The organism is Actinocatenispora sera (assembly GCF_018324685.1).
Classification (GTDB): Bacteria; Actinomycetota; Actinomycetes; order Mycobacteriales; family Micromonosporaceae; genus Actinocatenispora; species Actinocatenispora sera.
The window spans coordinates 514211-571881 of sequence record NZ_AP023354.1; the positions used below are offsets into that span (position 1 = coordinate 514211).

Consider the following 57671-nt stretch of genomic DNA (forward strand, 5'->3'; position numbering starts at 1 on the left):
CCGTAGGTGAGCAGCTCGGCCGCGAGTACCGGCAGGACCGGCCGGACGGTGCGCGCCCGGACCGCGAGGACGATCGCGATCACCAGGGCCAGCACCGCGAGCGGGGTGCCCTGGCCGAGGTGGTTGAACAGCCAGGCGGTCCAGTACGCCGCCGCCGGCCGGTGCCCGTCGCTGAGGTCCCGGACCGCCACGTCGAGCCGGAGCAGCGGCGGCCACCACAGCAGCGCCGCGGTGATCGCAAGGAAGCCGCCGAGCAGCGCCGCGTCGACCCCCCAGGCCCGCGGTACCGGCCGGATCGCCACGACCACGGCCGAGTCACTCACCGACCTGCCCCGCACGCACCCCGCCGCCCATCGCACCCCCTCGTCGGGTGCCCACCGCACCCGACGCGACGGTACCCCGGCCGACCCCACCCGACCCCCTTTCCCGCCGATCAAGGTCTTCGCACGCCGATCAAGGTCTTCGCACGCCGATCAAGGGATCCGGACACGTTTCGCCGGGAAGTCGTGTCGCGATCCCTTGATCAACTTTCCGGGCGCTTGATCAACGGGGCGGGACTGGGCGGGGTGGCGGGGCGGGTCAGAGCAGCGACTTGATCTGGGGGTAGATCAGGTCGATGCGCACGCCGCTGTTCGGGCAGCCGCCGAGGTGGTGCAGCGCGATCACCCGGTTGGTGCTGCGGGCGATGACCGGCGAGCCGGACGCGCCCGGCGCGGTGTCGCAGCGGTACCCGGTGTCGGAGTTGCTCGCGTACCCGTCGATGGTGGCCTCGTCGATCCGGCAGGTCGCGCCGTTCTCCCCGTCGGAGGCGATGGCGAGCTTGGTCGGGTCGCCCTCCGGGTGCTGCGGGATGTACACCTGCTCGCCGGCCTTCGGCTTGCGGATGTCCAGCCCCAGGTAGCCGAAGTGCTTGATGGAGGCGAAGTCCGACACGCTGAACAGCGTGTAGTCGAGCGTCTCGTCGGTGCGCAGCAGCTTGTCCGCCGGTACCTTCGTCACCGGCGCGATCTCGCTGCCGCCGCAGCTGGAGCACTGGTAGTTGAACCAGACCTCGGTGTTGGACGCGTCCGCCTGGTCACCGATGCAGTGGTGGTTGGTGAGCATCCGGTCGTCGGCGGTGACCCGCCACGCGGTGCACAGCGTGGTGCCGTTGATCAGCAGCCGCGCCACCGGCAGCGAGTGCTGGTACTCGACCGGATGGCTGGTCTTGTAGCAGACCGCGTCCTGCGCATCGTCCGAGCCGCAGACGCTCTCCGGCCGCCGGCCGCCCTCGGCGAGCCGCTGCTTGTGCTCCCGGTCGGCCCGCTGGGAGGCGGTGAACCCGTGCGCGACCCTGTCCACGTCCACGCCGAACTTGCCGAGGCCCGGACCGGGCAGCGTCTTGTGCAGGGTGACGACTGCGGTGTCGCCGGTGATCGACATCGCCCAGAAGCCGTCGGCGCCGCTCACCGTGCTCGGCGAGTCCTTCGGCAGCTTCAGCAGCCGCGGATCCCCCCGGTAGGTGTAGCTCTGCTTGCCGGACTCGTCGGAGACGGTGACCCAGTCGCCGGGGCGTACCAGCAGGCGGGCGAAGTGCACCTTGACGTAGGCGGCGCCGGGGTAGCTGAACCGGGTGGTCGGGCTGCCGGAGTAGTCGACGTGCCGGGTGACCGAGTCCTGGCTGCCGGCCTCCGCCACGCCGACCGCGGCCGGCTCGGTGGCCGACTCGGCGTGCCGGCCCCGGCTCGTACCGCCGGCGTGCGATCCGGTGGTCGCGGCGTCGCCGTGGCCGGTGCGCCGCCCGGTGGGGGCGTTCGCGGCGTCGTGCGCGCCGGTACGGGCGTCCGACGTCCGGTGCGCCGCCGCCGTGGCGTGCGGCGTCGAGCCGGTCATCAGGTGCCCGACGACGGGGCCTCCGGCGGCCGCATCGCTGCCGACCGCGAGCGCGGCGACGGCCACCCCCGCGGCGACGAGCAGCCCGGTCCGACGACGTGTCATGTACCGCTCCCTCCTGGACGGACGCCGGCGGCTTCGACCGCAGCGGCGCGGTGGCCACCCGACGGTGGTCTCCTCCAGGCGGCTAACGACTGGCTCCGGGCGAAAGATGCGGTAAGTGGCCACATTGCCACTCTGTGGAGTCATCGGGGCGGTCAGTGGGCAGCGCGACGATCCTCACTGTGCCGATGGGCTGCCGCCGGCGGTGTACCGGCGGCATGCTGAACACCGTGCACATCACCTCCGCGTTGACCGATCCGGCGCTGCTGGACCTGCCGTGGGAGACGCCGCTCGCGCAGTGGCCGGCCGACTGGCTGGTCGCGCTGCCGCGCGGCATCTCCCGGCACGTCGTGCGCTTCGTCCGGCTCGGCGAGGTGGTGTACGCGGTCAAGGAGACCGGCCAGCGCGTCGCCGACAAGGAGTACGGGCTGCTCCGCGGCCTGGAACGGCTCGACGCGCCGGCCGTCGCCGCCGTCGCCATCGTGTACGACCGGAAGGCCGACGACGGCGAGCCGCTGGCGCCGGCGCTGATCACCCGGCACCTGCAGTTCTCGCTGCCCTACCGCGCGCTGTTCTCCCACACGCTGCGGCCCGACACCATGAACCGGCTGCTCGACGCGCTCGCCGCCCTGCTGGTACGGCTGCACCTGGCCGGGTTCTTCTGGGGCGACTGCTCGCTGTCCAACACGCTGTTCCGGCGCGACGCCGGCGCGTTCGCCGCGTACCTGGTGGACGCCGAGACCGGCGCGCTGCACAACCAGCTGTCGGCCGGCCAGCGCGACGAGGACCTGGAGCTCGCCCGGGTCAACATCTTCGGCGAGGCGCTCGACCTGGAGGCCGGCGGCTACCTGCACCCGTCCATCGATCCCGAGTGGGTCTCCGAGCAGGTCGTCGAGCGGTACCAGGGGCTCTGGCACGAGATCACCTACGAGCAGGTGATCGGCCGGCGCGAACGGCACAAGCTGGAGTCGCGGATCCGCCGGCTCAACGATCTCGGCTTCGACGTCGCCGAGATGTCCATGAGCACCACCGAGGCCGGCGACGCCTACCGGGTGCGGCCCAAGGTCGTCGACGCCGGCCACCACGCCCGCCGGCTGCAGCAGCTCACCACCCTGGAGGCCGAGGAGAACCAGGCCCGCATCCTGCTCAACGACCTCGACACGTACCGCGCGGCCAACGGCATCCACGACGAGCAGATCGCCGCCGCCCGCTGGCTGACCGACGTGTTCGAGCCCGTCGTCGCCGCGGTCCCGGCCGAGCTGCGCGGCAAGCTCGAGCCGACCGAGCTGTACCACCAGCTCCTCGACCACCGCTGGTTCATGTCCGAGGAGGCCGGCCTCGACGTCGGCATGCACATCGCGCTGATCTCGTTCCTGGACAACGTGCTCGCGCACAAGCCCGACGAGCAGGCGGTTCTCGGCGAGGAGGTCGCCGCGTCCTGACCAGGCGCCGCCGTCAGCTCACCGCGGTCGCCGCGTCCTGACCCGGCGCCATCGTCAACTCACCGCGGTCGCCGCGTCCTGACCCGGCGCCATCGTCAACTCACCGCTGTACCCGGGCCTGGCTCGACGCTCGGCTCTCGTCAGGCCACCGCGGTCGCCGGGGACAGGCGGAACGCCCGCTTCACCTGCTCCACTTCGTCGGCCGGTCCGGTGAAGGTGACGGCCCGCAGCGCGCGAGCGGCCTTCGTCGCCGAGCTCGCCGTGCGCACCGCGATCAGATCCGCGGCACGGCCGGTCACCGTGACCGCGGCCGGGCCGTCCGAGGGCGCCAGACCTGCCGCGGTGACGGCGAACTCGAACCGCCGCCCGTCCACGTCGACCGCGACGTTCAGGTGCAGATCCCGCGCCGCCTCCGGATCGAACGCCAGCAGGACCCCGGCGAGGAAGCCGCTGGACGGTGACACCGCGCCGGGTGCCGCGGTGTCCCAGTCGCGCAGCCCGAACCGGGCGACGGCGGACAGGATCGGTACCACGTCACGCCAGCCGGCCGCGCTCAGTTCCAGCACCGTCCGGGCCACCGGCGGTGGCAGCTCGGTCCGGGTGACCAGGCCGGCGTCGGTCATCTCCCGCAGCCGTTCGGCCAGCAGGTTCGTGGCGATGCCGGGCAGCTCGGCCCGGATGTCACCGTACCGGCGGGGCCCGCCGACGAGCTCGCGCAGGATCAGCAACGTCCAGCGGTCGCCGAGCACGTCGAGTCCGAGCGCGATCGGACAGTTCTGTCGGTAGCTTCGCACCGGCCCGGGCACCTCCTGCTGATCGTGCCGATCCTAAGTCTCTCCCGGGAACGGGCCACGGCTGCCGCCACGGGCCCGGCCCGGCGCGATGGTTGCCGGTCCCGCCGGTGCGATGGTTGCCGGCGCCGCGAGGCCCGCCCGGTGCGCGCATCGCGGCCACGGACGTCATGCCGCCGGGGCGGGCTGCGCCGGCATCGTCGCGGCGGAGGTCCGGGTCCGCAGTCGCGCGAGCGAGACGATGTGCAGCACGAACAGCAGCGGTACGCCCGCCGTCGGGATCAGCGCGAGGGGCAGCGTGGACACGTCCTGCGTGGTCGGGGTCAGGTGCAGGATGGGGCTCCGGCCCGGCCCGCCGACGAACGCGATCGTGAACGCGGTGACGAAGTCCATGATGCCGAGCACGTTGAACCAGATCGCCCGGCGCCGCCCGCTGCCGTCCCGCAGCCGGCGCGACACTCCGCGCGCGGCCAGGCCGACCGCGATGTCGCCGAGCGCCGCGGGGAGCGCGAATGCCGGCGGCAGCAGTCCCAGTACCAGGGCGATCAGGAAGATCACGCCGACGATGCGCACCTCGTGCGGCCGGGCCAGCCGGGACGCGACGTGCGGGCCGGACAGGATCCGTGCCATCACCGGCAGCCGGGTCAGCAGTATCAGGCCCGCCAGCGGCACGGCGAAGCCGACCAGCAGCCACGGCTTGATCGTCGAGCTCTCCATCCGGTAGACGTGCCCGGCCGCCGCCAGGGTGGTCAGGACGATCCATCCGACGTACCCGGCCGCGAACACCGCCACCACGCGCCGTGCCACCGGGTCACCGACGCCGGCGTCCCGTGCTGATCTGCGCAGCTCCCGCGCCGTGCTGTACACGATCAGCGCGACGCCGATCAGCACCAGCGCCGACAGGTACCAAGGTCCAGTAGACATGCTCACTCCGCTCCACCAGGTCGCTGCACCGGTCGGCGTCAGCGCACGTGAAACTCTATCGAATAGACAACTTTTTAAAGCGTGATTGAGAACATGCTCACACGGTCACCGACCGTGTGAGCGGGGGAGGGCGGCCGCCATACCCGGGCGTCGCGCGACCGGGGCCCGGGTGCCGCACCCGGGCGTCGCGCGGCCGGGGTGCCGTACCGGGCGTCGCGCGGGACGGCACCCCGGGAGCCGGGTGTCGTCGCGGGCTGCACCCCGCCTCCCGGCCCGGTAGGTTGCGGCGACATGAGACTTCGCAACGTACTGGCGGCCACGGCGGTCGCCGCGGGCGTGCTGTCGGCGGCGGTACCGGCGGCCGCGCACCCCGGAGCCCAGTCGCGGCACCCCGCCCAGCACCAGCCGTCCTGGCGGATGGTGCACACCGGCGGCGGGCAGTTCCGCGGCCTGGCCGCGGTGAACTCGCGGGTGGCGTGGGTGGCCGGAGTGGGCGGCGTGGTCCTGCGCACCACCGACGGCGGGCGCGACTGGCAGACCGTGTCCCCGCCGAACGCGGCGGACCTGGAGTTCCGCGACATCGAGGCGACCGACGCGTACCACGCCGTCGCGTTGTCGATCGGCCCCGGCGAGGCGTCCCGGATCCTCGTCACCGACGACGGCGGCGCGCACTGGACGACCGCGTTCCGCAACACCGACCCGAACGCGTTCTACGACTGCACCGCGTTCTACGACCGGTGGCACGGCCTGGCGATGTCCGATCCGGTCGACGGCCGGTTCCGGATCCTGTCGACCGCGGACGGCGGGCACCACTGGCGGGTACTGCCGGCCGCCGGCATGCCGCCCGCGCAGTCCGGCGAGGCCGGCTTCGCCGCCAGCGGTACCTGCCTGGTCACGATCGGCCGCGCCGCGTTCCTCGCGTCCGGCGGCGGCGCGGTGTCCCGCGTGTACCGCTCGGACGACCTCGGCCGGCACTGGCGTTACGCCGGCACGTCGGTACCGAGTTCGGCCTCGGCCGGGATCTTCTCGCTGGCGTTCCACGACCCGCGGCACGGCGTCGCGGTCGGCGGCGACTTCGCGAACCCGGACGCGGCGCCGAACGGCGCGGCGGTCACCGCGGACGGCGGGCGCAGCTGGACCGGCGTCGACGGCCCCGGTCAGTACCGGTCCGGCGCGGCGTTCGTGGACCGGCGCACGGTGCTCGCGGTCGGCCCGACCGGCAGCGACGTGTCGACCGACGGCGGGCGCAGCTGGACCCGGTTCGACGACGGCAGCTTCGACGCGGTGCAGTGCGCGCACCGCTCCTGCTGGGCGTCCGGCGTCGGCGGCCGTATCGCGGTGCTGGACCGCTGACGGTCCGCGGTGGGTTGATCATGGTCTGATGCCGCCGGAGCGCGAACTCCGGGCGACACCAGACCATGATCAATACCGGCGGCAGCGGTGGGTCAGATCTCCACGAGGACGTCGTCGAGCGGCTTGCGTTCGATGTCGGGCACCCGGGCGTCGGCGGCCGGATAGCCGACCGGCACCACCACGTACGCGCGTTCCTGCGCCGGCCGCCCGCAGACCTCGGTGAGGAACCGCATCGGGCTCGGCGTGTGCGTCAGCGTGGCGAGCCCCGCCTGGTGCAGCGCGGCCAGCAGGAAGCCGACCGCGATCCCGACCGACTCCTTGACGTAGTAGGGCCGCGGCGTCTCCGGCCCCTTGTGCACCTCGAACACCACGATCAGCGCCGGGGCGTCGGTCAGGAACGGCTTGTCCGGGTCGGTACCGAGCGGGGCCAGCGCGGCGAGCCACTCCGGTGACGCGCGCCGGGCGTAGAAATCGCGCTCCTCCGCCTCGGCCGCCGCCCGGATCCGGCGTTTGGTGTCCGGGTCGGTGACCACGACGAACCGCCACGGCTGCAGGTTCGCGCCGCTGGGTGCGGTGGCGGCGGCGCGAACCGCGGCGGCCAGCACCTCCCGCGGTACCGGCCGGTCGTCGAACTCGCGGATCGTGCGGCGGCGCGCCATCGTGTCGGCGAACTGGCGGGCTCGGGCGATCGCCTCGGCTTCCGGTACGTCGAAGCGGGGCGCGGGGATCGTCGGGTAGCCGGTCATCTGGGTCCCTTCCACAGCGGCTGTCGGGGAACCTCATGCTCGCCCGACCGAAGGCTGCCCGGCAGTCCCTCAGCCGGTCCCGTGCCGAGCCATCCGCGCGGCCGGGCCCCGGTCAGTCGCCGTCGTCCGGGGTGCCCGGGGACTCGTCGCTCGCGGCGAGCAGCCGGCCGAGCCCGGCACGGGTGGCCAGCACCATGATGCGCTGCCCGGCCCGCATCCGCAGCTCGAGCGCGGGCGCCCAGGTCCACTCCCCGTCGGTACCGCGCAGCGCGATGACCCGGCTCTCCCCGGCCACGTTGCCGATCCGTACCGCCTGGCCGGCGAGCTGCGCGCCGGCGGACACCGGCAGGTCGGCGATGACCAGTACCCGGCGGCCGACCGGGATGGTGTTGATGACCTGCCGTTCCACCAGCGCGGCGGCGAACACCGGCGCGGCGAGGTAGGCGACGCTGCGCGAGGTGGTGATGCCGAACTGCTCCTCCACCCGGGCGGCGAGGTCGGCGTCGAACAGCCGCAGCACCACCCGCAGGTCGGCGCGAGTGGCCGTGGCGTTCAGCGCGATCTCCAGGTTGGTCACGTCGTCGCTGGTCACCGGGACGAGCGCGCGGCAGCTGTGCAGGTTCGCCTGGCTGAGCACGTCGGACCGGGTGGCGTCGCCGTGGATCACCGGGATGCCCCGCTCCCGGCACAGCGCCAGGCCGGGGCCGTCCTCGCCGCTCTCGATCGCCACGACCCGTTCGCCCATGTCGTCGAGCTGGCGCACGATGCGCTCGCCCACGTCGCCGAGGCCGGTGACGATGACGTGGCCCTCCCGGTACACCGGGGCGGAGTGCTGCGCGGCGGTCAGCCGGGCCCGTACCACCCAGTCGACCAGCGCCGCGGTGATCGCCGGGATCAGCGCGACGCCGCCGATCATGGTGACCGCCTGGATCGCCTCCTCCAGGCCGGAGTAGCCGCGGTCCGGGTCGCCGGCGCCGGCGATGGTGAGCACCGTGTCGTACAGCGAGAAGCCGAGCGGATCGCCGAGCACGCCGACCCGCAGCACGATGCCGAGCACGATCAGCCCGAGCAGCACCCCGACCGCGATCGCGAGCCCGCGCCGCACGCTGCGCCGCAGCGCCTGCCGCATCCGGTACGAGGTGCGGGCGCGCGGGCCGGACCGCTCGCGCTGCCCGTCGGCGGTGGCGAGGACCAGGTCGTCGGGCCGGTTGCGGTTCGGCAGCAGGCTCAGCGGGCCGGTCGGTTCGGCGGTGCCGGCGAGCGCGCAGACCACCGAGTCGGCCGGTACGTCCCGGCGGCGCGCGGTGATCAGGGTGCGGGTGGGCAGCCGGATCGGGGCCGGCCGGTCGAGCGCGGCAGCGACGAACGCGGGAGCCGCGGTACTGGCGTCGTGCAGCGCGGTGCAGTCGGCGAACAGCTCGTGGATCCGGTACCGCAGGTTCGCGTTGGACATCCGGATGACCAGCCGCAGCTTCGGGCTGACCTCCTGCGCGCGCAGCGCGGCGTGCAGGTTGCCGACGTCGTCGTCGGCGACCAGCGCCAGCGACCGCGCGGTGCGCAGGTCGGCCTTCTCGAACACCTTGACGTCCAGCCGGCTCGACTCGATGATCTCCACGCCGTCGAGTTCGGCGATGTCGCCGGCCCGGTTGTGCCCGATCGACGGCACGATCGCCACGACCGACTCGCCGTGCCGGGTCGTCAGCTCCTCCACCAACCGGTACGCCAGCTGGTTGGCACCGCACACCACGATGCGGCCCCGGCGGGGACGCTGCCCGAACGGCAGCGAGATGGGCAGGACGCGGCGGGTGGGCGGCACAGGGCGATGGTAACCAAGATCGCATTTTCCGCCATGTCGGCCGGCGCGCGCGGACGTACCGGCTGGTCGGGATCTCGACGCGACGGGAACGGGCTGCGTAACCCATCCCCAGCACTTGCACGTTATGTACGTGGGTAGGCACAATCCGTGCCCGGAGCTCTCTCGATCCGATGAGGAGGTGGCGGCGGGATGGCATCCGCGATTCTGCCGGTACCTCCGTGTGGAGGTGCAGTGCACCAGGGGCGTACGGCGGTCGGCGCGCGGGCAGGCGATGCCGGCACCGTCCATACCAGCCCTGGCGCAGCTAACGGCGGCCCATGCCACACGGCGACCGTGGCCGGGCCGAGCCACCACGACGCGGATCCGGAGCACTCCGAGGAGAAAACCGCGGAGCGAGCAGATCGACGACCAATCCCGCCTGCTGGGTGTGGATGGGGGTGGCGGGCCGACCCGCAACCAGCGGGGCAGTGGCCCGCGCAACCCCCAGGTTCGGACGTACCGCACCCCGGGCGCGCCGGGGCGGGCAGCCAGCCCGCGCCGGGCTGCCCCGCGCCCGGGAGGTACCTCGCGCTCTGCTCACTCACGACACGCGGTCGGCTCCACCTTCCGCTCCATCACGGGCACGTGCCGGCGTTGCGCCGCCACGTGCCGGTCGCTCGCTCCGCGGGTACCCGTGCCGGCACCGCCGGCACGAACCAATCACGTACCCGATGCATTGAGGACATAACGATGAACCGCAAGTGGATCTACCGCGCGATGACCGCGGCTGTCGCCGTCGGCGGCATGCTGCTGTTCGGTGCGGCGTCCGCCGACGCCAGTACTCAGGTGGCGGCGGCCGACAAGCCGGCGGCGCTGGTCAACTCCGGCGGCGTCACGCACCCGGTCATGGTGCAGCACGACCCGGCGAGCCAGCTGGGTCAGCTGGGGCTGCCGATCACCGGTGGCTTCATGCACCCGGACACGGTGCACCCGGGTGCCGCGCAGCCGGGCACGGTGTTCAACGAGTCCGCCAGCACGCCGGAAGGCCTGCCGGGCATCTCGACGGGCAACCCGCCCACCAACGGCACCAAGGTCGACGTCCCGCAGCTGACCGGCGCGGCCGCACCGGTGGTCAAGCCGGTGCAGTCGCTGGCCGGCCCGGCCGCGGGACCGCTGTCCGGGCTGACCGGCACCGAGTCCGACGGACCGACCGATCTGGCCGACCCGAGCGGTCTGCCGGTCGTCGGACCGCTGCTGTCCGGCGCGACGCAGGGACAGCAGGCGCCGGCGCAGCAGCCGCCGGCGGCAGCGCCGCAGGCACCGACCGCGCAGGCACCGACCGGTGAGGTCGGCCCGACCGACAGCAACACCACCGAGTCGGCGTCGCTGCCGCTCGGCTCGGCACCGCTGCGGGCGGAGCCGGTGCCGTTCAAGGCGGCGCCGCTGCGGGCGGTGCCGGTGTTCGGCACCGAGGACGGGTTCACCATCGGGCAGAACAACCAGCTGCCCACCGACGGACTCGTCACCAAGGCCGGCAGCGGCCTGGGCAGCACGGTGGGCAAGCTCACCGGCGGCCCGAGCCTGTCCGGCCTGCCCGGCACCGAGTCGGGCACCGAGGGTTCCCCGGTCGACTCGCTCGCCGGCGGTGCGAACGTCGCCGGCCTGCCGGTCGGCGACCTGACCGGCCCGGTCACCAGCCAGCTGGGCTCGCTGCCGGGCCAGGAGGACGGGATGCTGTCCACCGGCGCGCCGGCGGCGGCACCGACCGGTGCCACCCAGGGCGGTGACGCACCGGCGGGTGTCGCACCGGCGAACCCGGACCAGCCCACCACCGGTGGCGCCCCGGGTCTCGGCTCGGACCCGCTGTCCAGCCTCACCGGCCTGGTCGGCGGCCTGGGCGCGTAACGCCAGGTAACACGGCGGGGCGCCCTTTCCGCAGCTGCGGGAAGGGCGCCCCTTCGTCTCTCCGCGATTCGCAGATGTCCACTGTGGACAGACTGGCGGGGCGCGCGGCCCGGCTCGCCGAGTCAGCCGCGCCAGAGGGTGAGCATCATCGACTCGACGGCGATCTTCGGCTTGACGTTCGCGGCGATCGCGTCCCGGCACTCCAGTACGGCGGTGAGCCGGCGCAACGTGGCGGCCGGTGCCCAGCGCTGCGCCGCCGCGGCCGTCAGCTCGGTCGCGTCCGCGTGCACCATCGGCACCGGCGCGGCCAGCCGGGTCACCAGCACGTCCCGGTAGAAGCCGGCCAGATCGGTCAGCGCCCGGTCGAGCGCATCCCGCTGCGCCCGGGTGGCACGGGTCTTCTGCCGCTTCTCCAGCTCCTTGAGCTGCCCGGCCGAACCCCGGGCGGCGCCGGCCGAACCCCTCCCGGTACCGCCGGCGCCGAGAGCGGTGGCCAGCTCGTCGCGTTCCTTCGCGGACAGCTCCGAGTACTCGTCGGCGCTCTCCCGCTCGGTCGCGGTGACCAGCTCGCCGGCCGCGTCGAAGCAGGCGGCGAGGCTGGTCAGCTTGCGCGGGATGGCGAGTACCGCCTGGCGGGTGGCCCGCGCGATCTCGTCGGTGGCGAGCTTGCGGGCCCGGCCGATGTGCCCCTGCGCCGCCGCCGCGGCCCACGCCGCCGTCGCCGGATCGGTACCGCCGTCGGCCGCGAGCACCGCCGCCACCGCCGCCACCGCCGGAGTGCGCAGAGCGACCACCCGGCAGCGGGACCGGATCGTCACCGAGATGTCGTCCGGATGCGTGGACGGGGTGCACAGCAGGAACACCGTCCGCGCCGGCGGCTCCTCGATCGCCTTGAGCAGCGCGTTGCTGGCCGCCTCGGTGAGCCGGTCGGCGTCGGCGATGACCAGGATCTGCCACCGGCCGGACGACGGCGCACCCTGCGCCCGCAGCACCAGCGCGCGCATCGCGTCGACACCGATCGTCAGCCCGTCCGGCACCACGAACCGCACGTCCGCGTGGGTACCGGCGAGCACGGTGTGGCAGGACCGGCACTCGCCGCAGCCGCCCTGCTCGCACTGCAGTGCGGCGGCGAACGCCCGGGCGGCGCCGGAGCGACCCGAGCCGGGCGGGCCGGTGAACAGCCAGGCGTGCGTCATCGCGTGCGCCGGCGCGCCGCCGGGCCGGCCGACGCTCGCGGCGCGGCGCAGCACGGCCACCGCCTCCGGCTGCCCCACCACGGAGTCGAACACGTCCGCCATGGTCGCTCAGCGCTTCCGGCGCGGCCGCCGCCGGCGCAGATCGCCGGTGCGGGACGGCATGATCATGGTCTCGTCGTCGTACCCGGGCTGCTCCGCCTGCTGCCCCCACGGGTCGAAGCCGGGCGGGGCCGCCGGGAACACCGTCGTCTCCGTCGACGACCGCCAGGGGTCGCTCGGCTCGGACACCACCGGCAGCACCGTCGTACCGTCCGGCCCGGTCGCCGGGGCCGCCTCGGCACCGATCCGGGGCGGCACGCTCGTCTCGCCCGCCTTCTCCGGCGCCGCACCCGCCTCGTCGGAGACCCTCGGCAGCACGCTCGTCTCGTCGCCCGCCGCCGGCAACACAGTGGTCTCATCGGAGACCCTGGGCAACACCGTGGTCTCGTCGGCCGGCGCGCCAGACGACCGGGGCACGGCCGCCGTGGGCGACGCGGTCGTCTCGGCGTGCTGCGGCGATTCGGCGGCGGTCGCCGGCGTCGCGGGTGACGTCGCTTCCCGGCTACCGGGGTCGGACGGTGTCGGCGGCAGCACGGCGGTGGCCTCCGGGCGCGGCCCCGGCCACTGGCCGGACGCCGCGCGGTCGTCACCCGACGCCGCGATCCGCCCGTACTCCGTGCCGGTCGGTTCGGGGCCGTCCGGCACAGCGTCCGTCGTGGTCGGGGTGGCGGCCCCGTCCGGCGCCGCCGCGCCGGAGCCGGCGCTCGGGCCCGAGCCGGCACGGGGGCGGGAGTCGGCGTGCGGGCGGGAGTCGGCGTGCGGGCCGGAGTCGGCACTCGGCCCCGAGCCTTCGCTCGGGCCGGAGCCGGTGTCGGTCCCGTCGGTCGGCTTGAGCAGCCGGGAGACCCGCTCCCGGACCCGCTCGGCGATCTGCTCCTGATCCAGCGTGGCGTCCAGTACCAGGTAGCGGGAGGGGTCGCGCTCGGCCAGGTCGAGGAACGCCTGCCGGACCCGCTCGTGGAACAGGATCGACTCGGCCTCCAGTTTGTCGGCCGCGCTGCGGGCGGCGGCTCGCGCCAGCCCGACGTTCGGGTCGATGTCGAGCAGCACGACGAGGTGGGGCCGCAGGCCGCCGGTGGCCCAGTCGGACAGCCAGCCGATCTCCTCGGACGGCAGGGTACGTCCCGCGCCCTGGTAGGCCAGCGACGAGTCGACGTACCGGTCGCTGACCACGACGGCGCCGCGCTGCAGTGCCGGCCGGACCACGGTGGCGACGTGGTGCGCCCGGTCCGCCGCGTACAGCAGCGCCTCCGCCCGCGGCGACACGGTGGTCTCGCCGGCGTCCAGCACCAGCCCGCGGATCCGCGCACCGACCTCGGTCGCGCCCGGCTCGCGGGTCACCACCGCCTCGTTGCCGTGCACCCGCAACCAGGCGGCCAGCTTGATGACCTGGGTCGACTTGCCGGCGCCCTCGCCGCCCTCGAACACCACGAACAGGCCGCTGCCCTCGGGCGGCTCCGGCCGGCCGAGCGGGCGTCCCCGGATCGAGGAGATGAGGTCGGCAAGCAGCGGCACGCCGCGCTTGTCGTCCATCTGCCGCAGCGCGGCGAACCCGGCGAACACCCCGACCACGCCGGCGGCCAGCAGCAACACCCGGGTGGAGCTGATGCTGACGGCGACCGGCCCGAGCGACAGCACCCGGGACGAGCCGATGCCGACCAGCACGCTGGACGCGGACAGCGTCAGCAGCAGCACGCCCTGCACCGACACCTGGATGAACGAGTACACCCGGCCGCGCATCGCGTCCTCGATCTCGACGCCGAGCAGGGTGATGCCGTTCAGGAAGGCCATCCCGGCTCCGGCACCGACCACGACGGTCAGGAACGCGGCGACGAACAGGTGCGGGGCGAGCGCGAGCAGCCCGACCGCGCCGGTGGCGAGGATGATCGACAGCCCGAACCAGCGCCGCCGGGACAGCTGCCCGACCAGCTTGGGGCCGGCGCCGATGCCGATCCCGAGGCCGACGAACAGCAGCGCGAACAGCAGGAAGAACGACGCGTCGCCGCCGCCGAGCGACTTGGCGTAGGTCCGGCCGGCGCCGATCACGACACCCGCCGCGGCGAACGCGCCGAAGATGCCGAGCACCAGGCCGCGGGCGAACCGGAACCGGGCGATGTAGCGCCAGCCGTCCACGAACTGGCGGAGCATGCCCTCCTCGGGCTTCTCCGGCCGGGACTCCCGGTGGCCGGAGATCTCCTTGATGCCGAACCACACCATCAGCGCGGTCGCCGCGTACGTCAGCGCGTTGAGCATCAGCGCCACCGAGTACGAGGAGCCGAAGCCCAGCGCGCCGATCAGCCAGTTGAGGAACGCGAGGACGAGGCCGGCGAGGATCGGGGTCACGCCGTACGTGGTGGCCATGGCGAGCTGGTTCGCCCGCTCGAGCCGCTTCTTCGGCACCAGGTTCGGTACCGACGCCTCCTTGGCCGGGGCCCACATCATCTGGCAGGTCTCGATCATGAAGGTGGCGACGGCGAGCCAGGCGGCGGTGACCACGTTGCCGGCGACGATGCCGACGATCGGGATCGACGCGTACAGCACGAAGCGGGTCGAGTCGCAGATCACCATGGTGCGGCGGCGGTCGAACCGGTCCGCGAACACGCCGGCGATCGGCCCGAGCACCAGCGCCGGGATCAGCCGGACCACGATCGCGCCGGAGAACGCGGCGCCCTGCGCCGCCGGGTTGGAGAACAGGCTGGAGGCGAAGGTACTGGTGGCGAGGATGCCGAGCCAGTCGCCGATGGAGGAGAAGCCGAGCACTATCCACAGCCGGCGAAACGCCCGGAGCCGCAGGATCGCCTTGATCTCGGCGATGCCGGACAGCTCGCTGCCGCCTGGCGGCTCGGCTCCGCCGGTGCCCGATCGCTCCTGCGCGGGATGCGTGGCGATGACTGACTCCTCCCCCGTTGCGGGCGGGGCACCGGTGGCACGGTGCCGGGCCGCCGGCCGCGCGGTCGACGACGGGTCCGTCGGGCCCTCGCGCGTGCATTCCACTGTATCGGTGGGTTGTTCAGGGTAGGTCCGCGCGGAGGCCGGCGCCGGCGCGCCCCGCCGCGCGGAGCGGTGAGGGTCACCACGGTGGCGGATTCATGAAGAGATCTCGCGTTTGACCGCCTCCGGCGTTACGTTTACCGCCATGGAGCAACGCTCGTGAGCGCCGCGCTGCGAGATCGGCTGGACGCGGCGACCGCCGAGCTGGACCCGCCGTTCGCGGCGGTCGATCTGACCGCGTTCCGTACCAACGCGGCCGAGCTGCAGGCCCGCGCGGCCGGCCGGCCGATCCGGGTGGCGAGCAAGTCGGTGCGCTGCCGGGCGCTGCTGTCCGCCGCCCTGGCCGAGCCGGGCTTCGCCGGCATCATGGCGTTCACCCTGCCCGAGGCGGTGTGGCTGGCCCGGTCCGGCCACCCCGACGTGCTCGTGGCGTACCCGAGCGTGCACCGCGCGGCGCTCGCCGAGCTGTCCGACGAGACCCTCGCCGAGCGCATCACCGTGATGATCGACTCGCCGGAGCAGCTCGACCTGATCGACTCGGTGCTGCCGAGCAACCGCCCGCCGGTACGGGTCTGCCTGGAGCTGGACGCGTCCTGGCGGCCGCTGTTCGGCGCGGCGCACATCGGGGTCCGGCGCTCGCCGCTGCACACCCCGGCGCAGCTGGCCCGCGCGGCCCGTACCGTGGTCGCCCGGCCGGGGTTCCGGCTGGTCGGCGTGATGGCGTACGAGGCGCACATCGCCGGGCTGCAGGACCACCCGCCGGGCCGCCCGCTGTACGGTGCGCTGCTGCGCCGCATCCAGCACGTCTCCCGGTCCGAGCTGGCCGCCCGGCGCACCGCCGCGGTCGACGCGGTACGGCAGGTCGCCGAGCTGGAGTTCGTCAACGGCGGCGGGACCGGCAGCGTGCACACCACCGCGGCCGAGCCGGCGGTCACCGAGATCGCCGCCGGCTCCGGGCTGTACGGCCCGGCCACGTTCGACGGCTACGCGGCCTGGCGCCCCCATCCGGCGGCGTTCTTCGCCCTGCCGGTGGTGCGCCGCCCGGCACCGGGCGTGGTCACCGTGCTCGGCGGCGGCTGGGTGGCCTCCGGCGTACCGCGCGGCGACCGGTTGCCGCGCCCCACCCTGCCGGCCGGGCTGCGCTACGTCGGCACCGAGGGGGCCGGCGAGGTGCAGACCCCGCTGACCGGGCCCGGGGTGCGGGAGCTGGCCATCGGCGATCGGGTGTGGTTCCGCCACGCCAAGGCGGGCGAGCTGTGCGAGCGGGTCGACGAGCTGCACCTGGTCGACGGCGACCGGATCGTCGACACCGTCCCCACCTACCGCGGCGAGGGCCACGCCTTCCTCTGATCTCAGCTCGCGTCCGCGCCCTCGGCCTCGATCTCGTCCAGCGACGCGGTGCGGGCCAGCTCGTAGCGGCCGCGCTCGCCGAGCACGAACACCTCCACGTTGTAGCCGACGATGTCGCCGTCCTCGTCCTCGTTCTCGGTGATCCGCCAGAACTCGGGGATGCCGAGCTTCGCGTACAGGATCGGCTTGTCCCGGAAGTCGTTCTCCGCCGTGCTCGGCGACACCACCTCGACCGCCAGCGCGATCTGATCGGGGGCGAAGTACGCCTCGCGCAGATCAGGCTCGCCCTTGAACACGCCGACATCGAGCACGCGCGTCTGCTTCGTCGCGATGCGGATGCCGACCTCCATACCGGCAACCAGACCGCGACCACGAAACATCTGAACAAGGCCCATCTGGACGTTCGTGTGCCACTGGGCAGCGGGTGTCATCACGAGAATGTTTCCCCCATGGAGTTCGAAACGGGTACCGGGAGGGAGCAATCCCTCGGCGGTCTCCACAGTGAACCCCTCGCCCGCAACTCCGCGATCGGTCGTCGCTGCCATCGTGCGCACCTCCGGTCGTGGTCCCGACAACCAGGGTAGGAGGTACCGGCGCCGCCGCGCCGGGCCACGCGCGGGCCGGCGCTTGCCGGCGGCGGTCAGACGGTGACGTAGTTGGCGAGGTACTGCCGGATCAGCGCCTTGGCCTCGGTGATCACCGCGGGGTCGCCGTCCGGCGTGCGACGGAAGGCGAGCTTGATCAGCGCGTCGCCGGTCTCCACCGCGATGGTCAGGGCGAAGTCGAGCCGCTCGTCGGCGGTCAGATCGAACCGCTCGACCAGCACGTCGCGCAGCTTGCCGACGATCACGTCGTTGTTGTCCCGGTGCTCGTCCAGCAGGTGGGTGTCGACGATGTCGCCGAAGTGCAGGCCCCGGAAGCCCGGGGTGCTGCGCTGCATCTCGACGTACTCGTCGATGACCGCGTCGACGCCGTCCCACCAGTGCCGCAGGCCGCCGTCGGTGAAGCGGCGGGAGATGTGCTGCAGGTACGTCTCCAGGTTGCGGACGGTGACCGCCTGCACGACGGCGCGCTTGTCCGGGAAGAACTGGTACACCGAGCCGATCGCGACGCCGGCGCGTTCGGCCAGCAGCGTGGTGCTCAGCCCGTCGTAGCCGAGTTCGTCGACGAGTTCGGCGCAGGCGTCGAGCATCCGCTGCACCCGCGCGGCGCTGCGCTCCTGGACCGGAACGCGCCGCAGCGGGGCGCCGCCCTTCCGCCCGGACGCCTGCCGGCCCTGCGCCACCGTCACCGCCCCCTCACCGTGCGCGCACCCGGCCAGCGAGTGCGCCGGGTGGTGCGGAACCGCCCACCAGACCTAGGATCGCACCACTTCGTGCCGGCCCCGCCGCGGAGTACGCGGCGGCCGCCGCCGACCCTGGGCGGGCCCGAGTCGCGTTGTCCATCATGCCCGATGCGATCTTGACGGCGTTGACGTTGCCAGACATGAGGAGTATTCACCTATCATGACCCGGCGGATCCTGGCGACGGCGCTCGGCGTCCTGTTGCTCCTCGACGCGCTGCGCGTCTTCCTGCCCTCGCTCATCACGATCTTCGGCGACGCCGGCAGTACCTCGCCGGCCCTGCTCGGCGGGTTCGCGCTGGCGTGGTTCGCCGCCGGCCTGGTCGCCGCCGTCGTCGGCCGGTACACCTACAGCGGGGTGGTGCGGGCCGCCGGCGCCGCGGCCCTGCTCGCCGGGCACCTCGCGCTGCTGTTCACCGACGGCGGCCAGCCCCAGCTGTACGCGGCGGCCGTCGCCGTCGCCGGCGGCTACTGGTACATCACCGGCGATGCGCTCTCCGGCGCCCGGCTCGCCGCGACCGACCGCACCCAGCCGCGGCTCGTCGGCGCCTGGCACGCGGTCGGCGTCACCGCCGGGCTCGCCGCCGGTACCGTGCTGGACACCCTGCTGAGCACCGAGGACCTGATCTGGCGGCACGGTGCCGGCTGGATGCTGCTGCGGATCGCGCTGCTGGTCGCGTTCGCGATCGCCGTGCTCGCCACCGCCGCGCTGCACGTGCCCGCCGGCGCCCCCGCCCGGCGGTACTGGTCGGCCGTCGGCCCGGCGATCCTGCTGTACGGGGTGCTGACCGGCGCCGCCGCCCGCGCCGGTGCCGGCACGATGCCCGCGCCGCTCGCGGTCGCCCTGGTCACCGGCGCCGGCGTACTGGCGGTGCTCGTCGCGGCCCGCCCCAGGCTGACGGGTACCGCCTGGGTGCCGGCGGTGGCGCTGCCGCTGCTGGTGCTCGCCACGTTCCCGACCACCGACGGCGGCCAGGCCACCTGGTACGGGCCGGTCGCGCAGGCGCTCGGCGCGCTGGCACTGGCCGGCTGCCTCGGCTGGGCCGGACTGCCGGGCAGCGGCGCCGGGTCGATCTGGCGCGGCCTCGCGGCCGGCGGCGGGCTGTTCGGCGCGGGCGCGTTGCTGTTCGGCTACTACGCCGCCTACGACGCCTCGATCGGCATCCCGAACGGGATCCTGCTGCTGATCGCGGCGCTGTGGATCGGCGCCACCGCGGCCCCGTGGCGCCCGATCCGGGCGACGGTGCGGCAGCGGCCGGCCACGATCGTGGCGATCCCGGTGCTCGCCGTGCTGGCCGGGCTGGCCGGCGCGTTCGTGGTGACGGCGCCGCCCGCGGCGGCCGACGCGTCCGGCAACAGGCTGCGGCTGGTCACCTACAACATCCGGATGGGGTTCGACCTGCGCGGCCGGTTCGCGGTGGCCGACGTGGCGGCCGCGCTCGCCGCGCAGCACCCGGACGTGGTGCTGCTCAACGAGGTCGACCGCGGCTGGTTCCTCAACGGCGGCCACGACGACCTGGTCGCGGTGGCCCGCCGGCTGCACATGGCCTACGAGTTCGGGCCGGCGGCGGACCAGGTGTGGGGCGACGCGGTGCTCACCCGGCTGCCGATCCGGCAGGTACGCCGGGTCGCGCTGCCGGCCGAGGGGCCGACCGGCGCCGGCGCCCTCGCCGTCACCGTGTCGCTGGGCGACACCGACCTCGCCGTGGTGGCGACGCACTTCCAGCCGGCCGGGGACACGCCGCCGCAGTCGCAGGCGCGGGCCGCGGCGAAGCTGGTCCGTACGCTCGGGCCGCGGGTGGTGCTGGCCGGTGACCTGAACGCGCAGCCTGGTTCGCCGGCGCTCGCGACGCTGGAGTCCGCCGGGCTCAGCGAGCAGCGGTCCGTGCCGTCCTATCCGTCGAATCACCCGATCAAGCACATCGACCACGTGTACGCCACGAACGCCGTCACCGTCTCGGACCTGGTGGCGGTGCGCACGACCGCGTCGGATCATGTACCGGTGGCCGTCGAGCTGGAGGTGCGATGACCAGTCCACAGTGGACGAACTGGGCCGGCAACCAGCGGGCCGTCGCGCGTGAGGTCGCCGAGGCCGGCTCGGCCGAGCGGGTCGCCGAGATCGTCGGCCGGGTACGCGAATCGGGCGGCACGCTCAAGGCGATCGGGTCCGGGCACTCGTTCACCGGCGCGGCCCGCACCGACGGGGTGCGGCTGGCGCCGGCGAGCGGGCGCTACGCGGTCGACCGGGAGGCGAAGCGGGTCACCGTACCGGCGGGGATGCCGCTGCACGAGCTGAACCGGGTGCTCGCCGCGGTCGACCTGGCGCTGCCGAACCTGGGCGACATCGACCGGCAGACGATCGCCGGCGCGATCTCCACCGGTACCCACGGCACCGGCGCGAAGCTGGGCGGGTTGGCCACGTTCGTCGCCGGGCTGACGCTGGTCACCGGCACCGGTGAGGTGCTGCACGCCTCGCCGACCGAGAACCCGGACGTGTTCGAGGCGGCCCGGTTGGGCGTCGGCGCGGTCGGCGTGCTCACCGAGCTCGAACTGTCCTGTGTGGACTCCTTTCCACTGCGGGCAGACGAGCGGCCGATGCCGCTGGACACCGTTCTGTCCACAGTGGACGAACTGGCCGCGGCCAACGACCACTTCGAGTTCTACTGGTTCCCCTACACCGAGCTGACCTCGGTCAAGCGCAACAACCGGCTCGGCCCGGACGAGGCGCCGCACCCGCTGCCGAAGTGGCGGCAGGTGCTCGACGACGAGCTACTGTCCAACACCGCCTTCTCGGTACTGTGCAAGCTGGTGCGCCGCGCGCCGGCGCTGGCGCCGCGGGTCAACGGGCTGTCCGCGCGGGCGCTGTCGGCCCGCAGCTACGCCGACCGGTCCGACCGGGTGTTCTGCACGCCGCGCCGGGTCCGGTTCGTCGAGATGGAGTACTCCATCCCGCGGGAGGCGCTGACCGAGGCGTTCGCCGGGCTGCGCCGGGCGGTCGAGACCTGCGGCGTGCGCATCGCGTTCCCGGTCGAGGTGCGGGTCGCGGCGGCCGACGACGTCTGGCTGTCCACCGCGCACGGCCGGGACGCCGCCTACCTCGCGGTGCACCAGTACGTGGGAATGGCTTACGAGCCGTACTTCCGCGCCGTGGAGGCGGTGATGCGCGGCCTGGACGGCCGGCCGCACTGGGGCAAGCTGCACTGGCGGGACGCGGACTCGCTGCGCGCGAGCTACCCGCGGTTCGACGACTTCGTCGCGGTGCGGGACCGGCTCGATCCGGACCGCGTGTTCGCCAACGACTACACCCGGCGCGTCTTCGGCGACTGAGCCCGGCCCCGTCGATCAGGAAGTCCCGTGGCCGGACCGCGACGTCGTCCCGGCACCGCACCATGATCGACCGGACTGGTGGTCGGGCACGCCGTCACGGGGTCCAGGTCGGAGCGCGGCCGGCGAGCGCGACGACCCGGTCGAGCAGCGGCGCGTCATCGGCCACCGGTACCGGCGGGGCGAACAGCCCCTCCTGTCCCTTGCCGCCGGTGCGCTCCACCGTGGCGGTGACCCAGCCGTGCGCGGCCCGCAGCGCCGGCTCGTCCGCCCGGTACGGCGCGCCGATCGCGCGGGCCAGATCCCAGCCGTGCAGGACCAGCTCGTCGGTGACGATCTGGCCGGCCATCGCGCCCGGCATCTCCCGGCCGAAGAACTGCACGGTGCCCTCCCACGCCGCCGGCAGCTGCCAGGCGTCCGCGAGCTCGTCCAGCACCCGGGGCAGCCGCTCCCGCCAGTCGGCCGGCAGCTCGGTCGGCCGCGGGCCGCCGGGTACGGCCTGCTTCTGCGCCAGCATCCGGAACCCGACGGTGAGCTGCGCCAGGTGCGCGAGCAGCTGCCGTACGGTCATCTCGGCGCACGGCGTCGGACCGTCGAGCTGGTCGTCGCGCACCCGACCGACGAGACCCGCGACCTCGCGCGTGATCGGCTCCAGGTCCACCACCATGGCTCCCCCTCGCATCCGCCGTACCGGGCCGTGCCGGTTTCATGATGGCAGCCCGCACCGGCCCCGGCGGCGCGGGCCCGGACCACCGCAGTCCGGTGCCGGCGGCGGGGGCCCGGGGGCGACCGCACGCTCGGTGCCGTGGCGGGGGCCCGGTCGCGACCGCGGCGGGCCGGCGGGATCAGCGGCGGGCGGCGAGTTCCAGCCCGCCGCGGGCGAGCGCGAGCACCTCGGGCAGCAGCGCGGTCTCGTCGAACGCCTGCTCGGGGTCGGACAGCAACAGGCTGGCGGCGACCTGCTCGCCCCGTTTCGTACCGGCGAGGAAGTTCACCGTGAGCACCCCCGGTTCGCTGCCGCCCTTGTACCAGACCAGCGGGAACCGGCGCCGGTCCAACCCGATGTACTGGTCGTTGGTGGACATCGCGGTGCCGAGCGGCGCCATGCCGCCCACGCGGTACCGGTCGGACAGGCCGGCGAGCGCCCGGCAGATGTCGGCCGGCGTGGCGAACCACTCCAGCGTGTTGACCCGGCGCGGTGTCGTCCACGGCGTGATGGCCGACAGCGGTACCCGGTCGACCCGCGCGAGCCGCGCCCGCCGGACCGGGACGGGGGCCCGCTGGTAGCCGGCGGCCAGCCGCGGGTAGTCGTGGCCCTTGAGCACGAACAGCTCCCGGGTGGTCAGGAACGGCAGGTCGGCGGCGGGATCGGCGGTACCGAGGCGGCCCAGCTCGTGCTCGACCCGGGTCCGGCCGACCCGGTGGATCAGGTGATCGGCGGCGGTGTTGTCGCTGATCGAGATCATGTACCGGGCGAAGTCCGCCAGGCTGAGCTCGGTGCCGGCCGGTCGGTCCTGCAGCACCCCGCCGGGCAGGCTCTTCCAGTCGTCCCGGATCGCGAGCTGCTCCCGCCAGCTCGCCCGCCCGGCGGCGATCTCGTCGGCCAGCGCGCCCAGCACGTACAGCTTGAAGGCGGAGCCGAGCGGCCGGCGGGTGTCCGGCGCGATGCCGTGCACCACCGTGGTGTCACCGCCGCGGCCGATGCGGGCGGCGGCGAACGACACGTTCGGCGCCAGCGCCCGGGCCCGGCGGTCCAGCTCGGCCCAGGTCCGTGGCGTCTCGTGGTAGGCGGCGAACTTCAGGCCGGTGATCAGGCCGGTGTCCTCGACATCGACCCGCACGACCCACCGGCCCGCGCCGACGGCGAGCCGCTCCGCCCTGGTCGCGGTGCTGGCCAGGGACCGGCCGGCGGTCAACGGGCCGATCTGGGCGAAGACCTCGTTCAGCGCGTCCGCGCCGCCGATCGCCGCCAGCGTCTCGGCGGCGAGGTGCGCGGCCAGTTCCTCGGCCGGCACCGGCGCCTGCCGGGTGGCGCCGATCAGCCAGCGCAGCTGCCGGTCCGCGGCGTGCTCGGCGCGGTCCGGCTCGGCGCCGGCCGGCGTGCCGACCGCCACCCCGACCGCGACCGCCAGCGGCAGCGCGTACCCGACCGCCGACATGATGCCGCGACGATCGATCCCCATGGGGCCCTCCCTCGTGTCTCGGGCCCCGCAGGATCTCCAGCCGGGCCCCTAGGTCTGTGCAACGGGCAGCACGAGCAGCCCGGCGATCGCACCGCCGTCGTCGTACGCGACGCGCAGGGTGGCGTCGCCCGCCTCGCAGCGGACCGCCACGTCCACCACCGTGTGCCGGCCGATGCGCCGGACGAACGTCGTGCCGATCCCCTCGTACCGGCCGATGCTGTCGGTCAGTTCGGCCCACACGGCGGCGAGCCTCGTGGCGTCGACGGCGCCCGCCATCCGGGGCGAGAACCGGCTGACCACCGCCGGCCACCGGCCCTCGGTCAGGTCGACCAGGATCCGGACGGACCGGTCGGCGGCGTCCGGCAGCGGCGCCAGGCCGGTGTCCGAGCGCTCGCCGGCCCGCCCGAACCGCTGGTACGCCGCCTGCCGGGTGATCCCCAACGTCTCACCGATCACCTCCCAGGTCTCGCCGGCCGACCGGGCGGCGCGGACCGCCCGGTGCAGCCGGCGGTCGGCGGCGCGCAGCGCGTCGTGCGCCGCGATCACCTCCGTGAGCGGGTCGTGCTCCCCGGTGTCAACCGTCTCCTGACGATCGTGCCGTGTCAATTTCTCCTTCACGGCAGCCCGCTCTCGGCGCGCCGCACTGCGGCAGGTGGCGTCGCAGTAGAGTCGCACCCGGCCCTTGGATTTCTTTTGTACCAACGGTTTATCGCACTGCCGGCAGCGCACCGGCGCCTCGTTGCCCGCCATGATCCCACCCCCTTTGCGTGCCGCACGAAATACTAGTGCCGGCGGCACGAAAGGAAAAGCGTGCCGGCGTGCCAGGGATGGCAGGATGGGCGGGTGCCGTCGCTGATCGAGCCCGTCGTCCCGCCCGGACGGATGTCCGGCATCCCCCAGCCCGTCCTGACCGAGCCGCCCGGCGGGAGCTCGACCGCCCGCGGCGCGCTGCTGCTGCGCCCCTGGCGCGACGCCGACGCACCCGCGCTGGCGCGGGCGTACCAGGATCCGGCGATCCGGCGCTGGCACGCGCGGTCGATGAACGAGGACGAGGCGCGCGACTGGATCCGGCAACGGGCCGAGCGCTGGTCCGCCGAGGCCGGCGCGGACTGGGCGGTCAGCTCCGACGGCACGCTGGCCGGCCGGATCGGGCTGCGCACCGTCGATCTCACCGAAGGCCTCGCCGAGGTGGCGTACTGGACGCTGCCGGCCGCCCGCGGCCACGGCCTCGCCGGCCGGGCGCTGGGCCGCCTCACCCGGTGGTGCACCGACGAACTCCAGCTGCACCGGCTGGAGTTGTTGCACGCCATCGAGAACACCGCCTCCTGCCGGGTCGCCGAGAAATCCGGCTACCGGTACGAGGGCACGCTGCGCCAGTCGGTCCCGCACGCCGACGGCTTCCACGACATGCACCTGCACGCCCGCCTCGCCACCGACCCCACCTGACCGGTACCGGACGCTCGCCGACTCACCACCACCTGGTTCGCGAGCGCGTTCGCCACCGTGGACGCGAGGTTCAGCTAGCCACGTTGTTGCGAGCAGCCCATAGCATCATCGCTATGACATGGGTACCGTCGAGCTTGAGCCGGAGGTCCGGAAGTGGCTGGAGGGGTTGTCCACCGAGCATTTCGCCACGGCGGCGTTCTACATAGAGCTGCTGGCTGACAAAGGCGCGTTGCTCGGCGAGCCGTACAGTCGGCAGTTGGACGGAAAGCTACGGGAGCTGCGGTTCCACATCGACGGGCAGTCGGTCCGCATCACGTGCTGGATAGCGGCATCGAGGCGAATCATTCTCTTGACCACGTTCCACAAGACGCGGATGCGAGAGGGCCGGCAGGTGGATCGGGCCCGGCAGGCGCTGGCACGGTGCATCTCGGCACAGCACACAGTGGATGGGGAGGGCCGGTGATGGAGCGGAGCGAGTGGACGGAACTGCGTGATCGGCGCATGGCAGAGCCGGGTGCCGCCGAAGCGTTCGAAGCAACCCGTATCGCCTTCGAGTTGGGGCGCTCGGTACGAGAGTTGCGGGAGCGTCGGGGCTGGAGCCAGCGCCGGCTGGCGGATCAGGCGGGTATGACGCAGTCTGCGGTTGCCCGATTCGAAAGTGGCGGGACGGTCCCCACGATTCCGGTACTGGAGCGGCTCGCCCGGGCGCTCGGTGCCGAGCTCGTCGTTCGCCTTGCGCCCGGTGCCGACGTCGCCTGACTGCGCCGACACCGACGGCCGGGACCTCGTCAGGGCCGGGCGGCGAGGTGGATCAGGGTGATGGTGACGTGCATGCCGACGTGGCGGTAGAGATCGAGTGCGCCGGTACGGGAGTCGGTCGACAGCTGCGCCCGTTGCGCGCCACGGGTTCGCGCCGCGCCGAACGCCTCGGCGAGCAGGGCGCGGGCCAGGCCACGGCCGCGCTGGTCGGCCCGTACCGCGAGCTGGTTGATCCACGCATCGCCGTCGGTGTCGAGCAGGTGGCAGGCGCCGACGATCTCGTCGCCGTGCACGACCACGAGCAGCTGCGCCGGCCGGAACCCGGGCCGGCCGAGCACTCCGGCCGCCCAGTCCTCGTACCCGGTGGGGCTGCGGTCCGGCCACTCGGCGAACGCGTCCTCGATGGTGCGGTAGACGGCGCGTTCCTCGCCCGGCCGGTACGGGCGGATCGCGTATCCGGCCGGTAGCGGCGCGGCGGGGATCACCGCACCGGCCGGCAGCTCCAGTACCCAGCTGGTCCAGAGCGGGGTGTAGCCGTTGCGCCGCAACAGGTTCACCGCGTCGACGGCCCGCTCCGGTACGGTCTGGCCGATCAGGTCGCTGCCCACCTCCCGGGCGCGCCGGCGGGTCCAGCCGAGCAGCGCGGTGCCGATGCCGCGGCCCCGGTGGTCGGGATGCACGTACACCTCGGCCCGCCGGCCCTGGTAGACCTCGGCGTAGCCGACCAGCCGGTCGCCGTCGAGCACGGCGAGCGTGTCGGCGGTGAGGTCGAAGCTGGGCCGCTGCCAGTCGCCGACGATGTCGGCCTCCTCGATGACCGCCTCACCGAGGTCGACCCGTTCGCAGTCGGCCATCAGCGCGGTCACCGCCGCCGCGTCCGCCGCGGTCAGTGGCCGGGTGACCAGCTCGGCCGGCATCGTCGTCGTCACCCCCGCAGCATGCGCCCACCCACCCGGATCGGCACCGGAATTTCGGCCGGCGCCGCCTCCCGAACCTCGCGGCGGAACACCGGCCGGCCACACCGTCGCGAACCGATGCGGCCGACACCCCGGCTCAGCGACGGGTGCCGCGGCTCAGCAGAGCGGTGAGGAGCGCGCCGAGCAGGGCCACCGTGCCGGCGATCAGGAACACCCGGTCGAGCCCGGTGACGTACCCGTCCGGGCCGCCGTGGGCCGCACCGAGCTGGTGCGCGAAGACCGCGCCGTAGCCGGCGATGCCGGTACTGAAGCCGATCTGCTGGAAGGTGTTGTTGACACCGGAGGCCATGCCGACCCGCGACGGCTCGACGACCGAGACGGCCAGCGCGCCGAGCGGCGGCAGGGTGAGCCCGACGCCGACCCCGACGACCAGGAAGCCGGGTACCAGCGCCGTCCAGCCGGTGGTGGGGCCGAGCCGGCACAGCAGCAACAGTCCGGCACCGAGTACGACCAGCCCGGCGGCGACGAGCCGAGCCACGCCGAACCGGTCCATCAGGGTGCCGACCAGCGTGCCGACGAGCAGGATCGGCGCGGTGATCAGCAGGAACCGTAGCCCGGTCTGCAGCGCCGAGTAACCGAGCGGGCCCTGGAACCAGAGCGACAGGTAGACGTACAGCGGGAACAGCGATCCCTGCGCGGCGAGCGCGGCGACCTGGGCGCCGGTGAACCTGCGGCGGCGAAACAGCGCCAGGTCGAGCAGCGGCGCCGGATGCCGGTGCTCGACGAGGACGAACGCCACCAGTCCGACGACCGCGCCGGCGAACAGCAGCAGCACCTGGACGCTGCCCCAGCCGGCGTCGTTTCCGCGCAGCAGGGCGAGAACCAGCAGTACCAGCGCGGCGCTCAACGCGGCGGCACCGCCGAGATCCAGCCGCTGGCCGCGGTCCGGCCGCGCCTCGTGGCGCAGGGTGACGGCGGCGAGGACGACGGTGATCGCCGCGATCGGCAGGTTGAGGAAGAAGATCCACCGCCAGCCCAGCCCGGTGGTGATCGCGCCGCCGAGCAGCGGGCCGGCCGCCGCGGCGACGCCGGCGACCGTGCCGCGGATCGCGAACGCGGTGCCCCGCGACGGGCCCGGATAGTACCGGGCGATCAGCGCCAGCGTGGTCGCGAACATCAGCGCGCCGCCGGCGCCCTGCACGGCGACGGCGCCGACGAGTGCGCCGGTCGTCGGGGCGAGGCCGCTGGCCAGCGAGGCGACGGCAAACAGCGTCACGCCGGTGACGAACACGGTGCGGTGGCCGAACCGGTCGCCGGCCGAGCCGCCGATCAGTTGCAGCGCGGCGAGGGTCAGTGCGTAGCCGTCGACGACCCACTGCAGCGTGGTCTGGTCGCCGCCCAGATCGCGGTGGATGGCGGGCAGCGCCACGGACACGACCGTGGCCTGCAGCAGCAGCATGAACACCGCCAGCGCGACGGCGACGACCGGCCACCAGCCGGCGAGCGGGCCGGCGTTCGGTTCGGGTGGGGCCGCGGCGCCGGCGGTGCGATCAGCTTCGGTAGACATGCCGCGAGCGTCATTGCCGGCCGACGAATGCTCCAGCCATCAACACGCTTCTGCCGGATCTCGACACGAGCTAGCATCCGAGGCATGGAATCGGTCGTGCTCGACGAGATCGATCTGAGCCTGATCCACGCGCTCACCATCGACGGGCGCGCCCCGTTCAGCCGGATCGCCGCGGTGCTCGGGGTCTCCGACCAGACCGTCGCCCGGCGGTACCGGCGGTTGCGCCGCGCCGACGTGATCCGGGTGGTGGGCCGGCTGGACGCGCGGCGGCTCGGGCACGTCGTCTGGGCGCTGCGGCTGCGGGTCGCCCCGGGCTCCGCCAACGCCGTCGCGCGGGCGCTCGCGAAGCGCCCCGACACCTCGTACGTGCAGCTGGCGTCCGGCGGTACCGAGGTGCTGTGCGGCACCGAGGCGAGCAGCGAACACGACCACGCGCAGCTGCTCGAACAGCTCACCGAGACCCGGCCGGTCCTCGCGATCAGTGCCCAGTGCGTGCTGCACGTCTTCCGCGGCGGGCCGGCCGCCTGGCCCGCCCTGACCACCGCGCTCGACCCCGGGCAGGCCGCGCGGCTCGACCCGTACCCGGGGGTCGCGCCGAGCGAGGTGGTGCTCGACGACGGCGACCGTGCCCTGCTCGATGCGCTGAGCGTCGACGGCCGGGCCGCGCACGCCACGATCGCGCACGCGACCGGCTGGCACGAATCGACCGTACGGCGCCGGATCGACGCGCTGCGCTCGGCCGGCGCGCTGTTCGTCGACGTCGACATCGACGAGCGACTGTTGGGCGTGCATGCCAACACGCTGTTGCTGATGAGCGTGGCGCCGGCCGCGCTGAGTTCGGTCGGCGAGGCGCTCGCCGAGCACGAGCAGGTCGCGTTCGCCGGGGCGACGACCGGCGCCACGAACCTGGTTGCCAGCCTGATGTGCGCCGACGTGTACGCGCTCTACGACTACCTGACCGACCGGCTCGCCGCGATCCCCGCGATCAGCAGCATCGAGACGGTACCGATCGTGCGCACCATCAAGCGCGGCAGCATCTTCGGCGGCTGACCGGCGGCCCGGTGTCAGCCGGTGACCCGGGTGGCTTCGACGTCGGCGTCCGGGACGAGTTCCTGGTGCAGGACGAGGACGCGGTCGCCATCCCGGATCGGGAAGCGGACGTCGACGTTGAGCACCCGGGCCCGCCAGCCCCCGTCGGTACCGGCGGTCAGCGGCACCGGCGGCTGCCCCGGCACGGTGAGCGTCAACCCCGCGTCCGTCTCGGCGACCACGAACTCGTCGTCCCTGCTGACGTACCGCCCGGCGAGGTCGCTCGCCGCCACCGCCGGGGTGGGCGCCCCCGCCGCGGCCGGCCAGCCGTACTCGCGCCGCAGTGCCGGCAGCAGCACGTCGGTGATCAGCTGGTACCCGTGGTCGCCGTTGGTCATGATCGCGGCGCCGCTGCCGTCGTCCAGGTGGATGCCGGCCCAGCTGCGGTACCCCTCGTTGCTGCCGCTGTGGCCGACGAACGCCGGGGCGCCGGGTTCGGCGATGCCGACGCCCAGCCCGTACGCCCTGTTCGGAGCGCCGCGGGTGAGCATCGCGCGGGTCGACCGTGCGGACAGCAGTGCGCCCGGGGCGCCGGCGGCGCTGTCCCGGATCGCGGCGAAGAACCGGGCAACGTCGGTCGCGGTGCTCCACATGCCGGCCGCGGCCAGGTCCGCGTAGGTGTGCCAGCCGCCGGCGACCGGGGCCGGACCGGCCCGGTGCGCGGACGCGGCGCGCACCGCCCGGGCCCGGTCGAGGGGCTGGGCGAACGTGCTGTGCACCATGCCGGCCGGCTCGAACACCAGCTCCCAGGCGAGGGTGTCGACGTCGAGGCCGGTCACGTCGGTCAGCACCAGCTGCGCGATCGTGTACCCGCCGCCGGAGTAGCTGTGCCGCACCCCGGGCACCGCGGTGACCCGCACCGGCGCCGAGTTTCCCCTGCCGTCGAGGATGTCGGGCACCGACGGCACCGGCATCCCCGGCGGGTAGCCGGCCAGGCCGTGCACGGTGGTACCGGCGGTGTGGGCGAGCAGCTGGCGCAGCGTGACGTGCGGCTGCCAGCCGTCGTTGGCCGGCAGCTGCCACGACTTGAGCAGGTCGTTGACGTCGGTGTCGAGGTCGAGCACGCTCTCGTCGACCAGCCGCAGCACGCAGGCGGCGGCGATCGACTTGCTGATGGACGCGGCCTGGAACAGCGTGTCCGGCTCGACCGGTGCGTCGCTGGTGACGCTGCGGCGGCCCATGGTCCAGGTCTGGGTCACCTGGCCGTGCTCCAGCAGCGCGATGGAGATGCCCGGTACGTGGTGGTCGGCGAGGGCCGCCGCGAACCCGAGCGGGCGGTCGGATCTCGGCCGCTCCAGTTGGTACCGGTCCAGGAACTCCGGCAGGTCCCCCATGACGTCCTCCGCGCTGCGTTCGGTCCGATTCGCTTGGATGACATCGTATTGACATCACATAGACGCCGTCAATGCCATCACGCGACATCGTCGGTCTCTGGACGGCCGGACACGCTCGGTCGATCCGGGCTTTGCGCAGGTCAGCTAGGGTTTATGGCCGCCGCAAGGTGCGGCCGGAGAGACCGCGAAGGACACGATGTTGGGACCCGATCCGACCGCCGTACACCCGCTGGCCGCGCACGAGCGGGTGGTGTTCCTCAAGCCGCTGGTGACCGCACCGCACCTCGTCGTCGGCGAGTACACCTACTACGACGACCCGGACGACGCCACGAACTTCGAGACCCGCAACGTGCTCTACGCGTACGGGCCAGAGCGGTTGATCATCGGGAAATACTGCGCGATCGCCACCGGGACCAGGTTCCTGATGGCCGGCGCGGCCCATCCGACCGTGGGCGTCTCGACCTACCCGTTCACCATGTTCGGCGGCCGGTGGACCGAGCAGACGCTGGACATCGTCACCTCGATGCCCAGCCGCGGCGACACCGTCATCGGCAACGACGTCTGGATCGGCTACCAGGCGACGATCATGCCCGGCGTGACGATCGGTGACGGCGCGATCATCGCCGCCGGCTCCCTGGTCACCGGCGACGTGGCGCCGTACACGATCGTCGGCGGCAACCCGGCGAAACCGATCCGGCAGCGGTACGACGACGCCGACGTCGAGCGGCTGCGCCGGGCCGCGTGGTGGGATTGGCCGGTCGAACTGGTCACCGAGCACGCCCGCACGATCATGGCCGGCACCCCGGCCGACATCGCACGCATCGCCGCAGACCGCGCCCAGTGAGTCCGCCGAGCCGAGCGCGTCCGGGGAGCCCGGCAGGGCCGGTCAGAGAGTGTAGCTGAGGGTGAGCACCTGGAACTCCCGTTCCATCGCGCGGCCGGCGATGGTGGCGAGTTCCCCGGTTCCGGAGTGCGGCACGATGCTGCCGTCGCTGCGCTGGTCGGCGCCGTCGGCGAGGCCGTGGTGCTGGATCACGAACGTGCCGCGGCGGCCGTCCAGGACGCCGTCGATGCGCTCGGACGCCACGTACCCGCCGCCGGCCGGGCCCTGCGCGGTCAGCACCTCGGTGACGCCGGTGCCGTCGATGGTCCCCTGGTAGCGCTTGCGGAGCTGCACCCGGGTCAGCTTCGGCCCGTCGTCGGGCAGGTCGTACTCGGTCTCCTCGAAGCTGACGATCTCGAACCTCGCCTCGACGGTGCGTTCTGCCTGGTCATCAGCCATGCGGAGAGGCTACCGACCCGGCGGGCGCGGGCCGCAGGTGGCCCGGCCCGCGCCCGCCGGCAACCGTCAGCGGAGCGCCTTCTCCAAGGTCGTGGCGAGGGCGACGGGCGTCTCGTACATGGCGTAGTGGCCGGCGTTCGGGAACGTCTCCAGGGTGCAGGACGGGAACTGGGCCAGCCAGGTACCGCGCATCGCGTCCGGGCCGAGCGCGGCGTCGTGCTCGCCGGCGATCACCGTCACCGGCACGGTCGGCGCCGGGACGTCCACGGCGAAGTCGCCCTTCGCCCACGGCTCCAGGTAGGCCCCGAACGCCGCGCGGGTCGAGTTGTCGACCGAGTGCCGCACCATCGAGTCGAGCCAGGTCTTCGAGTGCCGGCCGCCGGTGGTCAGATCGATGATCGCGTACCGGTTCTCGTCCCGCTCGGCGGCGCCGTCGAACAGCGCCCAACTCTCGTCGTCGAACGGCAACGCGGACGCCGGTACCGGGCTGACGCCGACCATCGCGGTCACCCGCGACGGCGCGTCCGCGTACACCTGGAGCATCGCCTTGCCGCCCATCGAGTGCCCGAGCAGCGCGTACGTGTCCCAGCCCAGCTCGTCGGCCAGCCCGCGCGCGTCGGCGCTGATCTCGGCCATCGTGTACTCGCCCGGCTCGTCCCGCCGCCGACCGTAGCCGCGGTAGTCGACGAACGCGTAGCTGTAGGAGTCCTGGTCGATGAGCTCGGGCAGCCAACCCCAGCCGCGGGCGGAGCCGAACCAGCCGTGCAGTGCGAGAACCTTCGTCGGCCCGGAGCCGACCACCGTCACCGGAATCGCCATGCCGCACACTATCGCGACCCGGCCGATCCGGTACCGCCGTGCGCCCGGTCCTCGCGCTCGCGGCCCCGGTGGCCACCGGCGCTACCGGTACCCGTGGTCAGACGGTGTCGGTCTTGACGGCGGCGACGAAGGCGTGCCAGCTGGGCGCGGCGACGCAGAGCATGCCGCCGTCCGGGTCCTTGGAGTCCCGCACGTGCCACCGCTCCCCACCATCGGCAACCTCGACGCAGTTGCCGCCCTCACTGCCGCTACGACTCGACTTCCGCCACCCCGAGACAGCAACCTCAACGCACTGGCCGCCCTCGCTCCCGCTGCGGCTGCTCTTCCACCAGCCGGAGACGGCGACCTCGACGCACTGGCCGCCAGAACTGCCACTACGACCGCTCTTCCACCACTGCAGACTCATCGCTCTCCCCTGATCCGCACGATCTCGTCGGCCAGTTGCTCCGGTGCAAGCGCCCTGCGGCACATTGCATCGAATGCCCGCCCGTATCGTTGCACGATGTTCGGGTCGTTGACGACCTGACTATTTGCCAAGCTCTCGGCATAGGCGACCGGCGGACCCGCCGCGAAGTCGAGCACGGTGAAGCCGCCACCCATCGGGGCTCGCGCTGTCGCGGCGAAAGTGAGTACCTGGATTTCGATGTGCGGCCGCTCTGCCATGGCCAGCAGGTACCGGCACTGCGACCGCATGACGTCCGGACCGCCGACCGGGATGTGCAGCACGGACTCGTTGAGGATGACGGAGAGCAGCGGCGGGTCGTCGCGGTCGAGGATCTGTTGTCGACGGACCCGGGCGGCCAGCCGCCGTTCGATCTCGTCCGGATCCTTCGGCGGCCAACTGTTGCGCAGCACCGCGCGGGCGTACTCCTCGGTTTGCAGGAGGCCGGGCATGACCTGGACCTCGACCTCGCGGATGGCGAGCGCTTCGGCTTCCAGGGTGACGAAGTCGCGGAACCACTCGGGATAGTCGGACTGCGCCGGCAGCAGCCGGGCCAGCGTGCCGCCGGTGCCCAGCAACTTGTCGCAGCGGCTGGTGAAGTCGACGCTCGGCGGCCGGCGGCCGGTCTCGATCATGCTCACCAAACCGGTGGAATAGCAGATGCGGGCGGCAAGTTGCTCCTGGGTCAGGCCGGCCGCGTTCCGCGCCCGGCGCAGCTCCGCCGCGTACGCGCGACGAACGGCACCGGCATCCAGCTCGCTGAGACTCGTCTTCACCGCGCCCTCACAGCGTTGTCGGGGTCGGCCGTACCGGCTGCGACCACGAACCGTGATCCGACCGGCACGGGTAGAGCCTATTCTCTTACCCTCCGTACGTCAGCCCCGGCAGGCTGCTGACATGACGACCACCGACGACATCGCCGCCGCGGTACCCGGACTGCACGTGCCACCGCTGCCGCGCCGCTTCCTGCTCTACGAGTACCCGCTGCTCGCCGACCATCCCCGGTTGTACTGCTGGGGCGCCGCACTGCGGCACGGCGTGCTGGCGTTCCTGCCCGACGGCGGGCACCTCGGGATGTATGCCAGCGCCACCGAACTGCTGCGCACGCTGCGCTTCTCCCGCGACCTCCGTCTACTGTGGATAGACCCGGACGACTCGATGACCGCGCGTACCAGGGCGCCGGAGCCAGCCCGATGACCGCACCAACGGGACCGCCGGAGCCGACCGGAGGATCCGCCACCCTCGTCCACTGGCGCGTCACCGATCCGGACGGGCACGTCGTCGTGCACGCGGTCACCGACCGGATCGCCAACCGGATGATGGTCGCGGTCGACGGACACCCGGTGCGCACCTTCGACCCGATCCAGGCCCGCGCGCTCGGCATCCTGCTGGCCGAGGCGACCTACGTCGGCCTCGACTCCACCGGCCCCTACCTCGCCGTCACCAGGCATCCGCTCGCCGACGGTCCGCCACCGTCCACAGTGGACTGAGGGGGCGCCGGCACGGGCGCGCCCCGAGCAGCCGCTCGGCGACCATCGACACCGTCCACAGTGGACTACGCCGTCGTACCGGGTCGGCAATGCGGCCCGGAGCCGGCGGGCGCGCGGCCGAGGTCAGTTGTCCGAAGTGGACTTCTTCGGGGCTGCCTTCTTGGCCGGCGCCTTCTTCGCGGTGGCCTTGGCCGCGGTCTTCTTCGCCGCGGTCTTCTTGGCGGCCGTCTTCTTGGTCGCGGTCTTCTTCGCGGCGGTCTTCTTCGCCGCCGTCTTCTTCGCGGCCTTCTTGCGCGGCGCGGGGCCCTGGGCCCGCTTGTCCGCCAGCAGTTCCGCGGCACGGTCCAGCGTGATCGACTCGGCCGTCTCGGTACGCGGCAGGGTGCGGTTCGTCTCGCCGTCGGTGACGTACAGCCCGAACCGGCCGTCCTTCACCACGATCGGCTTGCCGGTCGCCGGGTCGTCGCCGAGGGTGCGCAGCGGCTCCTTCGGCGCGGCCCGCCGGCCCCGCCGCTTCGGCTCCGCGAACAGCTTCTCGGCCTCCTCCAGGGTGACCGTGAAGATCTGCTCCTCCGACTCCAGCGACCGCGAGTCGGTGCCCTTCCGGATGTACGGACCGTACCGGCCGTTCTGCGCGGTCACCGGCTCGCCGTCCGCGCCGGTACCGACGGTGCGCGGCAACGACAGCAGCCGCAGCGCGTCCTCCAGCGTCAGCGTGTCCATCGACTGCGACGAGAACAGCGACGAGGACTTCTCGCCGGACGTCACGTACGGGCCGAAGCGGCCGGACTTGGCCGTGACCGGCTCGCCGGTGGCCGGGTCGGTGCCCAGCTCGCGGGCGCCCGAGTTGGTCTTGAACAGCTCCTCGACCTTCGCCGGGGTCAGCTCGTCGGGCACCACGTCGTCCGGGATCGACGCGTTGCGGCGCGGCCCGTCCGGGTTCGGCTCCGTGTCCTCGTCACCCGGGGTGCGCCGCTCCAGGTAGGGCCCGTACCGCCCGACCCGGACGACCACGTTGCGGCCCTCGTCGTCGGTGAACAGCGGGATCGAGTTGATGCCGCGCGCGTCGATCTCCGACAGTTGCTCGGTGACCAGCCGCTTCAACCCGCCGGAGCGGGCGACCGTGCCGGCCTCCGCCGCGTCGTCACCGAAGTAGAAGGAACGCAGGAACCCGAGCGTCTGCACCCGGCCGTCGGTGATCTCGTCCAGGTCGTTCTCCAACCCGGCGGTGAAGTCGTAGTCGACCAGCCGCGGGAAGTACTTCTCCAGCAGCTGCACCACCGCGAACGCCACGAACGACGGGATCAGCGCCTGGCCGCGCTTGAAGACGTACCCGCGGCGCTGGATCGTCTGCATGATCGAGGTGTACGTGGAGGGCCGGCCGATGCCGAGCTCCTCCAGCGCCTTGACCAGCGACGCCTCCGTGTAGCGGGCCGGCGGCTGGGTGGTGTGCCCGGTCGGCTCCAGCGCGTCGGCGGTCAGCGACTGGTCGCGCACCAGGTTCGGCAGCCGCCGCTCGGCGTCCTCGGCCTCGGCGTTCTCGTCGTCGGTCGACTCGACGTACGCGCGCAGGAAGCCCGGCTCGGTGATGGTCTTGCCGGACGCGGCGAAGTCGCACGACTCGCCGGTCGCGGACACCGCGTTGATGCGCACCGACACCGAGTTGCCGACCGCGTCGATCATCTGCGAGGCGATGGTGCGCCGCCAGATCAGCTCGTACAGCCGGAACTCGTCCGGGGACAGCTCGTTGGCGAGCGAACCCGGGGTGCGGAACTGCTCGCCGGCCGGGCGGATCGCCTCGTGCGCCTCCTGCGCGTTCTTCACCTTGCGGGTGTACTGCCGGGGCTCGGCCGGCACGTACCGGCTGCCGTACAGCTCGGCGACCTGCGACCGGGCCGCCGACAGGGCGGTGTCCGACAGCGTCGTCGAGTCGGTTCGCATGTAGGTGATGTAGCCGTTCTCGTACAGCCGCTGCGCCACCCGCATCGTGGTCTCGGACGAGAACCGCAGCTTGCGGGACGCCTCCTGCTGCAGCGTCGAGGTCATGAACGGCGCGTACGGCCGGCGCCGGTACGGCTTCTCCTCGACCCGGGTGACGGTGAAGTCGCGGCCGTCGAGCCGGGCGGCGAGACCCCGCGCACCCTCCTCGTCCAGCGGGATCGCACCGGAGTTGGGGCGCACCCGGCCGGTCGCCGGGTCGAAGTCGCGGCCCGTCGCGACCCGGTCGCCGTCCAGCGCGATCAGCGTCGCGCCGAAGGTACGCGGGCCGTCCTTGACGTCGGCCGCCGCCACCGCGAGGGTCGCCTGGATGTCCCAGTAGTCGGCCGAGTGGAACGCCATCCGCTGCCGCTCGCGCTCGACCACGATGCGCGTCGCCACCGACTGCACCCGGCCGGCCGACAGCTTCGGCATGATCTTCTTCCACAGCACCGGGCTGACCTCGTACCCGTACAGCCGGTCCAGCACCCGGCGCGCCTCGTACGCGTCGACCAGGTTCTGGTTGATGGTGCGCGGGTTGGCCACCGCCGCCTGGATCGCCGGCCGGGTGATCTCGTGGAACACCATCCGGTGCACCGGCACCTTCGGCTTGAGCAGCTGCTCCAGGTGCCAGGCGATCGCCTCGCCCTCGCGGTCCTCATCGGTGGCGAGGAAGAGTTCGTCGGCGTCGGCGAGCAGCCCCTTGAGCCGGGTCACCTGGGCCTTGCGGTCCGGCGAGACGACGTAGAGCGGAGCGAAGTCGTGCTCCGGGTCGACGCCGAGCCGCGCCATCGGGGTGCCCTTGTACTTCTCGGGCACCTCCTTGGCGCCACTGGGCAGGTCGCGGATGTGGCCACGGCTCGCCTCCACGACCCACCCCGGGCCGAGGTAGCCCGAGATGGTCTTGGCCTTCGCCGGGGACTCGACGATGACCAGCCGGTTGCTGCTCTCGGATCGCGGCACGGTACTCCAGTCAACTCATCAGGTGACGCGTCGGCGACGTTGCGCCGCCAGTGGGACAGAATGACACAGCGGTCCTAGCCGGTGTGCCCAGAGGTTGTCAAACGTAACGCGCCGCTCGCCACCGGGTTGCGCGGGACACTCATGCGCCGACATACCTCTCCAATCGGGCGTATCACGTCAGTCGGCAGCGACCGCCGCAGCTGATACTGGCATACCGGGTGAAACCGGATCATCGGCCGGGCGGTGCTCCGGCGCCGGGCCCGACTCCGGCTCGGGAATAGTCGCCAGCCGCTCCGCCGCCAGACACGCCCGACCCAGCCCCACCCGGATCCCGACCGCCTCCATCCCACACTTGATCAGGTACATCAGGGGCACATTCGCGATGATCACCGCCACCAGGTAGACCGGAGTGTCCTGAAGTATCCCGTAATAAAGCAGCGGGGCGAGCAGCCACAGGACGAACGCGTAGAGCACGTTGCCGGCCAGCCACGACGTGTACTTCTGCACCCCCGGCACGGTCGCCGGCACCGTCGACAACCCCGCCGCGCGGGCCCGCCGCAACACGGCACGCGCGTACCCCGAGATGACGGCGTTGCAGAACATCACCAGGGTCATCCCGGACGCCACGCAGATCAGCCACCAGCGCCGCTCCACCACCACCGGCAGCGCGATCGCCACCGGCGAGGCCACCACCGTGGCCCGCATCGCCACCTCGGCCGCCACCGCCAGTACCGACAGGCGGCCCGCGCGGCGCCCGGTGACCAGCGGCGTCAACCCCGCGAACAGCCCCTGGTAGTACTTCGCGCAGACCAGTACGAAGGTGAACCCGACCGCGAGAATCAGCAGGTTGTGCCGCGGGTCCGGAACCGGGTAGTCGGCGGCCCGGAGCCGGTCGAGGAACGGGATGCCGTCCGGCCCGGTACCGGTCACGCGCTGGGCCACCGACAGCGCCGGGCCACCGAAGTCCAGACCCAGCTCGCGCAGCAGGTAGGTGAGGACGAGCAGGCCGCCCAGGTAGGACAGCGTCGCCGACAGCAACGACCAGCCCAGCAGCCAGCGCAGGCGCATGTTCTTCCGGTGCTCGGCGTAGCTGCGCTGCGCCCGCCGGACCGCCAGCAGCCGGCGCTGCCGCCGCGGCGCGCCGGAGAACGGATGGAACAGCCCGAGCAGGTTGTCCCGCACGTCCGCGCGCGCCGGCCGGACCCGCTCGGCGTACGCGGCGCGCAACGCCGTCAGCTCCTCGGTGAACCAGCGGCCGAGCTGCTCGTACAGCGGGCTGGTCCGCTCCGGGCGGAACAGCCGCAACCGGCGGGCCGGATCGGCGTCCAGCAGATCCTCCAGGAACCGCGCCATCAGCGGCGTCTCGGCGTAGAAGTCGTCCGGCACGATGCCCCGGTCGGCCGGCGCACCGGTCCCGAGCAGCACCAGCAGCTGGCCCAGCGAGTACAGGTCGGCGCGGGCACCCGCCCCGTCCCGCCGCACCTCCGGCGCCACGAACGGCAGGTCCGGGCCGGAGTCACCCGGCAGCGCCTGCGCGTACAGGTAGTTCGCGCCCAGGTCGAGCAGCGTCATCGTCACCCGGCCGGCCCCGTCCGGCGACTCCGCCACGATGATGTTCGACGGCGACAGATCCTGGTGGGTCAGCCCCACCCCGTCCAGCTCGCGCAACGCGTCGAACAGCGCCCCGCCGTACCGCTCCAGCAGGTCGATCCGGAGCGGGTCGCCCGGCCGCGGCGGCGGCTCGTCGGCCAGCCGCTCCGCGAGCGTGCGACCCGGCACGAAATCCATCAACACCCAGCTGTCGCTGGAGGCCCACAGCCGGGCCAGATGCCGCAACCCGTCCTCGTCCCGCTGGTAGCGGGCCAGGTAGCCGCGGGTGGCCCGCTCGATCGTCGGGATCTCCAGGTACGGCAGGAGCAGGCACTTGAGCGCGAACCGGCGCCGGGCACCCTGACTCACCCCGCGCCGGGCGCCACTGACGATGAACGACGTCGTCCCGTGCCGGTGGAAGGCCAGCGTCGCCGGATCGATCGCGGCCCACTCCTGCGCCGCGGCCTGGTCGTTCGCCGGCTCGTACAGCTCCAGCAGCGCGGCCCGCACCGGCGGCATCGTCAGCAGCGGCCGGCACAGCGACGCGCAGTCGTGCCCGATCCCGGTCGCCCCACCGCCCGGCGCATCCGCCCGACCACCCCGGTACGAGCGGTAGCGCTGCGAATGATCCAACGCCAGCATGGTCAGCAGCAGCACCGCCAGCCGGCCGTACAGCTTGTCGTGCCGGAGCGGATGGGGCTGCCGGCAGTGCACCGCGAGGCGGGCGATCGTCTCGCCCCAGTCCTTCTCGTACCGCGACTCGAACGCCCGGCGGTCCGTCGGCACCGACCGCAGCAACGCCCGCCACGCCGACGCCGACGCACTCCCCCAGCCGGGCAGCGACAGCCGGTCGTCAGGAAGCCTCCCGAGCAGCACCGCCAGATCGACCTTCACCAGCCTCGGCATCCGCCGCCTCCCCTCGCTCCGCCGCCACCGGCACGAACCTCGGCACCGTCGCGAACCCCTCGCCGCGGTACCCGGACAGCACCCGGTACGCCTCCTCGTACGCCTGCCGGGCCGCGACCAGCAGCGCACCGGCGCTGCGCTCGAACGACGCCACCCCCCGCGGCGGCAACACGTCCAGCACCTCCGGCGCGCCGGCCCGGCCGGCGGTGCGCCCGGCCGGCGGGTCGGGCAGCGCGGCGACCCGCTCGTTCGGGGCCAGCGGCGGCCCGGCCAGCCGGGCGCGATCCCGCTGGTACTGCCGGACCGCCCGGCAGCGGGGCCCGACCAGCCGGCGGTCCAGCGCCGCCAGCGCCGCGGTCACCGCCAGCTCGACCGGCGCGTACGGACCCGGAACCGGGCCGGGACGGCGGCTGCTCAGCGACAGCACGTGGGTGCAATCGTCACCGGCCGCCAGCCGGTACGGGTGAATGGTCAGCATCGCGCCGTCGATCGCCGGGCCCGCACAGTCGGCGACCCCGCGCGACACCACCGGCAGCCACGCGCTCGCCCGCAGCGCCGCCACCAGCTCCGTGGCGTCACCGAAGCCGCTGCGCAGCTCGGTGCCGGGCGGGTCCAGCCGGGTGATCGCGACGTGCAACGGCGTCGGCGAGCCGAGCACGGCGGCGAAATCCAACGGCTTGCGCCGGCACAGCACCTCGCCGAGCGCGTAGTCGAGGTCCATGATCCCGGCGCGCCAGCGCCGCACCGACAGGAACGCCGGCGAGGTCAGATCGTCGTAGTACGCGGCGAGGTTCCGCCAGGACCCACCGGCCAGGAAGTATGCCGCGTTCAGAGCACCGGACGAGGCGCCGTAGACGCCGTCGAACACGTCGCGGAAGCCGAGATCCTCCAGCGCCGTGAGCATCGCGCCGGACAGCACCCCGCGCATCCCGCCGCCCTGCACGGCCAGCCCCACCTTGTACCCGTCGGCCCGGTCACCGCGCGCCCGCCGCTCGCGCAGCACGCGCCAGACCGGATGGTCGAGCCGGACAGCCAACGCCTCTCCCGACATTCGGCGCCATACAACGCAGTCGAGAGTAGCGTCCCGGCACACCTCGGCAGCCGATCACCGTTCGCAGCGACGCCCACACCGGTCGGCCCGGAGACCGCCGGGCGATCCGCACGGCCGGACGACCGGAAGGTCGGACGATCCGCACGCCCGGCGATCCGGGTGCGGTCATGTGGGCCAGGCGTGGTCGTCGGCGTTGGCGGGGGGCGGGCCGAGCACGTCGGTGAGCGTGGCCAGGTGCGCGCGCCCGACGACCCGCAGGCTCGGGCCGCTGGTCAACAACTCGGCGTCGAAACCGGCCACCCGCAACGCCAGCCGCAACGGCTGCCAGGCCGACTCGGCGCTGGGTAACGGCAGCAGGTACCCGATGCTGTCGCGGCGGCCCCCGGCGATCGCCCACAGCCGCAGCGCCAGCCCGTCCGCGCGGAAGCCGGCCGGCGGCCGGGTCACCGTACCGTGCAGCCAGGCGTCCGCGACCGGGGCCAGCACCGCGCAGAACGCGGTACGCACGCCGATGTGATCGTCCACCGTCGGTACCCGGCTGCCGGTCAGGCCCCGCCCGTCGAACGCGGCGAGCAACGCCGCCGCCCGCCACTCCTGCGTCACCACCACCGAGACCCGCGCCGTACCACCCATCCGGATCACCTGGCCGCCGCCGGCCAGCACGCCGGCCACGTCGGCGGGACGCGGCTCGGCCAGTACCGCGGAGAACAGGGACGCCTGCGCCAGTGCGGTGCGCCGGCGGCGCGGCTGCGGGGCCCGCTCGGCGGGCTGCTGCGGCGCGGGCAGCGCGAACAGCGGCTCGATGGCCGGCGGTTCGTCCGACGCGGCGCTCACTGGCACTCCGGTACCTCGTCGAACGCCTGCTGCAGCGGCTCGGAGTGGACCTTGGAGGTGTCCAGCGCCCCCGCGTCGTACTGCGTGTTCAGCTTGTCGATCGCGCTGGACACGCCGTCGTAGAAGGCCTTCGAGTCGGTCGTCGGCAGCTTGCGGATCGCGTCCCGGGCGGTGCGGTACGAGTCGCGGGCCGAGGTCAGCGCCGCGGTGAACTCGGCCGCGATTCTCTTCCCGTCGTCCACGTCCGGCACCCCGGCGGCGAGCAACCGGTCACGGGCCTTGTCGGTCGCCTTCGCCTCCGAGTCGAGCAGGTTGAGCAGCGTCACCTTCGCCGCATCCGGCGTGGTGACCTGCTGCATCTCCTGCTGGGTCTGCCGGGTCAGCTTGCTCACCGTGCTGGTCCACGGCTTCAACGCCTGGCAGACGTGGGTCGCCCAGGTCTTCGCCGGCACGCCGTCGGAACCGCAGCCGGCGAGCAGCACCAGCGCGGCCAGCACCGGCGCCGCGGTACGTGCGAGAGCCCCCATGGCCCGGAACGGTAACCGGTCCACGGGGGCTCCGCACAACCCCTGCTGTCGCCGCGGTCGGCCGGGCCGCCCGCGGTCACCGCGGGCGACCGCCACTCGGACGGCCGCGCACGGGTCGGCGTCAGGCCGAGGCCTGCGCCGCCTCCTTCTCCGCGCCGTTCTCCTCGCCAACGGCGATCGGACGACGCTTCGCCACCACCAGCGCCGCCACGATGATCGCCAACGCCACCAGCGCGATCGCGATCCGGACGCCGGTGTTCTTCGAGGCGCCGATGGAGAACATCACCACGGCCGGCGCGATCAGCAGCGAGACCAGGTTCATCACCTTGATCAGCGGGTTGATCGCCGGGCCGGCGGTGTCCTTGAACGGGTCACCGATCGTGTCACCGATGATCGTCGCCTCGTGCGCCTCGGAGCCCTTGCCGCCGTACACCCCGTCCTCGACGAGCTTCTTCGCGTTGTCCCAGGCACCGCCCGAGTTCGCCAGGAAGATCGCCATCAGGATGCCGGTCGCGATCGCGCCCGCCAGGTACGCGCCGAGCGCGCCGACGCCGAGCCCGAACCCGACCACGATCGGCGCGAACACGGCCAGGATGCCGGGCGTGATCAGCTCACGCTGCGCGTCCCGGGTGCAGATGTCGACGACCTTGCCGTACTCGGGGCGCTGCGAGCCGTCCATGATTCCGGGGAACTCCCGGAACTGCCGCCGCACCTCGAACACCACGGCGCCGGCGGACCGGGACACCGCGTTGATCGCCAACATGCTGAACAGGAACACCACCGACGCGCCGATGATCAACCCGACCAGGTTCGACGGGTTCGCCACGTTCAGGATCCCGTCGTACTGCTGCTTGACCAGGTCACTGAGCCCGCCGGTACCGGCCTTCAGCGCGGCGCTGCCGACGGTGTCGGTGAACGAACCGAACAGCGCCGTCGCGGCGAGCACCGCCGTCGCGATCGCGATGCCCTTCGTGATCGCCTTCGTGGTGTTGCCGACCGCGTCCAGCTCGGTGAGGATCTGCGCACCCTCGCCCTCGACCTCACCGGACATCTCCGCGATGCCCTGCGCGTTGTCCGAGATCGGGCCGAACGTGTCCATCGCCACGATCACGCCGACGGTGGTCAGCAGACCGGTACCGGCGAGTGCCACCGCGAACAGCGACAGCACGATCGAGCCGCCGCCGAGCAGGAACGCGCCGTACACGGCCGCGGCGATCAGGATCGCCGAGTACACCGCCGACTCGAAACCGAGGCTGACGCCAGACAGGACCACGGTGGCCGGGCCGGTCAGCGACGTCTTCGCCACGTCCTTCACCGGCCGCCGGATGGTGTCGGTGAAGTACCCGGTGAGCAGCTGGATCAGGGCCGCCAGCACGATACCGATCAGTACCGCGACGATCGCGATCACCTGCGGACTGCGGGTGGGATGCCCGAGCGCCGCCAGCGAGACGCCGTGCAGACCGGAGAACTTGCTCGGCAGGTAGACCAGCGCCGCGACCACGCAGAGCACCGCGGAGATCCCCGCCGAGATGAAGAACGCCCGGTTGATCGCCGCCATCCCGGACCGGTCCGACGGCCGCAGCCGGGTGATGAACACCCCGATGATCGCCGTGACCACCCCGATCGCCGGCACGATCAGCGGGAACACGAGGCCCTCGGAACCGAACGCGGTGCGGCCCAGGATCAGCGCCGCGACCAGCATGACCGCGTACGACTCGAACAGGTCGGCGGCCATCCCGGCGCAGTCACCCACGTTGTCGCCGACGTTGTCGGCGATCGTCGCGGCGTTGCGTGGGTCGTCCTCCGGGATCCCCTGCTCCACCTTGCCGACCAGGTCGGCGCCGACGTCTGCGGCCTTGGTGAAGATGCCGCCGCCGACCCGCATGAACATCGCGAGCAGCGCGGCACCGAAACCGAAGCCCTCCAGTACGGTCGGGGCCTTGTCCCGGAAGATCAGCACGACGACGCCGGCGCCGAGCAGACCCAGCCCGACGGTCATGAAGCCGACCACGCCGCCGGTACGGAAGGCGATCTGCATCGCGCCCTCGCGGCTGCTGCGTGCGGCCGAGGCCACCCGCACGTTCGCCCGAGTCGCGAGAGACATCCCCGCCCAGCCGATGAACGAGCTGAAGATCGCGCCGACCACGAAGAACGCGGACCGGCCGATGCGCACTTCCCAGCCGCCCTCGTTGACCGGCAGTGCCAGCAGCAACAGCAGCGCGACGATCACGAAGATCCCCAGCGTGCGGAACTGCCGGCCGAGATACGCCGAGGCGCCTTCCTGCACGGCGCCGGCGATCTCCTGCATCTTCGTCGTGCCCCGGTCGGTTGCCAACACCAACTTGACCAGGCCGGCCGCGAACCCCAACGCGACAAGCGCGATCACCGCCGCGATCACCACGTACACCAGGTTGGTTCCGGTCAGGGACACGCTGCTCAGGGACAGGGTCTCGCCGCCAGTGGCGAGATTGGTGTCCATCCGTCCTCCTGTACCACCGTCTGTGATCCGGCCCGGCCGGTCGGTCGGTCCGGTGCAACTCGCGGAGTGTATCGGGCCGATCGTGCCGAGACTCACAAGCCCAACCCGCAGCATCCTGTGTCCCGGGCCACTGTGTTAATACGAACCGCATTACGGACTTACCACGTGGGCGGCCGCAATACCAGCCCCTACGCGTGATCTTCGATGGTGGTACGACCACTTGGCGCCGGACGGGCGAAACGCGTCGGCCGCGCCAGGGGCGCGCCAGGAGGCGCCGGGAAGCGGCCTCACGACGAGCCAGGACGCGCCGGGAAACGGCCGAGCGATGGGCCGGGGACGGGCGAGAAACAGACCCGGCGGTGGGCCGGGACGTGCCAGGAAGCGGGCACGCCGCGGAGCGCAGGGCGTGCCGGGAGAACGGGTCAGGCAGTGGGCCAGGACATCCGCACGGAGGTGCCGGCGCCGTCGCGGCGGGGCACTACCTGCAGGTCGTCGACCAGCCCGGTCAGCAGCGCCAGACCCATCCCGACCGCGACCGACGGCGCCGGGAACGAGGTGTCCGACTCGGCGACGAGTTCCACCGGGTCGGGCACCGAACCGGTCTCCGGCCTGGTCTCCGCCGGGCCGCGGTCGCTGACCCGCACGGTGAACCGGGCACCGTCGGCCATCTCGACCTTGACCAGTGCCTTCAACTGGTACAGCTGGTGCAGAGCAACGGCACGCGAGCAGGCTTCTCCCACGGCGAGGCGCACCTCGTCGAGCACCTCCTCGGCGACGCCGGCGCGCCGCGCCACCGCCACCGCCACCAGACGGGCAGTGCGGACATGCGCCGGCGCCGGCGAAAACTCCAGCCGTACCGTGGGCATCGCGGGCCGCCGCTATCTGTCGGTCGCCGGCGGAACGGCGTGCCCGCCGTCCGGCCGATCCTCCGAGCCACCGGGATCCGGCTCCACGGCAAGGGCCGCCTGTTCGGTCGGCACGATCGTGAAGATCCGGTCGAGGCCGGTGATCCGGAAGATCTTCAGGATCCGCTCCTGGTCGCACACCAACGCAAAACTGCCGGCCAGGGCCCGCATCCGCTTCAACCCACCGACCAGGACACCCAGTCCGGTGGAGTCGAGGAACTCGACCCCGCTGAGATCGACCACCAGATGCCGGGCGCCGTCCTCGACCAGCTGCACCAGCCGCTGCCGCAACTTCGGCGCGGTGTAGACGTCGATTTCTCCCGAAACCCGCAAAATCGTGCGATCGGCCACGGTACCCGTCTGCAACGACAGCTCCATGCAGAACCTCCCTCAGCTCGACCGCTCCGCTCACCGGCACTCTACCGACGTCAGCGACCCGCACCGTACCCGTCGAGCCTGTGGACCGAACAGGATCCGGACGCAGCGGTCCGGACGGGGCGGGCGGCCGGACGCCCCTGTCGTGCGGGCCTCGTGCCGGGCGCGCGGTGGCCGAGGGCGCGATGGTCGCACGGACGTGGCAGAGTTTCTGCCAGTGGACGCAAGGGACCTGCTGGCAAGGTTGACAGCCGGGCGCCACACCACCTCCGACGGCGCCGGGCCGGTGACGCATATCCGGCACCTGCCGGCGCGGGCCGGGCAGACCGAGCCGTGGCCCGACTGGGTGCCTGAGGCGCTGCGCAAGTCGCTCGCCGAGCAGGGGATCACCGCACCCTGGCGACACCAGATCGAGGCGGCACAGCTGGTGCGCGACGGGCACAGCACCGTGATCGCCACCGGGACCGCGTCGGGCAAGTCGCTGGCGTACCAGCTGCCGGTGCTCACCGCCCTGCTCGGCGACCCCCGGGCAACCGCGCTCTACCTGTCGCCGACCAAGGCGCTCGCGGCCGATCAGCTGCGGTCCCTCGACGGGCTGCTGACCGGTGATCTCACCACCCTGACCGCGGCCGGCTACGACGGCGACACCCCCCAGGCCGAGCGGGACTGGGTGCGGGCGCACGCCCGGCTCGTGCTGACCAACCCGGACATGCTGCACCAGGGCATCCTGCCGGGGCATCGGCGCTGGGCGACGTTCCTGCGCCGGCTGCGGTACGTGGTGGTCGACGAGTGCCACACCTACCGGGGCGTGTTCGGCTCGCACGTGGCGCAGGTGCTGCGCCGGTTGCGCCGGCTGGCCGCGCACTACGGCGCCGCCGAGCCGGTGTTCGTGCTGGCCTCGGCCACGGTCGCGGAGCCGGCCACCGCGGCCGGCCGGCTCACCGGCGGGCCGGTGCGCGCGGTCACGGAGGACCACTCGCCCCGCGCCGCGCGCACCGTGGCGCTGTGGGAGCCGCCGCTGCTGCCGCCGGACGCGGCCGCCGGCGAGCACGGCGCACCGGTCCGGGTCTCCGCCCTCACCGAATCCGCGACGCTGCTGGCCGACCTGGTCGCCAGCGGGGTGCGCACGATGGCGTTCGTCCGATCGCGGCGCGGCGCCGAGCTGGTCGCCGCGATCGGACGGCGGGCACTCGCCGAGGCGGTACCGGAGCTTGCCGACCGGATCGCCGCCTATCGCGCGGGCTATCTCGCCGAGGAGCGTCGCGAGCTGGAGCGCGCGGTGCGCTCGGGTGAGCTGCTCGGCATCGCCGCGACCACGGCCCTGGAGCTCGGCGTCGACCTCGTCGGCCTCGACGCGGTGGTACTCGCCGGCTATCCGGGCACCCTGGCGTCGCTGTGGCAGCAGGCCGGCCGGGCCGGGCGCAGCGGCGCCGACGAGGCGTTGTGCGTTCTGGTCGGCCGAGACGACCCGCTCGACACCTACCTGCTGCACCACCCGGAGGCGATCTTCGACCGGCCGGTGGAGCAGACCGTGCTGGATCCGGCCAACCCCTACGTGCTGGGACCGCACCTGTGCTGTGCGGCGGCGGAACTGCCGCTCACCGTCCCCGACCTCGAGCTGTTCGGCGGCGAGATCGCGCGCTCCACCGTGGCCTCGCTGGCCGCCGCGCGGTCGCTGCGCGAGCGCCCGACCGGCTGGTACTGGACGCAACGTGGCCGGCCCCAGCTGAACCTGCGCGGCGGTTCCGGCGAACCGGTGTCGGTGGTGCGGGCGGGCACCGGGCGGCTGCTCGGCACCGTCGACGCCGACGCGGCGCACAGCCAGGTACACGCCGGTGCGGTCTACCTGCATCAGGGTGTCTCCTTCGTGGTCGACGAGCTGGACCTGGACGACGGCGTCGCGCTGGTGCATCCGGAGGCGCCGGACTGGACCACGCATGCCCGCGAGCAGACCGACCTCACCGTCGTCGGCACCGTCCGGTCGGTACCGGCGGGGCCGGTCACCCTGCAACTCGGTGTCGTCGACGTGACCAGCCAGGTCGTCTCCTACCAGCGGCGCCGCTCACCGAACGGCGAGTTCATCGACGAGCGACCGCTGGACCTGCCGCCGCGCCAGCTTCGTACCGTTGCCGTCTGGTACACGATCGATCCGGCGGCGCTGGAAAGATCCGGGCTGGCCGAGGCGGACCTGCCGGGGTCGCTGCACGCCGCCGAACACGCCGCGATCGGGCTGTTGCCGCTGACCGCGACCTGCGACCGGTGGGACATCGGTGGCCTGTCCACCGCGCTGCATCCCGACACCGGCCTGCCCACCGTGTTCGTCTACGACGGGCACCCGGGTGGTGCCGGCTTCGCCGAGCGTGGCTTCGGTGCGGCCGCCCGCTGGCTGACCGCAACCAGGGACGCGATCCGGGCGTGCGGCTGCGAGTCCGGCTGTCCGTCCTGCGTACAGTCACCGAAGTGCGGTAACGGCAACGATCCGCTCGACAAGCCGGGTGCGCTGCGGGTGCTTGACCTGGTGCTCGGCGCGCTGCCGGGCGACCAGGATCGCTGAGAACCGCCGGGGCCGGTGAGTGGGCGCGCCGACCGGTATCGGCGGTAGAGGGGACGGTGGGCCATGGGCGAGCGCCCGGTCGCGGTGTTGGCGATGCGTGACGACCTGGTCGGGCAGATCTTCCCCGGCCCGGTGCTGGCACGGCTCACCGACCTGGTCGACTGCGACCCGGCGGCGATCTTCACCGACGCGGGCGCCCCACCACCGGCCCTGGCCGCGGCGCGGATCCTGATCACCGGTTGGGAAAGCCCGCAACTCGACGCCGCAGTGCTCACCGCCGCCCCCGGGGTGCGTCTCGTCGTGCACGCCGCCGGCTCGGTCAAGCAACTCACCACCCCGGAACTGTTCGCCGCCGGCGTCACCGTCTCGTCCGCGGTCGCGGTCAACGCCCGTCCGGTCGCCGAGTTCACCGTGGCGTCGATCGTGCTGGCCACCCGGCGGGTGTTCCGGTACGCGGCCGACTATCGCGCCGGAATCTCGCGACACGGCTATCCGGTCGGCGAGGACACCGGCCTGTACGGCCTGACGGTCGGGCTCGTCGGCGCCTCGCAGATCGGCCGGTTGGTGCTGGCCATGCTCGCCGACCACGGCGTCGAACTGCTCGTCTACGACCCCTTCCTGACGCCGGGCCAGGCCGCGGAGCTGGGTGCGACGGCGGTCGACCTGGACACGCTGTGCCGTCGCTCCGACGTGGTCACGGTGCACGCACCGGAGCTGCCCGAGACCTACCGGATGATCGACGAGCGACGGCTCGGGCTGCTGCGTGACGGGGCGGTGCTGGTCAACACCGCCCGCGGCGCGCTGGTGGACACCGAGGCGCTCGCCGCGCGCTGTGCCACCGGCCGCCTCGACGCGGTACTCGACGTCACCGATCCGGAGCCGCTGCCGGTTGGGCATCCGTTGCTCGGGTTGCCCAACGTCCTGATCACGCCGCACCTGGCCGGCACGCGCGGTCGAGAGCTGCGCCGGTTCGGCGAGTTCGTCGTGTCCGAGGTGCACCGGTGGCTCTCCGGCGAGCCGCTGCTGGGCAGGGTGAATCCGGACGCGCTGAGTCACTCTGCCTGACCCGCGGCGCCACACCGACGGGCCGAGACGAGTCGCCGTGGCCCCGGCGTGCGGACCCGAACCGGTGGCAGGAACCGAACCAGTGGCAGGAACGATGCCACCGCCGTCGATGCGGACCGGGCCCGCCCTGGCGACCGCGGTCGCCACGCCGAACCGCGCGAGCACGGCGACCGGTGCCACCGCAGTCCCGACCGTGGCGTCCAGGCCGTCGAGCCGGCACCGGGTCAGCCGGGCGGAGTTCTCCCGCGCCAGCCGGGCGGCATGCGAGCAGGCGCTGGCCCTGCCCTCGATGGCGTGCCGGGCCGCCGCGAGTGCGGCGAAATCGGCCGCCGCCTGGGCTCGGTGGCGCGCCAGCACCGCCGCACCGAGCCAGGTGACTCCGCCGGCCAGCAGCAACACCGCGAGGCCGACCCCGAGCAACACGATCGTCGCGGAACCCTGATCGGTGGCGAGGCGCGAGCGTACCCGTCCCGTCACGGCACGACCCCGGGTTCGGCCTCGGCGACCGCCGACCCGGACACCGTCAACGAGGACAGCACCGAGCCCAACGGAATCACCGGTGCCGTCACGGTGGCGCGCACCGACCGGCCGGTCGAAACCGACACCTGCGCGTGCGCCGGGGCGGCGCGGGCACCGGCCGCGGCGCCATCGGCACCGCGGGCCGCCACGCGGGCAGCCTCCCGCGCGGCGTCGACGCATTCCACTTTGGCGATCAGCGCGGCCACCGCGGTCAGCCCCACCAACAGCAGCAGTACGACTCCCGGCATGGCCACCGCGAACTCGGCCGTGGCCGCACCGCGCTCGCGTCTGGAACCCGGTGGCGCCACAGGCGCCGGCTCGTTGAGGCTCACCGCGCCCGCGGGGGCTGGCTCGCTCACCGGGCCGCCGGGGGCCGGCTCGTTGACGCCCACGGGGCCCGCGGGGGCCGGCTGCTGCACCGGCCCCCGGCCGCGACGATCGTTCGTCACGGTCATCACTCAGCCCAGCGCCCGCTGGATGATGGCGGTCAGCGCCGACTGCACCGTCGACGACGTCAGTACCTTCAGCAGCAGGCCGGCGAAGGCCACCGCGGCGATCGTGCCGACGGCGTACTCCGCGGTGTTCATCCCGGCGTCGCCCCGCAGGCGACGACGGATCCGTTGCAACAGCATGGATTCCTCCTTGTCACTTGTCGTCCGGGCGGGACGGTCCCGACCCGGTGACCGCGGTCCCGTTCAGGGCAGGACCGCGCCCAACGTCGACGCGACGACCGGGACCAGGCCGCCGACGACGAACGCCGGAAGAAAGCAGAGGCCGAGCGGCAGCACCAGCAGAACGCTGGCGCGTTGCACGGTGGCCTCCTGTTCGTGCCTCTCGTTGGCGCGCAGATCCGCGGCGACCCGGCCGAACACCCGGGCGAGCCCCGCACCACTGTCGGCGCTGCGGACGGCAGCGTCCGCCAGCCGCTCCCCGCCGGGTATGTCGCGGACCACCAGCCAGGCCGTGGTCGGTGTGCTGCCCAGTGCGAGCGCGCGACCGACCTGAGCGAGGCGCTCCCCGAGCGGCCCGGCCAGCGCCGCGCCGACCGCGCCGGCCGCGGTCGCCGTCGGAGCACCGGCGGCCAACGCGGACGCCAGCAGATCGAGGGCGAACGGCAGGTCCGCGGCGGCCCGACGGCGCATCCGCGCGACGGCCGGCGATTCGAACCGGCGAACCGCGAACGCGACGCCGATCGCGACCACCAACCCGGCCAGCACCCCGACCCAGCCGGAAACCAGAACCGCCACCCCGAGACCTGCCAGCGGTGCCACCAGCACCATCGGACGCCGGCGACGGGATCGACGATCGGGCGGCGTGGCCCGCGGCGCGACGCGCGACAGCCGTCCGGCGCTGCCACCGGAGCGGCGACCGACCAGCGCCACAATCGCGGCGAGGCCGACCAGGCTGGCGGCCGCCACCACCGGGGCCCCGGCACCGGCCGTCATGTCGGCACCGCCGCGCCGGCCCGGGTCAGCCGAAGCGTCCAGGCAACACCGGCGAACTGCAGCGCCAACGCGACCACGGCGCAGCCGGCGCCGATTCCCGTGTGCCACAACAGGTGCAGCGGATGGGCACCGATCGCGTAGCCAAGGCCGATCCCGGCCAGGGGCAGCAAGGCCAGCAGCGCCGCGGTGACCCGGTTGCCGGCGGCCTGTGCCGCGGCTGTGCGGCGAAGCCGTTCGCGTTCGGACAGCTCGGTCTGCAGCCGGTCGAGCAGATCGGCCAGCGGTGCGCCGGTGCCGGCGGCAAGTCGCCAGGCGACCGCCAGGCGCGCGGTGATGTCCGCGCGGGACGGCTCGGCGTCGGTGGCCAGCACCGCGGCGGGGTCGTCCGGTACGACCGGGCCCGGTGCGGCCAGTGGCTCGACGTCGGTGCCCGCCAGACGTGGCCACACGTGGCCGAGTGCCTGGGACGGAGCGAGACCGGCCTGCAGATCGTCGGCGAGCGCTGTCACCGCGTCCAGGGCCGCGGCGCGAAGGCGGCCGGCCCGCTGGGCCGCTCGGCGCCGGAACATCAGGTACGCACCGAAACCGGAGTAGGCGCCGCACACCAGCGCCGCGACCGGGCCGGCGGTCGTCGCGCCGACCAGCCCGCCAAGCAGTGCCGCGAGCGCCGCGCCGGTACGGGTCGAGCGGGTGACGGTGCGTCGGGCCCACCGAACGAGCCGAACCGCGGTGCTCGACGGCGTCGTCCGGATGCCGGCCATCCGGCGCCGGCCCCGCCGGCTCGGCAGCACGAGCAGCAGGGCGGCCCCGCCGAGGGTGAGGCCGGCGAGGAGTTCGGTCATGCTCCGCCACCCGAGGCGGCGGTACCCAGCAGCGACGGCACGGGCACGTCGCGGTCGCTCAGCAGGCGGGCGAGCGCCGCAGCGGCCGGCTGGACACCGGCACCGCGGTGCCACACCGGCGTGGCGAGCACCCGATCGTCCGGGCCACTCGGGGTCAGCAGGCAGATCTCGTCGAGCACACGCCCCGACGGGCTGCGGCGAAGGTGCAGCACGACCCGTAGCGCGGAACGCAGTTGGGCGTGCAGGGCAGCACGCTCCAGCCCGCCGAGCAGGCCGAGCGCCTCGAGCCGGGCCGGCACGTCGCGCGGAGCGTTGGCGTGCAGCGTGCCGGCACCACCCTCATGCCCGGTGTTCAGTGCGGCAAGCAGCTCCACGATCTCCGCGCCCCGGCATTCACCGATGACCAGGCGGTCCGGACGCATCCGCAGTGCCTGACGCACCAGGTCGCGCAGGGTCACCTCGCCCGCGCCCTCGGCGTTCGCCGGTCGCGCGGTCAGGCCGACCACGTGCGGGTGGCTCGGCCGCAGCTCGGCGGCGTCTTCGACAACCACGATGCGCTCGGTCACCGGCACCTGGCCGAGCAGCGTCGACAGCATCGTCGTCTTTCCCGAACCGGTGCCGCCGGTCACCAGGTAGGCGAGACGGGCGTCGACGATCGCGATCAACACGTCGGCGACCGCGGGGGTGATCGTGCCCGCCGCGATCAGCTCGTCGATGCCGAAGGCACGGTGCCGGAACGTGCGCAGCGACAGGTAGGGCCCGCCGGGCGCCACCGGGGGCAGCATGGCGTGCAACCGGGTGCCGTCGGGGAGCCGGGCATCCACGAACGGGTGGGCATCGTCGAGCGCGCGCCCGCAACCGGCGGCGAGGCGTTGGGCGAGCCGGCGGACCGGGTCGGTGCCCAGCCAGCGGACCGGAACCCGCACCAGACCGGCGCCCCGATCACACCAGACCTCACGTCCGTTGACCAGTACGTCGGTGACCCGCGGATCGGCCAGCAACGGATCGAGCGGGCCGGCACCGATCAGGTCGCGCCGCAGCTCGTCGGCCATCGCCAGCAACGCACGATCGCCCAGCGCCGCACCGCACTCGGCCCGCACGGCCGCAACGATCGCGGCCGGGCTTGCCGCGCTTCCGTTGCGCGCCAGTCGTTGCCGTACCCGATCGGTCAGCTCCTCGTCGACGGACATCAGGCCACCTCGCGTCCGGTGTGCGCGGTCAGCTCGGCCACCAGTTGTCCGCAGAGTTCGGCCAACGGGCCGCGACCGGACCCGGTCGGCGGATCACCGCGCTCCAGAGCCGCAGCGAGGTCCGGCTCGGGCCGAAGCACACCGGCCACCGGGAGCCCGAGGGCGGCGCCGACGTCACGAGCGGTCAGTCCGCCCGGCGCCGGCCCGCGCACCACCACTCGCAACGACCGGCAGTGCGGCCCGACCTGGGTGGCAACCCGAACCGCGGCCGCACACGCCCTGATGTCGGCGGTCACCGGCATCAGCACCTCACTGGCCGCCTGCACGCCACACATCGCGGCCGGGCCCAGGCTGCGGGGAAGGTCGATGACCACGAGGTCACCGCCGCGCCGGCCGGCGTCGAGAGTCGCCTCCATCGCCTCGACCGGAACCTCGATCTCGTCGCCGCGATCCCAGGAGACCATGGCGAGTTCGCCCTGCCGGGGCAGGCCGGCGCGCAGCGCCGCCACGTCGACCCGGCCTCGGGCCGCGGAGAGTTCGGGCCAGCGCAGCCCTTGCGCGCCTTCGGCGCCGAGGAGCAGGTCGACCCCACCGCCCAACGGGTCCGCGTCGACCAGCATCGTCCGCAGCCCGGTGCGCGCGGCGGTCAGCGCCAGCCCCGCGGCCAGTACGCTCGCGCCGGCGCCGCCGCGGCCCCCGATCACCGCGACGACCGGCGCCGACTCGCGATAGCGGGCACCGGCGCTGCCGAACCGTTCGGTCAGCCAGCCCGCGGCGGCTGGCAGCACCACGACGTGGTCGGCGTCGAGTTGGCTCGCCACCCGCCAGGAACCGCCATCGTCGGACACCGGCTCGTAGGTTCCGTCGCCCTGCTCGGACAGCCGTGTCACCAGCACCAGGCCGCGACGTCGCGGCAGCCGAGCTCGTACGCATCCGGTCACCGCGTCGGCGCCGATCACCACCAGCGTGGCCGTGCGCCAGTACTGGCGGGCGGCGGTGGCGTCCGGTGCGACGTCGACATCACCACAGCCGGCGGCGGCGAGCGCGAGCAACTCGTCCAGCAGCTGGGCATCGCCGGTCACCACCAGCGGGCGCGGCTCGGCGTCGGGCGGATCGGAAGTGTCCATGGCCATCGGTGCCTCCGGGTCGGTGAGCTGACCGCCCCACCGTCCTGCCGCCGCAGCGTGCCGGCGACCGGCTCACCGCGATCTGTGGACAACCCGACCCCCTGTGGACAACCTGGCCGCAGCCGCCGATCCGCGCTATCGCGCGCGATCCGTGGGCACGCGCGGCGCCCCGCAAGTCGTTTGCACCGGGACGGGGCCACTCAGTACGCTCGGGTGAGCTGCCGCCGTTCATCGGAGTCGACATTGATCTTCTGAGGTGTACAGACACCGCGAGCACCGGGGTTCTCCCAGCGTCGCGCGCCTGACCTCGGATGGCAGCTGACATCCCGACACGCCGCAACACCGTTTCACGGTGCGGCTGTCCACTGGTGCGTTCCCCGTGCAGGTGCTTCGCGTCCTGCCACTGCCCACCTCCAGCGGGGAGCCATGCCATGTCCGCATCGATCGTCTGCTCGAATCTCGGTTTCACCTGGCCGGACGGTGACGTCGTCCTCGACCGGCTCGACCTGACGGTCGGCCCCGGCCGTACCGGGCTGATCGGGGTCAACGGCTCCGGGAAGTCCACGCTGCTGCGGCTGATCGCCGGCGAGCTCGAACCGACGTACGGCACCATCAACGTCACCGGCGAACTGGGGTACCTACCACAGAACCTGATCCTCGCCTCGGCACGACGGGTAGACGACGTGCTCGGCCTGGTGGAGATCCGGGCCGCGATCCGCGCGATCGAACGCGGCGACGCCGACGAGCGGCACTTCGCGGCCGTCGGCGACCGGTGGGATGCCGAGGAACGTACCCGCGCCGCCCTCGATCGGCTCGGGCTCGGGCATGTCACGCTGGACCAGCGGGTCGGTGAGCTCTCCGGCGGCGAGCTGGTACTGCTCGGTCTCGCCGCGCAGTTCCTGCGGCGGCCGGGCGTGCTGCTGCTCGACGAGCCGACCAACAACCTGGATCTGGCCGCCCGACACCTGGTGTACCAGGCGATCCGCGACTGGTCGGGTGTGCTGGTGCTCGTCTCGCACGATCGCGGGCTCCTGCGACACGTCGACCGGATCGGCGAGCTGCGGTCCGGATCGGTGACGTTCCACGGTGGCAACCTCGACGACCACGAGCGCGCGGTCGCCATCGAGCAGGAGGCGGCCGAGCGGATGGTGCGCGTCGCCGAGTCCGATCTCCAGCGACAGCGGCGGGAGCTGGCCGAGGCGCGCACGAAGCTGGACCGGCGCGCACGGTACGGCCAGAAGCAGTGGGACACCAAGCGGGAGCCGAAGGTACGGATGCGCAAGCGGCAGGAGGATGCGCAGATCGCCGCCGGCAAGCACCGCAACCTGCACCTGGACAGGGTGGCGCAGGCCAGGGATCGACTTCGGGAGACCGAAACGGCGGTACGCGCCGACGACGAGATCCGGATCGACCTGCCGGCAACGTCGGTGCCGTCCGGCAAGGAGGTGCTCACACTGTCCGATGTGGAGCTTCGGCACGGCCCGACGGTGCGGCTCGCGGTACGCGGGCCGGAGCGGATCGCGCTCGTCGGGGCGAACGGCGCCGGCAAGACCACGCTGCTGCAGACAATTGCCGGGGCGATCCCGCCACGCTCGGGAACGGTCGACGTGCCGGTGCCGGTGCGCTGGCTGCCGCAGCGCCTCGACCTGCTGGACGACGCGCTGTCCGCCGCCGAGAACGTCGCCCGCGCGGCGCCGACCGCCTCGAACAACGCGATCCGCGCCCAGCTGGCGCGGTTCCTGTTGCGCGGCAACCGGGCGGACCGGCGCGCCGGCAGCCTGTCCGGCGGTGAGCGGTTCCGGGCGACGCTGGCCACGCTGCTGCTGGCCGAGCCGGCACCGCAGCTGTTGCTGCTGGACGAGCCGACCAACAACCTGGACCTGGCGAGCGTCCGCCAGCTGGCCCAGGCGCTGGGGTCCTACGCCGGCGCACTCGTCGTGGCCAGCCACGACGTCGCGTTCCTGCGCACCATCGGGGTGACCCGATGGGTACGCCTGGAGTCGACGCTGACGAACACCGACCCGCTGTAGCCATCCCCGGCCACCGCGGCCAGCCGAAGCCCGGCCGTCCGCTCTCCGCTGCTGCTGCGCCTTCCGCTCATCGCTGCAGACCGGCCGAAGTCCCGGTCGTCCGGCCACCCGAGCCCGTACCTTCCGGTCACCGTCCCGGGCTCGGCCGAAGGTTGGCCTCCTGGTCGTCGCCGCGGGGCGGCCGGAGTCCGGCCTTGTGCAAGATGTCGAGAATCGCGGTCACCTTCCGCGCGTTGTACGCGGACACCGACCACGGCTGGTCCGCCGCCGCCCGCCGTTTCGCGGCCTGGTAGGTGGCCTGATCGTCGGGATGGGACCGTAGCCAGTCACGGAAGATCAGGTGCCGCAGGTGCTCGTCGCAGTCCGGACCGAACACGTGCAGGTTCACGGTGTGGCCGTCGTTCCAGCAGCAGCGATGCTGGTACCAAGCCGGTTCCCTGGTTCGCAGCACGTACCCGAGCGGTTCCAGCACGGGCAGGTAGGCGGGCTCGTCGGCCGGATCGGGCACGATCAGGTCGATGTCGACCCGGTTCTGCGCCGCCAGCCCGGGTACCGCCGTCGACCCGACACGCTCGACGGCGATCGCGTGAGCGCCCAGCGCGGCGCGGATCCGAACCCGTTCCCGGGCGAACAAGCTCGGCCAGGCCGGGTCGTACGGCGTCATCGTGATGGCCGCCGCGGGCACATCGACCGACCGGTCGCCCACGGCGCCGGCCGCGATGCGCTCACGGC

The 57671-nt window shown here is 73.2% G+C and carries 50 protein-coding genes and 2 pseudogenes (2 of these 52 running past the window's edge); 16 read left to right on the plus strand and 36 right to left on the minus strand.

What is annotated here, in order from left to right; translation table 11 throughout:
* Together Asera_RS02360 and Asera_RS02365 are read right to left on the minus strand one after the other, a co-directional pair.
* Positions 1-323, minus strand: the 5' portion of a protein-coding gene (locus tag Asera_RS02360; RefSeq protein WP_030446842.1) for a phosphatase PAP2 family protein. The gene continues 358 nt to the left of window position 1, outside the view; only the first 323 of its 681 coding nucleotides appear in the window; the start codon lies at positions 321-323; the stop codon falls past the left edge of the window.
* A 256-nt stretch (positions 324-579) separates the two neighbouring features.
* The gene (locus Asera_RS02365; RefSeq protein ID WP_051802368.1) at positions 580-1977 is read right to left on the minus strand and encodes a trypsin-like serine peptidase; all 1398 of its coding nucleotides are present in this window, start codon (positions 1975-1977) and stop codon (positions 580-582) included.
* 179 nt (positions 1978-2156) lie between these two features.
* On the opposite strand from Asera_RS02365, the gene Asera_RS02370 reads away from it, so the two are divergent.
* Positions 2157-3416 carry a DUF4032 domain-containing protein gene (locus Asera_RS02370; protein WP_030446844.1) on the plus strand — a complete coding sequence of 420 codons (1260 nt, stop codon included), beginning with the start codon at positions 2157-2159 and terminating at the stop codon, positions 3414-3416.
* Between the two features lie 140 nt (positions 3417-3556).
* Here the strand turns inward: Asera_RS02370 and Asera_RS02375 are convergent, their stop codons facing one another.
* Together Asera_RS02375 and Asera_RS02380 are read right to left on the minus strand one after the other, a co-directional pair.
* On the minus strand, positions 3557-4210 hold the full coding sequence (locus tag Asera_RS02375; protein WP_030446845.1) for a winged helix-turn-helix transcriptional regulator: 654 nt from the start codon (positions 4208-4210) through the stop codon (positions 3557-3559).
* 165 nt (positions 4211-4375) lie between these two features.
* On the minus strand, positions 4376-5131 hold the full coding sequence (locus Asera_RS02380) for a hypothetical protein (protein ID WP_157034874.1): 756 nt from the start codon (positions 5129-5131) through the stop codon (positions 4376-4378).
* A gap of 291 nt (positions 5132-5422) precedes the next feature.
* Between Asera_RS02380 and Asera_RS02385 the strand changes: the two genes are divergently transcribed.
* Entirely contained in the window at positions 5423-6484 is a 1062-nt protein-coding gene (locus Asera_RS02385; protein ID WP_030446847.1) for a WD40/YVTN/BNR-like repeat-containing protein, read from the plus strand.
* A 92-nt stretch (positions 6485-6576) separates the two neighbouring features.
* On the opposite strand, the gene Asera_RS02390 is transcribed toward Asera_RS02385, so the two are convergent.
* Both Asera_RS02390 and Asera_RS02395 read right to left on the minus strand, forming a co-directional pair.
* Positions 6577-7230, minus strand: a complete 654-nt coding sequence (locus Asera_RS02390) for a nitroreductase family protein (protein WP_030446848.1) — start codon at positions 7228-7230, stop codon at positions 6577-6579.
* 112 nt (positions 7231-7342) lie between these two features.
* Complete coding sequence (locus Asera_RS02395; RefSeq protein WP_051802371.1) at positions 7343-9046, minus strand: NAD-binding protein; 1704 nt, start codon at positions 9044-9046, stop codon at positions 7343-7345.
* Positions 9047-9775: 729 nt separating this feature from the next.
* Between Asera_RS02395 and Asera_RS02400 the strand changes: the two genes are divergently transcribed.
* Positions 9776-10930, plus strand: coding sequence for a hypothetical protein (locus Asera_RS02400; protein ID WP_030446850.1), 1155 nt, complete (start codon positions 9776-9778; stop codon positions 10928-10930).
* Between the two features lie 122 nt (positions 10931-11052).
* On the opposite strand, the gene Asera_RS02405 is transcribed toward Asera_RS02400, so the two are convergent.
* Both Asera_RS02405 and tmk read right to left on the minus strand, forming a co-directional pair.
* Positions 11053-12228, minus strand: a complete 1176-nt coding sequence (locus Asera_RS02405) for a DNA polymerase III subunit delta' (protein ID WP_030446851.1) — start codon at positions 12226-12228, stop codon at positions 11053-11055.
* A gap of 702 nt (positions 12229-12930) precedes the next feature.
* Positions 12931-15021: pseudogene (tmk, locus tag Asera_RS02410) on the minus strand (dTMP kinase); the annotation flags it as partial.
* Positions 15022-15375: 354 nt separating this feature from the next.
* Between tmk and Asera_RS02415 the strand changes: the two are divergent.
* Entirely contained in the window at positions 15376-16566 is a 1191-nt protein-coding gene (locus Asera_RS02415) for an amino acid deaminase/aldolase (RefSeq protein ID WP_030446853.1), read from the plus strand.
* Positions 16567-16568: 2 nt separating this feature from the next.
* Here Asera_RS02415 and Asera_RS02420 read toward each other — a convergent pair whose 3' ends face one another.
* Positions 16569-17111, minus strand: a complete 543-nt coding sequence (locus Asera_RS02420; protein ID WP_084131730.1) for a Uma2 family endonuclease — start codon at positions 17109-17111, stop codon at positions 16569-16571.
* A gap of 95 nt (positions 17112-17206) precedes the next feature.
* On the minus strand, positions 17207-17758 hold the full coding sequence (locus Asera_RS02425) for a TetR/AcrR family transcriptional regulator (RefSeq protein WP_084131781.1): 552 nt from the start codon (positions 17756-17758) through the stop codon (positions 17207-17209).
* A 313-nt stretch (positions 17759-18071) separates the two neighbouring features.
* On the opposite strand from Asera_RS02425, the gene Asera_RS02430 reads away from it, so the two are divergent.
* Complete coding sequence (locus Asera_RS02430) at positions 18072-19937, plus strand: endonuclease/exonuclease/phosphatase family protein (protein WP_051802372.1); 1866 nt, start codon at positions 18072-18074, stop codon at positions 19935-19937.
* Positions 19934-21235, plus strand: coding sequence for a D-arabinono-1,4-lactone oxidase (locus tag Asera_RS02435; RefSeq protein WP_030446857.1), 1302 nt, complete (start codon positions 19934-19936; stop codon positions 21233-21235). Before Asera_RS02430 ends, Asera_RS02435 begins: the two co-directional genes overlap by 4 nt.
* Before the next feature lie 94 nt (positions 21236-21329).
* Here Asera_RS02435 and Asera_RS02440 read toward each other — a convergent pair whose 3' ends face one another.
* The 3 genes from Asera_RS02440 to Asera_RS02450 all read right to left on the minus strand — a co-directional run bounded on the left by Asera_RS02440 (position 21330) and on the right by Asera_RS02450 (position 24033).
* Complete coding sequence (locus Asera_RS02440; protein WP_157034876.1) at positions 21330-21899, minus strand: TIGR03086 family metal-binding protein; 570 nt, start codon at positions 21897-21899, stop codon at positions 21330-21332.
* A 178-nt stretch (positions 21900-22077) separates the two neighbouring features.
* Positions 22078-23415 carry a serine hydrolase gene (locus Asera_RS02445; protein ID WP_084131732.1) on the minus strand — a complete coding sequence of 446 codons (1338 nt, stop codon included), beginning with the start codon at positions 23413-23415 and terminating at the stop codon, positions 22078-22080.
* A 48-nt stretch (positions 23416-23463) separates the two neighbouring features.
* The gene (locus Asera_RS02450; protein WP_212804491.1) at positions 23464-24033 is read right to left on the minus strand and encodes a DUF3887 domain-containing protein; all 570 of its coding nucleotides are present in this window, start codon (positions 24031-24033) and stop codon (positions 23464-23466) included.
* A gap of 225 nt (positions 24034-24258) precedes the next feature.
* Between Asera_RS02450 and Asera_RS02455 the strand changes: the two genes are divergently transcribed.
* The 3 genes from Asera_RS02455 to Asera_RS02465 all read left to right on the plus strand — a co-directional run bounded on the left by Asera_RS02455 (position 24259) and on the right by Asera_RS02465 (position 25620).
* A complete protein-coding gene (locus tag Asera_RS02455; RefSeq protein ID WP_030446861.1) occupies positions 24259-24861 on the plus strand; it encodes a GNAT family N-acetyltransferase in 603 nt (200 codons plus the stop codon).
* A gap of 118 nt (positions 24862-24979) precedes the next feature.
* On the plus strand, positions 24980-25324 hold the full coding sequence (locus Asera_RS02460; protein ID WP_030446862.1) for a type II toxin-antitoxin system RelE/ParE family toxin: 345 nt from the start codon (positions 24980-24982) through the stop codon (positions 25322-25324).
* Positions 25324-25620: a helix-turn-helix domain-containing protein gene (locus Asera_RS02465; RefSeq protein WP_211255610.1), complete on the plus strand. Its 297-nt coding sequence runs from the start codon at positions 25324-25326 to the stop codon at positions 25618-25620. Before Asera_RS02460 ends, Asera_RS02465 begins: the two co-directional genes overlap by 1 nt.
* Positions 25621-25649: 29 nt before the next feature.
* Here Asera_RS02465 and Asera_RS02470 read toward each other — a convergent pair whose 3' ends face one another.
* Complete coding sequence (locus Asera_RS02470; RefSeq protein ID WP_211255605.1) at positions 25650-26549, minus strand: GNAT family N-acetyltransferase; 900 nt, start codon at positions 26547-26549, stop codon at positions 25650-25652.
* 124 nt (positions 26550-26673) lie between these two features.
* Positions 26674-28104: an MFS transporter gene (locus Asera_RS02475; protein ID WP_051802374.1), complete on the minus strand. Its 1431-nt coding sequence runs from the start codon at positions 28102-28104 to the stop codon at positions 26674-26676.
* An 84-nt stretch (positions 28105-28188) separates the two neighbouring features.
* Between Asera_RS02475 and Asera_RS02480 the strand changes: the two genes are divergently transcribed.
* Complete coding sequence (locus tag Asera_RS02480; protein ID WP_030446866.1) at positions 28189-29154, plus strand: Lrp/AsnC family transcriptional regulator; 966 nt, start codon at positions 28189-28191, stop codon at positions 29152-29154.
* Positions 29155-29168: 14 nt separating this feature from the next.
* Here the strand turns inward: Asera_RS02480 and Asera_RS02485 are convergent, their stop codons facing one another.
* Positions 29169-30527, minus strand: coding sequence for a serine hydrolase domain-containing protein (locus Asera_RS02485; RefSeq protein WP_051802375.1), 1359 nt, complete (start codon positions 30525-30527; stop codon positions 29169-29171).
* Positions 30528-30723: 196 nt separating this feature from the next.
* Here Asera_RS02485 and Asera_RS02490 point away from each other — a divergent pair, with 196 nt between their 5' ends.
* Entirely contained in the window at positions 30724-31371 is a 648-nt protein-coding gene (locus Asera_RS02490) for a CatB-related O-acetyltransferase (protein WP_211255606.1), read from the plus strand.
* A gap of 42 nt (positions 31372-31413) precedes the next feature.
* Here Asera_RS02490 and Asera_RS02495 read toward each other — a convergent pair whose 3' ends face one another.
* From Asera_RS02495 to Asera_RS02510, 4 genes are all read right to left on the minus strand, one after another.
* Positions 31414-31809 (minus strand): DUF3224 domain-containing protein, encoded by a 396-nt coding sequence (locus Asera_RS02495; RefSeq protein WP_030446869.1) that lies wholly within the window; start codon positions 31807-31809, stop codon positions 31414-31416.
* A gap of 66 nt (positions 31810-31875) precedes the next feature.
* Positions 31876-32628, minus strand: coding sequence for an alpha/beta fold hydrolase (locus tag Asera_RS02500; RefSeq protein WP_030446870.1), 753 nt, complete (start codon positions 32626-32628; stop codon positions 31876-31878).
* Positions 32629-32725: 97 nt separating this feature from the next.
* Positions 32726-33034: a DUF397 domain-containing protein gene (locus Asera_RS33770; protein ID WP_035297035.1), complete on the minus strand. Its 309-nt coding sequence runs from the start codon at positions 33032-33034 to the stop codon at positions 32726-32728.
* Positions 33031-33846, minus strand: coding sequence for a helix-turn-helix domain-containing protein (locus Asera_RS02510; RefSeq protein ID WP_051802376.1), 816 nt, complete (start codon positions 33844-33846; stop codon positions 33031-33033). The genes Asera_RS33770 and Asera_RS02510 overlap by 4 nt, the downstream gene beginning before the upstream one ends.
* Positions 33847-33967: 121 nt before the next feature.
* Here Asera_RS02510 and Asera_RS02515 point away from each other — a divergent pair, with 121 nt between their 5' ends.
* Complete coding sequence (locus Asera_RS02515) at positions 33968-34267, plus strand: hypothetical protein (RefSeq protein ID WP_030446873.1); 300 nt, start codon at positions 33968-33970, stop codon at positions 34265-34267.
* Positions 34264-34560 (plus strand): hypothetical protein, encoded by a 297-nt coding sequence (locus Asera_RS02520; protein ID WP_030446874.1) that lies wholly within the window; start codon positions 34264-34266, stop codon positions 34558-34560. The genes Asera_RS02515 and Asera_RS02520 overlap by 4 nt, the downstream gene beginning before the upstream one ends.
* A gap of 123 nt (positions 34561-34683) precedes the next feature.
* Here Asera_RS02520 and topA read toward each other — a convergent pair whose 3' ends face one another.
* From topA to Asera_RS02560, 8 genes are all read right to left on the minus strand, one after another.
* Positions 34684-37500, minus strand: a complete 2817-nt coding sequence (topA, locus tag Asera_RS02525) for a type I DNA topoisomerase (RefSeq protein ID WP_030446875.1) — start codon at positions 37498-37500, stop codon at positions 34684-34686.
* A 177-nt stretch (positions 37501-37677) separates the two neighbouring features.
* Complete coding sequence (locus Asera_RS02530) at positions 37678-39996, minus strand: protein kinase family protein (RefSeq protein ID WP_051802377.1); 2319 nt, start codon at positions 39994-39996, stop codon at positions 37678-37680.
* Entirely contained in the window at positions 39944-41032 is a 1089-nt protein-coding gene (locus Asera_RS02535; protein WP_169745849.1) for a patatin-like phospholipase family protein, read from the minus strand. Before Asera_RS02535 ends, Asera_RS02530 begins: the two co-directional genes overlap by 53 nt.
* A gap of 180 nt (positions 41033-41212) precedes the next feature.
* Positions 41213-41881: a hypothetical protein gene (locus tag Asera_RS02540; RefSeq protein ID WP_051802379.1), complete on the minus strand. Its 669-nt coding sequence runs from the start codon at positions 41879-41881 to the stop codon at positions 41213-41215.
* A complete protein-coding gene (locus tag Asera_RS02545; protein ID WP_035297037.1) occupies positions 41878-42408 on the minus strand; it encodes a hypothetical protein in 531 nt (176 codons plus the stop codon). Before Asera_RS02545 ends, Asera_RS02540 begins: the two co-directional genes overlap by 4 nt.
* Positions 42409-42529: 121 nt before the next feature.
* Positions 42530-44887 carry a sodium-translocating pyrophosphatase gene (locus Asera_RS02550; RefSeq protein WP_051802380.1) on the minus strand — a complete coding sequence of 786 codons (2358 nt, stop codon included), beginning with the start codon at positions 44885-44887 and terminating at the stop codon, positions 42530-42532.
* A 422-nt stretch (positions 44888-45309) separates the two neighbouring features.
* Positions 45310-45753 (minus strand): ATP-binding protein, encoded by a 444-nt coding sequence (locus Asera_RS02555; protein ID WP_030446881.1) that lies wholly within the window; start codon positions 45751-45753, stop codon positions 45310-45312.
* A 12-nt stretch (positions 45754-45765) separates the two neighbouring features.
* Positions 45766-46170: an STAS domain-containing protein gene (locus Asera_RS02560; RefSeq protein WP_051802381.1), complete on the minus strand. Its 405-nt coding sequence runs from the start codon at positions 46168-46170 to the stop codon at positions 45766-45768.
* A gap of 196 nt (positions 46171-46366) precedes the next feature.
* Between Asera_RS02560 and Asera_RS02565 the strand changes: the two genes are divergently transcribed.
* Both Asera_RS02565 and Asera_RS02570 read left to right on the plus strand, forming a co-directional pair.
* Positions 46367-48721, plus strand: a complete 2355-nt coding sequence (locus tag Asera_RS02565) for a DEAD/DEAH box helicase (protein ID WP_030446883.1) — start codon at positions 46367-46369, stop codon at positions 48719-48721.
* A gap of 63 nt (positions 48722-48784) precedes the next feature.
* Complete coding sequence (locus Asera_RS02570; RefSeq protein ID WP_030446884.1) at positions 48785-49786, plus strand: hydroxyacid dehydrogenase; 1002 nt, start codon at positions 48785-48787, stop codon at positions 49784-49786.
* 177 nt (positions 49787-49963) lie between these two features.
* Here Asera_RS02570 and Asera_RS33845 read toward each other — a convergent pair.
* The 7 genes and pseudogenes from Asera_RS33845 to ssd all read right to left on the minus strand — a co-directional run.
* A pseudogene (locus tag Asera_RS33845) lies at positions 49964-50263 on the minus strand (Rv3654c family TadE-like protein); the annotation flags it as partial.
* The gene (locus Asera_RS32920) at positions 50260-50637 is read right to left on the minus strand and encodes a TadE family type IV pilus minor pilin (RefSeq protein ID WP_342344437.1); all 378 of its coding nucleotides are present in this window, start codon (positions 50635-50637) and stop codon (positions 50260-50262) included. The pseudogene Asera_RS33845 and the gene Asera_RS32920, both read right to left, overlap by 4 nt.
* Before the next feature lie 126 nt (positions 50638-50763).
* Entirely contained in the window at positions 50764-50937 is a 174-nt protein-coding gene (locus tag Asera_RS02585; protein WP_207125010.1) for a DUF4244 domain-containing protein, read from the minus strand.
* A 63-nt stretch (positions 50938-51000) separates the two neighbouring features.
* The gene (locus Asera_RS02590; RefSeq protein WP_084131740.1) at positions 51001-51750 is read right to left on the minus strand and encodes a type II secretion system F family protein; all 750 of its coding nucleotides are present in this window, start codon (positions 51748-51750) and stop codon (positions 51001-51003) included.
* Positions 51747-52592 (minus strand): type II secretion system F family protein, encoded by an 846-nt coding sequence (locus Asera_RS02595; protein WP_051802383.1) that lies wholly within the window; start codon positions 52590-52592, stop codon positions 51747-51749. Before Asera_RS02595 ends, Asera_RS02590 begins: the two co-directional genes overlap by 4 nt.
* Positions 52589-53785, minus strand: coding sequence for a TadA family conjugal transfer-associated ATPase (locus Asera_RS02600; protein WP_030446889.1), 1197 nt, complete (start codon positions 53783-53785; stop codon positions 52589-52591). Before Asera_RS02600 ends, Asera_RS02595 begins: the two co-directional genes overlap by 4 nt.
* Positions 53782-54864, minus strand: a complete 1083-nt coding sequence (ssd, locus tag Asera_RS02605; protein WP_030446890.1) for a septum site-determining protein Ssd — start codon at positions 54862-54864, stop codon at positions 53782-53784. The genes Asera_RS02600 and ssd overlap by 4 nt, the downstream gene beginning before the upstream one ends.
* 476 nt (positions 54865-55340) lie before the next feature.
* On the opposite strand from ssd, the gene Asera_RS02610 reads away from it, so the two are divergent.
* Positions 55341-56939: an ABC-F family ATP-binding cassette domain-containing protein gene (locus tag Asera_RS02610; RefSeq protein ID WP_030446891.1), complete on the plus strand. Its 1599-nt coding sequence runs from the start codon at positions 55341-55343 to the stop codon at positions 56937-56939.
* A gap of 127 nt (positions 56940-57066) precedes the next feature.
* Here the strand turns inward: Asera_RS02610 and Asera_RS02615 are convergent, their stop codons facing one another.
* Positions 57067-57671, minus strand: partial view of a GrpB family protein gene (locus Asera_RS02615; RefSeq protein ID WP_051802384.1) — the 3' portion only. Its footprint extends 40 nt past the window's final position; the window shows 605 of its 645 coding nt (coding positions 41-645); the start codon falls outside the window, past its right edge; it ends in the stop codon at positions 57067-57069.

Excerpts from the sequence above, each read along its gene's own strand:
- Asera_RS02365 (WP_051802368.1), bottom strand. The coding sequence starts at position 1,977 with ATGACACGTCGTCGGACCGGGCTGCTCGTCGCCGCGGGGGTGGCCGTC.
- Asera_RS02380 (WP_157034874.1), bottom strand. The coding sequence starts at position 5,131 with ATGTCTACTGGACCTTGGTACCTGTCGGCGCTGGTGCTGATCGGCGTC.
- Asera_RS02385 (WP_030446847.1), top strand. The coding sequence starts at position 5,423 with ATGAGACTTCGCAACGTACTGGCGGCCACGGCGGTCGCCGCGGGCGTG.
- Asera_RS02390 (WP_030446848.1), bottom strand. The coding sequence starts at position 7,230 with ATGACCGGCTACCCGACGATCCCCGCGCCCCGCTTCGACGTACCGGAA.
- Asera_RS02400 (WP_030446850.1), top strand. The coding sequence starts at position 9,776 with ATGAACCGCAAGTGGATCTACCGCGCGATGACCGCGGCTGTCGCCGTC.
- Asera_RS02405 (WP_030446851.1), bottom strand. The coding sequence starts at position 12,228 with ATGGCGGACGTGTTCGACTCCGTGGTGGGGCAGCCGGAGGCGGTGGCC.
- Asera_RS02420 (WP_084131730.1), bottom strand. The coding sequence starts at position 17,111 with ATGGCAGCGACGACCGATCGCGGAGTTGCGGGCGAGGGGTTCACTGTG.
- Asera_RS02425 (WP_084131781.1), bottom strand. The coding sequence starts at position 17,758 with ATGCTCGACGCCTGCGCCGAACTCGTCGACGAACTCGGCTACGACGGG.
- Asera_RS02430 (WP_051802372.1), top strand. The coding sequence starts at position 18,072 with ATGACCCGGCGGATCCTGGCGACGGCGCTCGGCGTCCTGTTGCTCCTC.
- Asera_RS02435 (WP_030446857.1), top strand. The coding sequence starts at position 19,934 with ATGACCAGTCCACAGTGGACGAACTGGGCCGGCAACCAGCGGGCCGTC.
- Asera_RS02440 (WP_157034876.1), bottom strand. The coding sequence starts at position 21,899 with ATGGTGGTGGACCTGGAGCCGATCACGCGCGAGGTCGCGGGTCTCGTC.
- Asera_RS02445 (WP_084131732.1), bottom strand. The coding sequence starts at position 23,415 with ATGGGGATCGATCGTCGCGGCATCATGTCGGCGGTCGGGTACGCGCTG.
- Asera_RS02460 (WP_030446862.1), top strand. The coding sequence starts at position 24,980 with ATGGGTACCGTCGAGCTTGAGCCGGAGGTCCGGAAGTGGCTGGAGGGG.
- Asera_RS02465 (WP_211255610.1), top strand. The coding sequence starts at position 25,324 with ATGGAGCGGAGCGAGTGGACGGAACTGCGTGATCGGCGCATGGCAGAG.
- Asera_RS02475 (WP_051802374.1), bottom strand. The coding sequence starts at position 28,104 with ATGTCTACCGAAGCTGATCGCACCGCCGGCGCCGCGGCCCCACCCGAA.
- Asera_RS02480 (WP_030446866.1), top strand. The coding sequence starts at position 28,189 with ATGGAATCGGTCGTGCTCGACGAGATCGATCTGAGCCTGATCCACGCG.
- Asera_RS02485 (WP_051802375.1), bottom strand. The coding sequence starts at position 30,527 with ATGGGGGACCTGCCGGAGTTCCTGGACCGGTACCAACTGGAGCGGCCG.
- Asera_RS02490 (WP_211255606.1), top strand. The coding sequence starts at position 30,724 with ATGTTGGGACCCGATCCGACCGCCGTACACCCGCTGGCCGCGCACGAG.
- Asera_RS02495 (WP_030446869.1), bottom strand. The coding sequence starts at position 31,809 with ATGGCTGATGACCAGGCAGAACGCACCGTCGAGGCGAGGTTCGAGATC.
- Asera_RS02500 (WP_030446870.1), bottom strand. The coding sequence starts at position 32,628 with ATGGCGATTCCGGTGACGGTGGTCGGCTCCGGGCCGACGAAGGTTCTC.
- Asera_RS33770 (WP_035297035.1), bottom strand. The coding sequence starts at position 33,034 with ATGAGTCTGCAGTGGTGGAAGAGCGGTCGTAGTGGCAGTTCTGGCGGC.
- Asera_RS02515 (WP_030446873.1), top strand. The coding sequence starts at position 33,968 with ATGACGACCACCGACGACATCGCCGCCGCGGTACCCGGACTGCACGTG.
- Asera_RS02520 (WP_030446874.1), top strand. The coding sequence starts at position 34,264 with ATGACCGCACCAACGGGACCGCCGGAGCCGACCGGAGGATCCGCCACC.
- Asera_RS02530 (WP_051802377.1), bottom strand. The coding sequence starts at position 39,996 with ATGCCGAGGCTGGTGAAGGTCGATCTGGCGGTGCTGCTCGGGAGGCTT.
- Asera_RS02545 (WP_035297037.1), bottom strand. The coding sequence starts at position 42,408 with ATGGGGGCTCTCGCACGTACCGCGGCGCCGGTGCTGGCCGCGCTGGTG.
- Asera_RS02550 (WP_051802380.1), bottom strand. The coding sequence starts at position 44,887 with ATGGACACCAATCTCGCCACTGGCGGCGAGACCCTGTCCCTGAGCAGC.
- Asera_RS02555 (WP_030446881.1), bottom strand. The coding sequence starts at position 45,753 with ATGCCCACGGTACGGCTGGAGTTTTCGCCGGCGCCGGCGCATGTCCGC.
- Asera_RS02560 (WP_051802381.1), bottom strand. The coding sequence starts at position 46,170 with ATGGAGCTGTCGTTGCAGACGGGTACCGTGGCCGATCGCACGATTTTG.
- Asera_RS02570 (WP_030446884.1), top strand. The coding sequence starts at position 48,785 with ATGGGCGAGCGCCCGGTCGCGGTGTTGGCGATGCGTGACGACCTGGTC.
- Asera_RS02585 (WP_207125010.1), bottom strand. The coding sequence starts at position 50,937 with ATGCTGTTGCAACGGATCCGTCGTCGCCTGCGGGGCGACGCCGGGATG.
- Asera_RS02590 (WP_084131740.1), bottom strand. The coding sequence starts at position 51,750 with ATGACGGCCGGTGCCGGGGCCCCGGTGGTGGCGGCCGCCAGCCTGGTC.
- Asera_RS02595 (WP_051802383.1), bottom strand. The coding sequence starts at position 52,592 with ATGACCGAACTCCTCGCCGGCCTCACCCTCGGCGGGGCCGCCCTGCTG.
- Asera_RS02610 (WP_030446891.1), top strand. The coding sequence starts at position 55,341 with ATGTCCGCATCGATCGTCTGCTCGAATCTCGGTTTCACCTGGCCGGAC.